The organism is Sphingomonas psychrolutea (genome assembly GCF_014636175.1).
GTDB classification, from domain to species: domain Bacteria; phylum Pseudomonadota; class Alphaproteobacteria; order Sphingomonadales; family Sphingomonadaceae; genus Sphingomonas; species Sphingomonas psychrolutea.
On the sequence record NZ_BMDW01000010.1, the window covers coordinates 1 to 55,840 of the forward strand.

Genomic DNA, 55,840 nt, shown 5'->3' on the forward strand with positions numbered 1-55,840 from the left:
ACGCGGCGAAAACCGAAATCCCCATAGGTCAGCACGCGTGGCCCGCGGCTTCCTGCTTTGGAGGATATCGTACGCCTGCCGGCATCCGATATCCTTCACAGAACCGGACCTACGCTACCTTCGTGATCGCGCGGGTGAGGAATTCGATCTCGCCAAGCGCGCTGGCGTCGCTGCTCCCGAGCAGGAGATAGCCCAAAGAATACTCATAGTATACGCTGACAATATCGTCGCCGAAATGTAATTCTCCCTCCACGAAATCCTCGCCCTCTTCATAGAGAGGGAGGTCGAGCGCGGACGGTTTGGCGTGCGCAATAATCGACGTGATCTCATCCAATGCTTGCCTGAACGGGATGCTATGGTCGCCAGCAGGCCCAAGCCAGTAGACCAACTCCTTACCGAACTGGGGATTAGGCTTGACCAGCGGAGCGGAGTGAACCTTTAGCACCCCGTCCTTATGCCGAATGCATAGCCGGAGGACAATGTCCGCTGACCACCCACGTTCGGTCCTTCGCACTGTCCTACATCGCGCCAGCCTGTCATGCTCGCGGTCCGCTCTTTCAAACCGTCGAACTCATCCTGCCGCGGGAGCCAAGAAAACCCGCGTGATGGTGCGACTCTGTGTGACTTTAGCCACAAAAACAGGCATCTCCAACAGGCTAGAGCCCGGTCTTGCGGCACCGGTCCGAGCAATAAACGACCTTCTCCCAATCGCGCGCCCATTTCTTGCGCCACGTGAAGGGGCGCTCGCAGACCGGGCAGGTCTTGGTCGGGAGGTTCGCCTTGGCGATGCCTTGGGGCATGGGATTACCTTCTAACAATGCGCTTCCCCGGCGAAGGCCGGGGCCCAGTCGCGGAGGTTTATCGGGTTAGGCCTGCGCTCTCCAAATAGCCGCTCGCAACTGGGCCCCGGCCTTGGGGAAGCGTGAATGGGGGGAAGCTTAACCAGCGTCCAGAAACGTCCGCACGTCGGCGAGCTCGACCGACTTGTCCAAAAACGTGCCGCCAATCCCGCGCGCCAGCAGGAAGGGCAGCGTCCCCGCATCCATCTTCTTGTCATGCAACATGTGGCCGACCAGCGTCTCGCCGTCCGCATCGATCCCCGCCGCCGCCACGCCATCGGGCAAGCCAACCGCCCGCAAATGCGCCGCCACCCGCTCGGCATCTGCCGCTGGCGCAAGGCCGTGCGCGGCGGAATAGCCGAACGCCAGTGCCATCCCCGCCGCAACCGCCTCGCCGTGGAGCAGCCGGTCAGAAAAGCCCGCCTCGGCCTCCAGCGCATGGCCGAAGGTATGGCCAAGATTGAGCAAAGCGCGCGCGCCGGTCGTCTCGCGTTCGTCCTCGGCGACGATGCGCGCCTTGGCGGCGACCGAATGCGCGATGGCATGTTCGCGCGCCGCCGGGTCACCCGCAATCAGCGCGGCGGCATTCGCCTCGCACCACGCGAAAAACACCGGATCGTCGATCAGGCCGTATTTGACGACCTCGGCATAACCCGCGCGGACTTGCCGCAGCGGCAGCGTGTCGAGCACTTGCGGGTCGATCAGCACCAAAGCGGGCTGGTGGAACGCGCCAATCAGGTTCTTGCCCGCCCGCGCGTTGATCGCGGTCTTGCCGCCGACCGACGAATCGACTTGCGCGAGCAGAGTCGTCGGGATTTGCACGAAGCCGCAGCCGCGCTTCAGGATGCTGCACGCAAAGCCGACCAGATCGCCGATCACCCCACCGCCGAGCGCAATGACATGATCGCCGCGCTCGACGCCGAGATCGAGTAGCCGGTCGGTCAGCGCCTCGAGCTGCGCCCAGCTCTTGGTCGATTCGCCCGGCGGCAGCACGATCGCTTCGCTCGCCACGCCGGCGGTGGTTAGCGCGGCTTGGAGGGTGGCGAGGTGCGGCAGGACATTCGCGTCGGTGACGATCGCCATCGTCCGCCCGCGCGACAGTGGCGCAAGCCAGTCAGCGGCGCGCGCGAGGAGCCCCGCTTCGATCACCACATCGTAACTGCGCGCACCCAGCGAAACCGGAATTGTCGTCATAACTGGCCGAGGGCTTTCAGGATGGTGTTGACCGTCGCGTCGTGCGGCGCGCGTTGGCTGGAGACGCGTAACGGCGCCAGCGCGTAGAACGGGTTGCGCACGCGCGCCAGGTCCTCAAGCACGGCGAGCGGATCGCGCCCGCGCAGCAAGGGCCGCGTGTCGCGGCGTGAGACGCGGTCGGCGAGCACCGAGGGCTTGGCATCGAGCCACACGGCAAAACCGCGCGCGAGGATCGCCGCGCGCGTGTCGGGATCGATGAACGCGCCGCCGCCCGTGGCGATCACGCGTTTCTCGCCGTTCATCAGCCGCGCGATCACGCGGCGTTCGCCGTCGCGGAAATAGGGTTCGCCGAAGCGTTCAAAGATATCGGGGATCGACATGCCGGCCGCCGCCTCAATCTCGGTATCGGCATCGACAAAGGGCAGGCCAAGCCGCGTCGCAAGGCGGCGCCCAACGGTCGATTTGCCCGCGCCCATCAGGCCCACCAGCACAATCGGCTGGCCGTTCCACTTCGGCGTTTCGGGTTGAGGGGGGGCAGGGCTTTGCAACATCGTTGTCGGGGCTATACAGCGCAGGCGCGTCTCGGGCAAAAGGCCTGTGCGGGCGCCGCCCCGAATGTTTTGTAACAGGTCCCTCGCTTATGTCCCGATTGCTCGTGCTGGTTCTTGTCGTCGTGGTCGTGCTGGCGGGCGTGCTGTTCGGCCTGTCGGCGATCGCGCATGAAAAGCCGTTGAAGCATGTCGAAAAGGCCGTGCCGGTTGCGAATCTCCAGAAATAAGATCGTACTGGCCGCGCTGCCGCTGATCGCGGCGGCGAGCCTGGCGATTCCCGCGCTCGGGCAGGATAAGCCCGAATCGATCCTGCCGCCGGGCTTTGGCGAGCCGACGCCTGCGCCGACGCAGGCCGCGCGTCCGCGGCCGACGACGCCAGCGCCGGTGGCGCAGCCAACCGTGGCCGTGCCGCAAGCGCCTGCGCCTGTGCTACCCGGCGCGGTGGAGGCACCACTCGCTCCCCCCAGTTCGGGCGCGACCCCAACCGCCATGGCGACGCCACCCGCCCCAACCGACTTTGCGGCCTTCGTGCGCGCCGATATGCCCGATTATGCCAAGCGCTCGCTCGCCCGTGTTGGCGCGGCGGGGCCGGCCGAGGGCGCGATGGGCCCGCGCGCCTTCGGGCGTGCGGATGGCCGCTATCTCGAAACCTTGATGCGCCGCCTGAACGCACCGATCGCGTCGCGCTGGGTATCGATTGCGCTGCGGCGTGCGTTGCTCGCGCGGGTCGACACGCCGCGCGGGGTGAACGGCGCGGATTTCGCGGCGGAACGTTCGTGGCTGCTGACGCGGATGGGCGAATCGGTCGCGGCGCGGGCCATGGCGCAAGCCGTCGACAGTGAGAATTACACCCCCAAACTGTTCGAGGCGGCGATGCAGGCGGCGCTCGCAACCGGCGACCCGGCGGCGTTGTGCCCGATGGTCGATGCCGGCGCGACGCTGCGGCGCGAGCGCGGCTGGGTGCTGGCGCAGGCGATGTGCACCGGTCTGTCGGGGATGGGTGCGCGCGCGCAACCGATGATCGCCGCGGCGCGTCGCTCGGGTCTGGCTGGCGGGATCGACTTGTTGCTGGCGCAGAAGGTCGCGGGCGCCGGACAGAGCGGGCGTCAGGCCGTGACGATCGAGTGGGACGGCGTCGAACAGCTGACGGCGTGGCGCTATGGCCTTGCCACCGCGACGGGAGTCGAAATTCCCGCGACGGTGTTGGCGACGGGCTCCAGCGCGGTGCAAGGCTGGCGCGCGTTGTCGCCTGCGCTTGAACCGCATGTCCGGGCGGCGGTCGCCGAACTGGCGGCGGCACGCGGGATCTTGTCGGGCGCGGCGCTGGTCGATCTTTACAGCGCGATCGAGGGCGATGACGACCAGTCGCTGGCCGAGGTCGGTATCGCGCGCGATCTGCGCGCCGCCTATGAAGCGCCCGACGCCGCGGGGCGCGCCGACGCACTGAAGCGGCTGTGGGACGAACCGAAGACGTATGAAGCGCGCTACGCGCGATTGGTGCTGACGGCGGGGGCGGCGGCACGCATTACGACAACACTGAAGGAGCCCGATGTCGATCGCCTCGTGGCGTCGATGCTGAGCGTCGGGTTCGATCCGCGTGCACTTCGCTGGCGCGAGGCAGCGGCGCGCGGCAGCAATGCGTGGGCGATGTTGACGCTGGTCGATCCGGCAGCACCGGCGCTGAGCACCGCCGATATCGGTGCCTATGCCGGTGCAAACGATCCCGAAGCCCTGAAGCAACGCATGTTTTTTGCAGGTGCCGCCGGGACCGGCCGGATGAGCGCGAACGACATTGAGAGCGAAGCGCGATCGCTCGGCGTGCGCATCGCGGATGAGGATAGCTGGACCCGCGCGATCCAGCAGGCGTCGCGTGATCAGGAGCCGGGGACCGTCGTTTTGCTCGCCGCGATCGGGATGCAGACGCGGCTGTGGCACGGCGTCGCGCCCGAAACGGTCTATCACATCTGCAGCGCGCTGCAGGCGGTCGGCATGCCGGGCGAGGCGCGGATGGTCGCAGTCGAGGCGATCAGCCGGATGTCGCTCGGGCTTTGAGCGGCATGCTGCCAGCGAGCGAGGATCGCGCGCTGATCGACCGTTTCCTGGAGATGATGGCGGCGGAGGCGGGGGCGGCGAAGAACACGATCGCGGCGTATCGCAGCGATCTCGCGCTGGCGTCGGGCTTTCTGCATGGAAGGTTGAGCGTCGCGGCACCCGAAGACCTTGCGCGGCTGGGTGGCGAATGGCTGGCACTGTCGAAAGCGAGCGTCGCGCGTAAAGCGGCGGCGCTGCGCCGGTTTTTTGCGTTTCTGGCCGATGAAGGGCTGCGCACCGACGATCCCGGTGCGGCGCTGCCGCGGCCCGGGGCATCGCGTGGCTTGCCCAAGATTCTCGACATCGCCGATATCGACCGGCTGTTTGACGCCATTGCCGCGCGAATCGCCCGCGATCCGCCCGACCCGAATGATGTGCGGCTCTCCACGCTGGTCGAACTGCTCTACGGATCGGGGCTGCGCGCGACCGAATTGGTGTCGCTGCCACGCCGTGCCATCGCGCCCGACCGTCCGTATCTGATCCTGCGCGGCAAGGGCGGCACCGAGCGGCTGGTGCCGCTGTCCGACCGCGCGCGCGCCGCAGTCGCGCTGTGGCGGGCGCACGTCCCGCCGGAGAGCCCGTGGCTGTTCCCCTCGGGCAAGAGCCATCTCAGTCGTATCCGGCTTTATCAATTGCTGAAGGGGCTTGCCGCCGAGGCCGACATTCCGCCCGAACGCGTCAGCCCGCATGTCCTGCGGCATGCCTTTGCGACGCATTTGCTGGCGGGGGGTGCCGATTTGCGCGCGCTCCAGGCGATGCTCGGCCATGCCGACATCGCAACGACCGAAATCTACACGCATGTCGACGCGAGTCGGCTGGTCGAGCTGGTCAATGCTCGCCATCCACTCGCCGAAGCGACCGCGCGCGTTGACGCGCGCAAGCGCGGGGCCTAACCGCCCCGGCCTATGGCAAGCTTCCTCGACTTTGAAAAACCGATCGCCGAGCTGCAAGGCCGGATCGACGAACTGCGCGAAACCGCCGCCGAGGGGACGGTCGACATTGCGTCCGAGGTCGGGCGGTTGCAGGCGAAATCGGACAAATTACTGCGCGACACCTATTTGCGCCTGACGCCGTGGCAGAAAACGCAAGTCGCGCGCCACGGTGAGCGGCCGCATTTCAAGGATTATGTCGCCGGGCTGTTCGACGATTTCATGCTGCTGGCCGGCGACCGCGCGTTTGGCGACGATCAGGCGATCCTGGGCGGCTTTGCGACCTTTCGCGGGCGACGCATCCTCGTCATCGGGCATGAGAAAGGCGACGACACCGCAAGCCGCCTGCGCCACAATTTCGGCATGGGAAAGCCCGAGGGATATCGCAAGGCGATCCGTTTGATGCGGCTTGCCGACCGTTTCGGTCTGCCGGTGGTAACGCTGGTCGATACGTCGGGTGCGTTTCCGGGGGTTCAGGCCGAAGAGCGTGGCCAGGCCGAGGCGATTGCGCGCTCGACCGAGCAATGCCTGTCGCTCGGCGTGCCGATGGTCGCAGCAATCGTGGGAGAGGGCGGTTCGGGCGGTGCGATCGCGCTTGCGGCGGCCAATACCGTGCTGATGTTCGAACATGCCATCTATTCGGTGATCTCGCCCGAGGCTGGGGCGTCGATTCTGTGGCGCACGTCTGACAAAGCAGCAGAGATGGCCGAGGCGATGAAGGTGACGGCGCAGGATCTGAAGGGCCTCGGCATCATCGATACGATCGTGCCCGAACCGCTGGGCGGTGCGCAGCGTGACCCGGCGGCGGCGATTGCGACGCTGGGCGACGCGATTGCGGCGGCGCTGGCGAAATTCGACGGCCAGGATCCGGCGCAACTGCGGCGCGGGCGGCGCGAAAAGTTCCTGGCGATGGGGCGCCTTTAAGCGCGGCGGCGAGCGTTACGACAAAAAAGGGCGGCGAACCGAAAGGTTCGCCGCCCGATCTTTAGAGGGGTATCGTAAGAAGCTTACGTAGCCTTCATGTTCGACGAAACGTTGGTGAACGTGGTCTTCAGCTGGTTGCCCAGGCCCTGCATCGCTGCAATGGCGGCAACTGCGATCAGCGCTGCGATCAGGCCGTATTCGATGGCGGTCGCGCCCTTGGAATTCTTAATGAAATTGCGGATGGTCTTCATGTCCGGTCTCCAGTGGTGGTTGCTTCAGTACCCGGTCGGACCGGAGGACCGGACCAACATTCGCTGGTGTAGGAGAGCAGGGTTGAGAAAAGTTTAAACAGCTCGGAACTTTTTTTAGGGGTGGATTTTCACACGCTCGCGCGCGCAGCTTCCATCTTGTTGTTGACGTTGCCCCACATGCCGGTGGTGGTATTGGCGACTTCGATGAAGGCGACCACCATCGTGATGACGATGAGCGCCGCGATCAGGCCATATTCGATCGCGGTCCCACCCCGTTTGTTACCCAGCAGTCGTTTCAGTGTCCCAACGATCATGCGGGTTCCGCCCGTGAATAATCCAAGGCCGCTACATCTAAAGGAGGAGCGTTAACGAATGGCTAAAGCCGTCACCCAAGCCAGCCTGTTCGTCGTCGCCGTGGCCCTGATCGATCAGGCGGGGCGGGTGCTGGTGCAGCAACGCCCCGCAGGCAAGCAGATGGCAGGTTTGTGGGAATTTCCCGGCGGCAAGGTCGAGGCGGGCGAGACGCCCGAGGCTGCGCTGGTGCGGGAGATCGCCGAAGAACTGGGCATTACCGTCGCGGAAGGCGCGCTGCGTCCGCTGACTTTTGCCAGCGAACCGCTCGCCGACCGGCATTTGCTGTTGCTGCTGTACCGATGCCGTGACTGGACGGGCGAACCCCAGGCACTGGATGCGGCGGCGCTGGCGTGGCACGCGCCCTCCGCCTTGCACCGCCTGGCGATGCCGCCGGCCGATAAGCCCTTCATCGCCATATTGGAACGCGCGTTAACCGGAGCCTGACGGCTTTATGGTCAAATCCAGCAAAATTGGAGGCCCGACCGGGAATCGAACCCGGGTGCGAGGATTTGCAGTCCTCTACGTCACCACTCCGCCATCGGGCCTCAATGCTTTGCGAGGCGCGGCAGATGCAAGGGACGGCCCCCACTGTCAACCACCACCTGTAAAAATGCGGCGATCGCTCGCTTGGCGAACCCGCTGCAGCGCGATAGAAGCGATCTTCGTCAATCGGTGTATTGCATACCTAAAACAGTTGTGCGAAACCGGGTGTCCGATAAAGGTGGCACAATGAAACTGAATATGCGCGATTCGGAGTCTGTGGCGATGCGCCACGCGATGGTGGCAAGCCAATTGCGCACCAATGCGGTGAGCGACGTTCGCGTTGTGGCCGCGATGGACACCGTTGCACGCGAGGCGTTTCTGCCGGCCGAACTGGCGTCGGTCGCGTATCGCGACACCGCGGTTCCGCTCGGACATGGTCGCGCGCAGAACGTGCCGATCGCGACCGGGCGTTTGCTGACTCAGGCGGAACTCCGCGCCAGCGACCGCGTGCTGCTGATTGGCGCGGCGGGGGGCTATACCGCCGCAGTGCTCGCTGCGTTGGTTGCCGAGGTCGTCGCGGTCGAGAGTGATCCTACGTTGGCCGGCTTTGCGCGCGCAGCGCTGGCGGATGTCGCTGCGGTTACGGTGATCGAAGGCCCGCTTGAGGCAGGTCATGCCCCCGGCGCGCCATATGACGTGATTGTCGTCGATGGTGCGGTCGAAGAAATTCCGGCGGGATTGATCGAACAGGTCGCGGTCGGTGGACGCGTCGTTGCGGGGATTCTGGATCGTGGCGTGACTCGGCTGAGCGCGGGGCGACGCACCGCAGGCGGCTTTGGTCTGCTGGATTTTGCCGACATTGACTGCGTGACGCTGCCCGGCTTCGCGCGGCCGCGCACCTTTACCTTCTAACGCGAAAAAAGAGCTGCGAGCGATGCGATCTCTTCCATTCCTGACCGGTACAGCGCTGCTAGCGCTGGGCGTGGCCCCTGCTCTGGCGTCGGCGGACACGCTGCGTGAGGCGCTGCTCGAAGCGTATAAGACCAACCCGACGCTTGCCGCACAGCGGGCCAATGTCCGCGCGATCGACGAGAATGTACCGATCGCGCGCGCCAGCGCCTTTCCTGGCGTACAATTGCAAAGCAGTTACACCGAGGCGGTCGTGCTGCCGGTGACCTCTTTCACCGCGCCCGCGCGCACGTCGCAGACGCAAGCCAACCTTACCTATTCGCTATATGCCGGTGGCGCAGTGAAGAACGGGATCGCCGCGGCCGATATCCGCGTGCAGGGCGGCCAGGCCACACTGCGCGGGACCGAGGCCGATCTGTTTTCGGCGGTCGTCGGGGCGTATATGGACGTGATCCGCGATGAAGCGATCGTTGCGCTCAATCGGCAGAATGTGAAGGTCCTCGAAGTCAATTTGCGGGCATCGCAGGATCGCTTCCAGGTTGGCGATTTGACGCGGACCGATGTCGCACAGTCCGATGCAAGATCGGCGATCGCGCGCGGCCAGTTGCAGACCGCCGAAGCGCGCCTCATCAGCAGCCGGGAGAGTTTCATTCGGTTGGTCGGTTCCGCGCCCGCGACGCTCGACACCCCGCCGCCTTTGCCCAATTTGCCGTCGGACCCGGAAGCTGCCGTGGACATCGCGTTGTCGGATAATCCAAATTTATTGGCCGCGCAGAAGAATGGCGACGCGAGCGCGTACGACGTCAAGGTTGCCCATGCGAGCCGTCTGCCCAAGGTCGATGCCTTTGCCGGCGGCAGCTATACCAATTATTTCGGGTCGCTTGGCAATTTCAGCCCAAACGTCGCCGCCACGCAATATGATCGCTCGGCCCAACTCGGTCTGCGTTTCACCTTGCCGCTGTACCAGGGCGGTGCGCCGTCGGCGCGGATTCGCCAAGCGCAGGAGCGTCGCGCGCAGGCGCTTGAGCAAGTCACCGAGGCTGAACGTGCCGTCGTCGCGCAGGCACGATCGGCTCATGCCGTGTGGCAATCATCGCTGCAGGTGATCGCGTCGAGCGAAATTGCGGTCAACGCGAACAAACTGTCGCTGGAAGGCGTGCGCGCCGAAAACAGCGTCGGGAACCGCACCATCCTCGACATTCTGAATGCCGAGCAGGAATTGCTCAATTCGCAGGTAACCTTGGTGACCGCGCGTCGTGACGCCTATGTTGCCGGCTTTGCGCTGCTCGCCGCAATGGGCAAGGCCGAGGCCCGCGACCTTGGGCTTGAGGGCGGTCCGCTGTACGATCCGAGCGTGAATGCGAAGCGCGTGCGCAACAATATTTGGGACTTCGCGTCCGATCCCGATCCGATTATCACCGGCACGCGGACCAATGCGACGCAGGCGCAAGGGTCGCAAGTCACGCGTCCGCTCGATCCGATTCTGAATGGAGGCGTTGACAGGAGCGCGCCGATTACCGCAGGTGAGGCGACAAAGAACCGCTGATCGGCGGTGACGGACTTTGACGAGGGTGTGGTCGATGGGGGATTTGAGCGCCGAGCCGTCGATGGAGGACATCCTTTCGTCGATCAAACGGATCATCGCCGAGGAGAATGACGCGGCACCCGGTCGCGCCAAGCGCCCGGCGCGGACACTGCCCGCGCGCTCCGACCCGGCGCCGTTCGGTCATGACGAGATCCTCGAACTGAGCGAACCTGCGCCCGAGCCCGAGCCGGATCATCCTGTTCCGGCGCAGGCAGAGGCTTCGATTGCCGTAGCTCCACCCCCTATTGCCGGGCCTGCCGATTCGATCCTGTCGGAGCGGACGGCCGTCGCGACGCGCGGCCCGCTCGACGCTTTGTCGCGCATGATCGTGAAGCCCGAGGTCGCGGGTTCGGATACGCTAGAGGGGATGGTACGCGAGATGCTCCGCCCGATGTTGCGTGACTGGCTCGATGCCAATTTGCCGCCGATGGTCGAGACGATGGTCGCGCGCGAAATCGAACGCATCACCAACAAGTAAGCGTGGTTGCGGGAAGGGCGGGGTTCTGCTGTAACTCGGCGGCATGAACAGACTTCTTGCCGCGACCGCTTTGACGGCCGCCCCCTTCGCTTTTGGCATCGCAGCCCCCGCGGTCGCTCGCCAACTCACCATCGACGATGTCTCCACGCTGTCGCGCGTCTCGTCTCCCGCGGTATCGCCCGACGGGCATTGGCTGGTGTGGCAGCAGCGTGAGGCCGATCTGACGATTGATGGCGGGCGATTCGATGTGTGGCGGCTTGATCTCACCAAGACGGGTGCCGCGCCCGAGAAGCTCGCCGCCGAGGCCGAGGTGAATGAGACCGCGCCGCAATTCTCCAACGACGGCAAGACGGTCTATTTCCAGTCCGACAAAGGCGGCGACGATGCGGTGTGGTCGGTCGGCATCGCTGGCGGCGCGGCGACGCGGCTGACGCAGTTCAAGGGCGGGATGGGCGGCTTCAAGGTTTCGCCGAGCGGGGACAAACTCCTCGTCTGGGCCGACCGCTTGCCGGGCGCGCCGAGCCTGGAGCCGGCGATGGTCAAAAAGGACGCGAACGCCGGCAATGCTCGCGTTTACGACCAGATGTTCGTGCGGCATTGGGCGAGCTGGTCGGACGGGACGCGCTCGCAATTGTTCGTGCTGCCGCTGACCGCGAGCAGTGCGACCGGCAACGGCGTGGCGATCGAGGGGAAACTGGTCGGCGACGCGCCGTCCAAGCCGTTCGGCGGGGCTGAGGAAGTGTCGTGGAGCGCGGATGGCAAGACCGTTTTCTTCGCGCTGCGCGAGGCGGGGCGGATCGAGCCACTGTCGACCAACCTCGACATTTTCTCTGTCCCCGCCGATGGCTCTGCCGCGCCGACCAATCTGACCGATGCGAATGACGGGATGGACAACCTGCCCACCGCATCGCCCGATGGCAAATCGCTCGCCTGGTTCGCGATGAAGCGGCCGGGCTATGAAGCCGACCGGCAAGTGCTGATGCTGCGCGATCTGGCGAGCGGCAAGGTTACGGCGCTGACCGAAAGCTGGGATCGCTCGGTCGGGTCGATCGCCTGGGCACCCGATTCAAGGACGATCTTCGTCACGGCCGAGGACACGCAGGAAACGCCGATCTGGTCGGTGTCGCCCGCGAGCGGCAAGGTCACGCGGTTGACCGCCGAGGGCAATGTCTCCGCCGTCGTGCCGACCGCCAAGGGGGTGGTGTTCGCGATGAATTCGCTCACCGCGCCGGACGATTTCTATGTGCTGACGGGCAAGAAGACGGCGCGTCTGACGTCGGTCAATGCGGCGAAGCTAGCGGGCGTCGAGATGCCGACCGTTACGCGTTTCAACTTCACCGGCGCGAACAACGATACCGTCTGGGGCTATGCAGTGAAGCCTGCGGGTAGCACCGGAAAGGTGCCGATCGCCTTCATGGTGCATGGCGGGCCGCAAGGGTCGAGCAACAACAGCTGGTCATATCGCTGGAACCCGGCGGTGTTTGCGGGGGCAGGGTACGGGCTGGTCGCGGTCGATTTCCACGGGTCGACCGGTTACGGCCAGAAGTTCAGCGACGATATTCGGGGCAATTGGGGCGGCTGGCCGCTCGAGGATCTGCAAAAGGGCCTCGACGCGGCGACGACCAAGTTCGACTGGCTCGACAAGGACAATGCCTGCGCGCTCGGCGCGTCCTATGGCGGCTACATGATGAACTGGATCGAGGGGCGTTGGCCCGATCGCTTCAAATGCATCGTCCAGCATGACGGCGTGTTCGACGCCCGCGCGATGGCGTATGAGACCGAAGAATTGTGGTTCGACGAGTGGGAACATGGCGGCAAGGCCTATTTCGAGGACCCCGCCGCGTTCGAGAAATGGAACCCCGTCAACTACGTCACCGCGTGGAAGACGCCGCAGCTCGTCCTCACCAGCGAGGGCGATTACCGCATTCCCTATACGCAGGGGATCGCCGCGTTCACCGCGCTGCAACGTCGCGACATTCCGTCGCGGCTGGTGGTGTTTCCGGGCGGCAGCCATTGGGTGACCAAGCCCAAGGAAAGCCGCCAATGGTATGGCGAAGTGCTGGGCTGGATGGGGAAATATACCGGGGCCAAATAACAATCCGTCACCCCGGCCTTGTGCCGGGGTCCACCAGGCGGCTGGCTATACCGGTGGATGCTCTGGCGCATTGTTTGCTGCACGGTGGACCCCGGAACAAGTCCGAGGTGACGAATGCGGATGTCATGGCTAAAGCCTCCGCATTATGACCGAACTCGCCAAAACCTTCGACCCCGCCGAAATCGAACAGCGCTGGTACGCGCATTGGGAAACGGAAGGGCTGTTCCACCCCGACCGCCCCGGTGCCGAGCCGTGGACGATCGTCAACCCGCCGCCCAACGTGACGGGCTCGCTGCACATCGGGCACGCGCTCGACAATACTTTGCAGGACATCCTGACGCGCCACGCGCGGTTGCAGGGCAAGGATGCGTTGTGGGTGGTGGGCACCGATCACGCCGGGATCGCCACGCAAATGGTGGTCGAGCGGCAGCTGAACGAGCGGCAGGACAAGCGCACGAACTATACGCGCGAGCAGTTCGTCGAAAAAGTGTGGGCGTGGAAGGAAGAGAGCGGCGGCGAGATTACGCAGCAGCTCCGCCGCCTTGGCTGTTCGATGGATTGGGCGAACGAGCGCTTCACGATGGACGAGGGCTTTTCAAAGGCCGTGCTCAAGGTGTTCGTCGACCTGCACAAGGAAGGGCTGATCTACCGCGACAAAAGGCTGGTCAATTGGGATCCCGGCCTCGGCACCGCGATCAGCGACCTCGAGGTTGAAACGCGCGAGATCAAGGGCAGCTTCTGGCGGCTGCGCTATCCGCTCGCCGACGGATCGGGCTTCATCGAAGTCGCGACGACGCGGCCCGAGACGATGCTCGCCGACATGGCGGTGGCGGTGAATGCGGCGGATGAACGCTACACGCATCTCGTCGGCAAGCAGGTGCGGCTGCCGATTACCGGGCGGCTGATTCCGATCATCACCGACGACCATGCCGATCCCGAGCTGGGTTCGGGCGCGGTGAAGATCACGCCGGGGCATGATTTCAACGATTTCGAAGTCGGCAAGCGGGCCGGGATCGCGGCGGGCGCGATGCTCAATATGCTCGATGCCAAGGCGCAGGTGGTGCAGGTTGCGGACGAGCTGATCCCCGACGTGTTCCTTGGCCTCACCACGGCCGAGGCGCGCAAGGCTGTGGTCGCGCAGTTGAAGGCCGAGGGCTTCCTGATCCCGCACATCGACAAGGACGGCGAGGAGCACGACGCCGAGCCGCGCACGATTCAGACGCCGTACGGCGACCGCTCGGGCGTGGTGATCGAGCCGTGGCTGACCGATCAATGGTATGTCGATGCGGCAACGCTCGCGAAACCGGCGATCGAGGCGGTGCGCTCGGGCGCGATCGAGATCGTGCCCAAGACGTGGGAAAAGACGTATTTCAACTGGATGGAGAATATCCAGCCGTGGTGCGTCTCGCGGCAGCTTTGGTGGGGGCATCGGATACCGGCTTGGTTTGCCGAGGACGGGTCGATCCATGTTGCGCTGACCGAGGCCGATGCCCAGGCGCAGGCCGGTAAGGGCGTAGCGCTGAGGCAGGATAACGACGTGCTCGACACATGGTTCTCCTCCGCGCTGTGGCCGTTCGCGACGATGGGGTGGCCGGATTCTTCTTACCCCTCCCCTTCAGGGGAGGGGCAAGGGGTGGGGCCTCTCCGTCTCACCGAGCCTGCGCTCGCGGGACGGCCCCACCCCAACCCCTCCCCTGAAGGGGAGGGGCTCAATACGCTCCACGGCCGCTATCCCAATGACGTGCTCATCTCGGGCTTCGACATTCTGTTCTTCTGGGATGCCCGCATGATGATGCAGGGCCTTCATTTCATGAAGGATGTGCCCTTCAAGAAACTCTACCTGCACGGCCTCGTCCGTGCGGCGGACGGGCAGAAGATGTCCAAGTCGAAGGGCAATGTCGTCAATCCGCTCGGGTTGATCGACAAATACGGCGCCGACGCGTTGCGCTTCTTCATGGCGGCGATGGAAAGCCAGGGCCGCGACATCAAGATGGATGAGAAGCGCGTCGAGGGCTATCGCAACTTCGCGACCAAGTTGTGGAATGCGTGCCGTTTCGCGCAATCGAACGGGATCGGCGCGAGCAGTTCGGCGATTGCGCCGGACGCGACGCTCGCGGTCAACAAATGGATCATCGCCGAGACGATCGGGTGTGTTCAGGCGGTCGACCTCGCGCTCGCCGATCTGCGCTTCGATGGCGCGGCGAATGCGGTGTATCAGTTCGTGTGGAGCCGGTTTTGCGACTGGTATCTCGAGCTGATCAAGCCGGTGTTCGACGGCGACGAAAAGGGCAGCATCGATCCCGAGAGCAAGCTGGTCGCCGGTTGGGTGATCGACCAGATCCTCGTGCTGCTTCACCCGTTCATGCCGTTCATCACCGAAGAATTGTGGCACGCGATGGGCGCTCGCGAGAACGATCTGATCGTCGCGCAGTGGCCGATGGCTGACGCGCAATCGATTGATCCCGCAGCGAGCAAGGAAATCGACTGGCTGATCCGGCTGGTGAGCGAGGTGCGTGCCGCGCGCAACGAGCTCGGTATCGCGCCGGGTGTGCGGATGGCGGTGCATGTACTCGACGCATCGTCCGAGACCACCGCGAGGATCGAACGGCAGACCGCTGCAATCGCGCGGCTGGCGCGGATCGATGTTGCGACCGGAGCGGCACCGAGCGGCGGGGCGTTGCAGGTCGTGGTCGATGCGACGACCTTCGTTCTTCCGCTCGAAGGGGTCATCGACATCGCCGCCGAACGCGCGCGCCTGATCAAGGGCATCGAGGCGGCGGCGAAGGAACGCGATGCGCTCGCCGGGCGGCTCGGTAACCCGAGCTTTGTCGAGCGCGCCAAACCCGAAGCGGTCGAGAAAGCGCGTGCCGATCATGCCGACAAGGCCGCCGAGGCCGAGCGGCTGAGCGCGGCGCTGGCGCGGTTGGGGTGACGAATACGTAAGGGCGGGATAAGAGCAACGATGGCAACGTCTCCAACGCGCACTGGCGCACCCACTCGTCCCGGCCAGCGCGACCTCACCACCGGCCCGATCGCCGCGACGCTGCTCGCCTTCGCACTCCCCACGCTCGGTTCGAACATTCTGCAATCGCTAAACGGGTCGATCAACACGATTTGGGTCGGGCGGTTTCTGGGCGAGAGCGCGGTGTCGGCGACGGCGAACGCCAACACGATCATGTTCCTGATGTTCGCCGCGGTGTTCGGCTTCGGCATGGCCTCGACCATTCTGATCGGCCAATCGATGGGACGACGCGATGTCGAGGCGGCGCGGCGCGCGTTCGGCGCATCGATCGGCATCGTGATGAGCGGCGCGGTGGTGATCGCGACGCTCGGATGGATCTTCGCGCCCGCTATCCTGCACGCGCTGGCAACGCCGCCGAGCGTGATGCCGCTGGCGCTCGCCTATCTCCGCGTCATTTTCCTCGCCCTGCCGGCATCGATGTTGCTGGTGCTGCTCAGCATGGCGCTGCGCGGCATTGGCGATTCGGTCACGCCCTTATGGTTCACCGTGCTGAGCGTCGCGCTCGACAGCGGGCTCAACCCGATCTTTATCCGCGGCTGGTTCGGCATGCCGGCATTGGGGATTGCCGGGTCGGCGACTGCCACGCTGATTGCTTCGTATGTCGCCGCGTTCGGGCTGCTCGCTTATGTCTATGTGCGCGATTTGCCGATCCGGTTGCGCGGGCATGAAATCACGTGGCTGATCCCCAGTGCGGCGCTGGCGCGAACGATCCTGGCCAAGGGTTTGCCGATGGGCGCGCAGATGCTCGTCGTCTCGCTGGCGGCGCTGGCGATGACCGGCCTCGTCAACCGCTACGGCGTCGATACCAGCGCGGCGTACGGCGTTTCGATGCAATTATGGGGTTATGTCCAGATGCCCGCGCTCGCCGTCGGTGCGGCGGTGAGCAGCATGGCGGCGCAAAATATCGGCGCGGGGCTGTGGGACCGGGTCGATCGGATCACAGGCTCCGGCATCCTGTTCAGTGCGCTCATCACCACGACGATGGTGGTCGCGATCATCGCGTTCGATCGCCCGGTGATGGCGGTGTTCCTCGGCAGTGACAGCCCGGCAATCCCGATCGCGCGCCATATTCAGGTGCTGGCGAGCTGGAACTTCATCGTGTTCGGCATGACGATGGTGCTGTTCTCGACCGTGCGCGCCAATGGCGCGGTGTGGGCGCCGCTGACGATGCTGATCGTGTCGCTGTTCCCGGTGCGTTTGGGTTTCGCGCTCGCGTTCGAACACAGCCTCGGCGCGGATTCGTTATGGTGGAGCTTCCCGCTCGGTTCGCTCGCCAATCTGGCGATGGCGGCGTGGTACTACCGCTACGGCGGATGGCGCGCGCAGCGGATGGTCGTGCCGCCCGAAGCCCCGCCCGAACAGGGCGGGGACGGCGAACCGGTCGGGCGGCTGCACCCGGCGAGTTAGGCGGCCGCTTCGGGGGCAGGCACCATCACCTCGATGACCCCCGCCGCAATGCGCGCGGTGACGGGGGTGGTGGCGAGCACTTCGCCATCGATCGAAATCGGCAGCGGCGGCTCGGTACGGATGCGCAAGCTGGTGCCGATGAACTCCTCGGTCGTCTCATGCCGCGCGTCGAGCCGCAGCAGCGACGCCGCCCAATTCTTGACGAGGCGGCGCTTCACATGGCCCGTCACCGCCTGGACGACGATGACGCCGTTATCGACCGCGGCTTTGTCGTTGACTTCGGTGCCGCCGTGATAGGGTCCGTTCGAAATGCGCACCTCGACTGCAGCGATCCGGCGCTCGCTGGGACCTTCACCGATGATCAACGTGAACGGCTTGAAGTGCAAAAACTCCCACGCTGCCCAGCCGAGATAGCCCACGCGACCGAGATATTTCTTAAGATTATGCGGAATGCTCTGCGCGATTTGCGGCGCGATACCGATCGCGGCACCATTGGCGAAATAATCGTCGTCGATCATGCCGAGATCGATTCGCTTGAAATGCCCGCCGGCGATGACACCGATTGCGCCATCGATGTCGAGCGGTATCCCGAGTGTGCGGGCAAAGCTGTTCGCGGTGCCGAGCGGAAGAACTGCGAGCGCAATGTCGGTCGAGACGAGCTTGTCGACCAGCCCGCTGACCGTCCCGTCGCCACCGCCGAGGATCATCAGATCGGGCTTTCTGGCAAGCGCCGCATCCATCGTCGCTTCGAGATCCTTGGGGTCATGGACGGCATGCGCATCGACCGGAAAGGGCAGGCCTTTCATTGCAGCGCAGGCGTGTTCGAACAGATCCTGCCCTTTGCGGGACTTGGCGTTGACAATCATCGCGGCGGATTTGATCACGCGCATCGGCAATAGGCTTTCGTCGGGGGAGGGGGCGGCTCAAGGATTTCGGCTGCGTAACGCTTGCGTCCCCCATGCCGATCCATCACAAGTCGCGACCATGACCGCACACTATCCCGCCCTCCGCCTTCGCCGTACTCGCGCCTCCGCCTGGAGCCGCCGTCTCCATGCCGAAACGGTGCTGACTCCCGCCGATCTGATCTGGCCGTTGTTCATCGCCGACGGCACGGGGGTGGAGGAGCCGATCGCTAGCCTGCCCGGCGTATCGCGCTGGTCGGTCGACGGGATTGTCGCGCGGGGCAAGGAAGCGCGTGATCTCGGGATTCCGTGCATCGCCTTATTCCCCAACACGCCGGGGCATCTGCGCAGCGCGGGCGGCGAGGAAGCGCTCAACCCCGACAATCTGATGTGCCGCGCCGTGCGCGCGTTGAAAGACGCGGTGCCCGAGATCGGCGTGCTGACCGACGTCGCGCTCGATCCGTACACTGCGCATGGGCATGACGGGCTGATCGACGACGCCGGTTATGTGATGAACGATGCGACGTCCGAAGTGCTCGTCGCACAGGCGCTCAATCAGGCGGCGGCGGGGGCGGATATCATCGCGCCGTCGGACATGATGGACGGTCGCATCGGCGCGATCCGCGATGCGCTGGAGGGGGCAGGGCATCACAATGTCCAGATCATGTCCTATGCCGCGAAGTACGCCAGCGCCTTCTACGGCCCGTTCCGCGATGCGGTCGGCTCGCGCGGGCTGCTGAAGGGCGACAAGAAGACCTATCAGATGGATTCGGCCAATGCCGAGGAGGCTTTGCGCGAAGTCGCGCTCGATCTCGCCGAGGGTGCGGACAGCGTGATGGTCAAGCCGGGCTTGCCGTATCTCGACATCGTCGCACGCGTGAAGTCGGCGTTCGAAGTGCCGGTGTTCGCCTATCAGGTCAGCGGCGAGTACGCGATGATCGAGGCGGCGGTTGCGGCGGGTGCGGCCGAGCGCGATCCGATGGTGCTGGAGACGCTGATGGCGTTCAAGCGCGCGGGCTGTTCGGGGGTGCTGACCTATCACGCGGCGCATGCTGCGCGGCTGCTGGGAAAATGATCGACGCGGTTGTGGAGACGGCGCGGCTGCGGCTGCGTGTGCCCGACCCATCTGACCGGCCCGCGTTGCATGCGATGTGGGCGGACCCGCAGGTGATGGCCGATCTCGCGCCGGTGAAGGATGCGGCGGCCAGCGACGAGACGCTCGCCCGGCACGACAGTTTTCGTCACGAACGGATCGGCTTCTGGACAGTCGAGCGGCGCGCAGATGGCGCGGTGATCGGCTTTTGCGGCCTGAAGCGCGGTAATCCGGGGTCGCCGATCGAAGGCGTGCTCGAGATTGGCTGGATGCTGGCCGTACCGTATTGGGGGCAAGGCTTTGCCAAGGAGGCGGCCGCTGCCAGCATCGACTGGGCCTGGGCGAACCTGGCCGAAGACCGCATTGTTGCGATAACCGCGGCGCGCAACGCGAAGAGCCGGATGCTGATGGAGCGGCTCGGCATGGACCGTGTCACCGGCGGCGATTTCGACCATCCGAATTTTGCCGAAGGCGATCCGCTGCGCCGCACCGTTCTGTACGAAATTTTGCGACCGGCATGATCGAGACCGAACGCCTGATCCTCCGCGGGTGGCGTGAGGCCGATATCGTGCCGTTTCATGCGATGGGGCAGGATGCGGACGTGATGCGCTATCTCGGGCCGCCGGCGACGATGGCGGATGCACGCGCCGGCTATGATCGGATGGTCGCGCGACAAAGCGAGCACGGCTATTGCTTCTGGGCGGCCGAGCGTAAGGCCGATGGCGCCTTCCTCGGCTTTTGCGGATTGCAGCCCGGCTACGCTTTCCTCGATGGCGAAATTGAGATCGGCTGGCGGTTGCGCCACGACGCGTGGGGGCAGGGCTATGCGCGTGAAGCCGCAGCGGCGAGCCTCGCCTGGGGTTGGGCGAATCTGGACGCGCCGCGCATCACCGCGATCACTGTCCTTGCCAATACGCGGAGCTGGAGGCTGATGGAGCGGCTCGGCATGACGCGCTATCCGGACGAGGATTTCGATCACCCGGGCGTGGCCGATGACAGCCCGCTCAAGCGCCACATCCTCTATCGCATCACCCGTCCTTCACCATACAGGCCTGCCTGATGTCCGCACGCTTCGCGCGCCCGTTGTTCATGCTGACGATTCTCGCCGGTTCGTTCCTGCTGTTCCTCGTCCAGCCGATGGTTGCGCGGATGGCTTTGCCGCGGCTGGGGGGTGCCTCGGCGGTGTGGAATTCGGCGATGCTGGTCTATCAGGCGTTGCTGCTGGGCGGTTATGCTTATGCGCACTGGCTCGGGCGGCTGAGCCCGCGCACGCAGGGCATGATGCATCTCGGCGTGTTGCTCGTCGCGGCGCTGTGGCTGCCGATCGGGCTGAAAGCGATGGACCTGTCGCCGACCGCGCAGCCCGCAATCTGGGTACCGTATCTGCTCGGCATTTCGATCGGGCCGCTGTTTTTCGCAATCTCGGCGCAGGCGCCGCTGCTGCAACGCTGGTTCAGCTTGTCGCGCGCCGATGCGAATCCGTATGCGCTGTACGCAGCCTCGAACTTCGGCAGTTTCGCCGGGCTGATCGCTTACCCACTGTTCGTCGAACCCGGGATGGCGCTGTACGGCCAGCGTATCCTGTGGAGCAGCGGCTATATCCTTGTCGCGCTTCTCGTGGCGTTGTGCGCTGCGACGCTGCCGCGTGGTGGCGTGGTTGCCGCCGAACCCGTGGCTGTTTCACCACCGCCGACGCGCGGGCGGATTGCGCATTGGGTGCTACTTGCCTTCGTGCCCTCGGGGCTGATGCTGGCGACCTCGACGCTGATCACCACCGACATCGTCGCGATGCCGCTGCTGTGGGTGCTGCCGCTCGGCCTGTATCTGCTCAGCTTCACGATCGCTTTCGCGACCGAGCGCATGACCGCCGACATCCAGACGCGGATCGCACCGATCGGTCTCTTGCTGTTCGGCGGATTGCTGGTCGGCGGATTGTCGGCGATCCCGCTGCTCGGCGCGATCATGGCGCTGGCGCTGTTGTTTCTGCTGTCGGTCGCGTTGCATACCGGGCTTTATCGTATCCGGCCCGAGCCTGACCGGCTGACCGGTTTTTATCTGGCGATGTCGGTCGGCGGCGCGCTCGGCGGCGTGTTTGCCGCGCTGATCGCCCCGCTGGTGTTCGACTGGACCTACGAATATCCCATCTTGCTGCTGCTGGCGGGCATTTTGATGCCGCAGAAATATCTGATCGGCCCGGTGCGGCGGCTGTGGGAAGGCAATACGCAGCGTGGGCGAATTTCACTCTATTGCGTGGCAATCGCGGTGTCCGGCCTGGTCGCGACGGTGATCACTCTTTCCGGCCCGACCGACAGCGTCGGCTCGATACAGCAAGTTGCCTTGATTGTGATGCTCTGCATCGGGCTGGTCGCGATCGGGTCGCGCCGCGCGTTCGGGATCGTGATGCTCGGGTCGCTGATTGCGTTCGGCGGCTATCATGCCGTGCGGATCTCGCTCGAACCCGGCGCGCGCACGCGCAGCTATTTCGGCATCTATACCGTGCGTGGCAACGCGACGCAGCGGAAATTGGCGCACGGCACGACGGTGCACGGCACGCAGCTGCGCGGTTCGTCCGACAAGGAGCGGACCCCGACCGCCTATTACGTGCCGGGATCTGGGGTCGGTCAGGCGATGCTGGCGCTCCCAACGCTGTACGGTGCGCGTGCGCGCGTCGGAGTGGTCGGGCTGGGGGCCGGCACGCTCGCTTGCTATGCACGGCCGGGGCAGGATTGGCGCTTCTACGAGATAGACCCGACCGTGGTGCGGATTGCACGCGATACCGGGCAGTTCAGCTTCCTGTCGCGCTGTCTGCCAAACCCGCGGATCGTGCTCGGTGATGCGCGGCTGAACCTTGTGCGCGAGCACGACGCCTCGCTCGATCTGCTCGCGCTCGATGCATTTTCATCCGATTCGGTGCCGATGCATTTGATGACGCGCGAAGCGTTCGCGCTGTACGGCCGTGTCCTGGCTCCGCGCGGTCTGCTGCTGGTCCACATCTCGAACCGCTTCCTCGATCTCGAGCCGGTCGTCGCGGCGGCGGCGAGGGATGGCGGGTGGCATGCGGCCAAGCTGGCCTACACGCCTGGCCCCAGCGATACCGCAGCCGCGACCCAGTCGTTGTGGATCGCCCTTTCGCGTGATCGGCAAGCGCTTCGGGTCCTGAAGACCTATGACGCCTCGTGGCTACCGGTGAAAACGCGCCCTGACTTTACGCCGTGGACCGACGATTATTCGACGATCCTGCCGCTGCTCAAGGTCGGTCGCTAAGCGGCGGGCAGACGATCGGAAATCGCGGTAATCCGCGCCGCCTGTTCGTCAAATGCGGCCTGGGCGGTCGCGTGCAGGGCAGTGAGCGCGGGATAGTCGGGCTTGCCCTCCGCCGCGCGGTTGAGCGCGAGCGTGTCGAGATCGGTCACCGCCGACGACAGCGTCGCGCGGTAGCCGTCCAGTTCGGCGATTGCGGTTTGTGCCGCGATCCAGCGATCGCCGCCGACCGAATCGCCCTGCGCCGTGCTGGCGAGCCGGTCGGCGGTCTGTGCGGCCTTCGCAAAATCGGCGATGGCGGCCGCGATCGTTGCGCGAAGCTCGGGCAGGGCGGCATCGACGGTCGAATCGGACTCGGCCAAGCCGACGAGGACGTCCGGCTCGGCATCGCTGCGCGACTCGATCGCGCGCGGCAGTAGCGAGGGATAGCGACTGGAAGTCTGCGCGACGCATCCGCCCAGCGCGAATGACACGAGCAGGCAGGCGGCGCGAGCAAGGGGGAGGGGGCTGTTCATCGCCTTATGCTCTATGCCGACGAAAACCTTCGCGCAACGCACTTGCGCGACCGCAAAGATGCCTCTAACAGCGCCTCTCCACGCACCCATAGCTCAGCTGGATAGAGCATCAGACTACGAATCTGAGGGTCGGGCGTTCGAATCGCTCTGGGTGCACCATTTCCCTACATTCCAAATTGCGGCGCATGCGGATTGCGTGCTCATTCGTATGCGCTTGGATCGACACGCCGGATGCTATCCGGCTAAGCGTGATCAAAGGCCCCGACGGATCGAGGCCGGGTGAGGGGATTATGATATGGCGCTGACTTCGGGCACTGTTGCCCAGCCGAGCGACGCGGCCGCAGGGGATACCGGGGTGAATGCCCCGGATCTGCAAGTTTTCGTCTTTGCGCTGTTTTTCATCTTCGGCGGCATCACCAGCCTGAACGATGTGATTATCCCCAAGTTGAAAGACTTGTTCACGCTCAATTATTTTCAGGCGCTGCTGGTGCAGTCGGCGTTTTTCGCGGCCTATTTCATTTTTTCGATTCCTGCCGCCGCGATCGTGCGCAAGGCGGGCTATCTGCGGTCCGCCTCGATCGGGCTGGCGATCATGACGGCGGGCTGTCTGTTGTTCATTCCGGCGTCGCAATCGGGCACGTTCGGCGTGTTCCTGTTCGCGCTGTTCGTACTCGCGGCGGGCATCACCATGGTGCAGGTGGTTGCCAATCCGCTCATTTCGTTGCTCGGCAAACCCGCAACCGCGCATAGCCGCCTGACCTTTGCCCAGGCCTTTAACTCGCTTGGCACCACAATCTTCCCGATTGTCGGCGGATATCTGATCCTTGGCAGCCTTGCGCGGGTCGACCCGGCGACGCTGTCCGGCGCGGCGCTCGACGCCTATCGCACGGCGGAAACACAGGTCGTCGTTAATACCTATCTGGCGCTCGCACTCGCGCTTGTCATCGTGGCGGGCGTCGTATGGACGCGGCGCAACCGCTTGCCCAATGTCGTCGAAGATAGCGGCAGCGTCCTGCGCGCGTTCAATCTGTTCGCGCGACCGCGCTTCGGTTTCGGTGCTGCGTGTATTTTCCTCTATGTCGGGGCCGAGGTCGCGATCGGTTCGCTGATCGTCAGCTATCTTGTCCAGGCGAACGTTTTCGCCATCGGTGCCGGCGCGGCATCGGCCTATGTCGGCTTTTACTGGGGCGGTGCGATGATTGGCCGCTTCATCGGAACGGTCGTGCTGCGACTGGTTTCGCCGGGCAAGGTGCTGGCTGTCGTGGCGGCGGGATCGATTACGCTGATCCTGATTACGGCCAACACCACGGGGCAAATTGCGGGCTGGTCCCTGCTGGCGATCGGATTGATGAATTCGATCATGTTCCCGACGATCTTCTCGCTCGCCAGCGAAGGATTGGGCAAGCGCGCAGCCGAAGGATCGGGGATCATCGCAATGGCGATTGTCGGTGGGGCCGTCATCCCGCCGCTGACTGGCCTAATCGCGGATGCAAGTAGCCTCCGGTTCGCGCTGCTGCTCCCCGCACTGTGTTATGGCCTGATCGCGGCCTATGGGTGGTTCGCGCGCAGGCCGGTCGCCGTATAACCGGTCAGGCGGTCGGCGGGGCCGCGGGCAGGACGACCGTGACGCGCAGGCCGCCGAGCGGCGAATTGCCCGCCTCGATCCGCCCGTGATGCGCCTCGACGATCGCTTGCGCGGTGGCGAGGCCCAATCCCGATGTGGTGACCGATTCGCCCGGTGCCTTGGTCGTGCGGTAAAACGGCTCGAACAGTTGCTGGGCGAGCGCCACGTCAACGCCCGGTGCGCTGTCATCAATGATCAGCCGCCAGGCGTCTCGCCGCCCCTCCAGCCCTAGTGAAATGCGGCCGCCGGCCGGCGTGTAGCGCAGGCTGCTTTCGATCAGCGCAGTGAACAATTGCTCGATCCGCGCGCCGTCCCATTTGACCAGGACGGTCGTGGCCGGCAACGCGCCGGTTTCGAGCGACACCTGCTGCAGTTTCGCACGGCGGCCATTGCTCCACACCGCATTGTGGATCAGCGCGACCGGATCGACCGTGCTGTAGGTAACGGGCAAGCGCCCGAGATCGGCGAGCGCGACGGCGTGGAGATCCTCAGCCATTTCCGCCAGGCGGCGGACGCGCTCGGTCACTTCGGCAAAGGCTTCGGGGTCGCTTGGCGCGGCCTGGTCGGCAAGGCTCGCCAATTTGGTGCCGAGCGCGCGAACCGGGACACGCAACTCTTCGGACACGGCCACCAGCCACGTTCTGCGGGCGGATTCGAGCCGATTGAACTGGCGTGCCACGCGCCCCAGATTCCGCATCGTTGCGCGCGTTTCGGCCGGGCCGGTCTCGGTTAACTCGGTGTCGAAATCACCTTGCGCGATCGCGCGGCTGGCGCGGAACAACGCCATTTGCGGGCGCGACCAGTGGACCGCAATCCAATAGCCCGCCAGCAGCAGCAACAGAAATATCGCTGTCATCGCGATCATGATCCCGATCAGCTGATCGCGCACGAACGCGAAGCTTGCCGTTGTGGAGGCACGCGGCCCGACGATCTTGGCGATCGCGACGGAACGCCCGTCGATCATGACCGGGCGCTCAAGCCTTACGCCTTCGCGATCCGGCTGCGCACCCGCCAGGAATTTTCCATCGGGCGCATAGAGCGCGATGCGGCCGCGCAGCGGTGGCGGCGGGTCGCCCGGCCGGCTGTTATCGTCTAACACATTTTGTGTGAATTGGAGCGCGGCCCGCGCTGGAGTCCCGCCCTGCATCCCGGTCGCGATCAGGGATGCGAAGGCAGCGAGCGATTGCCGGTCCTGCGAATCCAGATAGGCTTCGTGGCCGCGCTGAAGGCTGACGACGAGCAGGCTTCCGGGGAACGCCGCAGCCAGCAACGCCTCCCCGGCAAGCAATAGGAACAGGCCCGAAAATAGTCGCACCGCGATGTTCTCCCCCGAGACGCGCGACCCAACGCTGGGCTGCGCTTACCGTGGATCACCCGCCGGAACAATCATCCCTATTGCGGATCGCTATCCCACCACGGGAATTGTCTCGGCCACCGCCGCCAGCACTTGCGCGGCATATTCCGGGCGGCAGATCAGCACATCGGGCAGCAACGGATCGCGGCAATTGTAGACGAGCGTAGCGCCGTCGATGCGCGAGGCATGCAGCCCTGCCGCCAGTGCGACCGCGACCGGCGCGCAATTGTCCCACTCATATTGGCCGCCGGCATGGAGGTAGATTTCGGCATTGCCGCGCACCACGGCCATCGCCTTGGCACCCGCCGACCCCATCGGCACGAGCTCGGCCCCGATCGCCTCGGCGACCCGAAGCACGATCGGATGCGCGCGCGAACGGCTGACGACCATGCGCGGGCGCAGCGGCGCGGGGGGCAGGACATCGGGCCGATCGTTGCTTGCGAAAACGAGATTCTGGGCCGGGAGGGCGACCGCGCCGGTCACCGGGACCCCATCGATCGCCAAGCCGATATGCACCGCCCAGTCATCGCGGCGTTCGCGAAATTCGCGCGTCCCGTCGAGCGGATCGACCACCCAGACGCGGCTGGCGGCGCAGCGCGCACCATCGTCGGCGGCTTCCTCCGACAGGATGAAATCCTCCGGCCGGGCGGCGCGGAGCAAGCGCTGGATCAGCGTATTGGCATCCTTGTCGCCGCGGTCGCCGAGTTCGGCATCGGGACAGGCCCCAGCCACGCACAAGCCGCGCAGCACCGCGCCCGCCGCGAGCGCAACCGAACGCGCGAGCTCGGCGTCGTTTTGGTCAGAGGTCTGGGTCATAAATTGGGACTCCATACGCCCATGATATGCTCGACGATCCGCTCCGCCGCCGCTTCCGGGGTTTCGCGGGTGGTGTCGATGCGGATGTCGGGTTGTTCGGGCGCTTCATACGGGCTCGAAATGCCGGTGAAATTGGCAATCTCGCCGCGCCGCGCTTTGGCATACAGGCCCTTCACGTCGCGCGCTTCGGCCTCGGCCAGCGGGGTGTCGACGAAGATCTCGACGAAATCCCCCGGTAGCATCGCGCGCACCATGTCGCGCTCGGCGCGGAACGGCGAAATGAAGGCGCTGAGCACGATCAGCCCGGCATCGGTCATCAGCTTGGCCAGTTCGCCGATGCGGCGAATATTCTCGACCCGGTCGGCATCGGTGAAGCCGAGATCCTTGTTGAGGCCGTGCCGCACATTGTCGCCATCGAGCAGAAAGGTGTGGCGGCCAAGCGCAAAGAGCTTCTTTTCGACCAGATTCGCGATCGTCGATTTGCCCGACCCGGAAAGGCCGGTGAACCACAACAAGCGCGGCGTCTGGCCCTTTTGTGCGGCGTGCGCTTCGCGGGTGACGTCGATCGCTTGCCAATGGACGTTCTGCGCGCGGCGCAGCGCGAAGTTGAGCATGCCCGCCGCAACCGTCGCGTTGGTGCCGCGGTCGATCAGGATGAAGCCGCCGAGATCGGCGCCGTCCGCAAACGGCTCGAATACCAGAGCGCGGTCGGTATAGATTTCCGCGACGCCGATATCGTTGAGGCCAAGCGTCTTGACCGAAAGTTCGGCCAGCGTGTTGACGTCGATCGCGTGGCGCGGCTCCTGCACCGTCGCCGAAACGGTCTGGGCGCCGAGCTTGAGCCAGTAGGAGCGTCCGGGCAGCAGCGGCGTCTCGGCCATCCACACGAGCGTCGCCTGAAATTGCTCGGCGACGTGCGGCGGATCGTCGGCGGTGGCGATCACGTCGCCGCGCGAGCAATCGACTTCGTCGGTCAGCGTGAGCGTGACCGACTGGCCGGCCACGGCTTCGTCAAGGTCGCCGTCCATCGTGACGATCCGCGCTACGGTGGTGGTGCGGCCCGAGGGCAGGATGCGGACCGGGTCGCCGGGCTTGACGCTGCCGCTGGCGATGAGGCCAGAAAATCCCCGGAAATCGAGATCGGGCCGGTTGACCCATTGCACCGGCAGTCGGAACGGGCGGGCCTGCGCTGCGTCGGCCTCGACATCGACGGTTTCGAGATGCTCGATCAGCGTCGGGCCAGCATACCACGGCATCGCGGCAGACGCGGTCGCGACATTGTCGCCGGCAAAGCCCGAGATCGGGATGGCGGTGAAGTGCTCGATCCCGATCGCACTGGCAAAGGCGCGATAATCGGCGACGATCGTGTCGAACACGCTCTGATCATACCCGACCAGATCCATCTTGTTCACTGCCAGCACGACATGCCGCAGCCGCAGCAGCTTCACGAGGAAGCTGTGCCGCCGCGTCTGCGTCAGCACGCCCTTGCGCGCATCGATCAGGATGACGGCGGCGTCGGCGGTCGAGGCACCCGTCACCATGTTGCGGGTGTATTGCTCGTGCCCTGGCGTGTCGGCGACGATGAACTTGCGTTTTTCGGTCGCGAAGAAGCGATAGGCCACGTCGATCGTGATGCCCTGCTCGCGCTCGGCGGCGAGGCCATCGACCAGCAGCGCGAAATCGATATTCTGCCCCTGCGTGCCGACACGCTTGCTGTCGTCCTCGAGTGCGGCGAGCTGATCGGCGAAGATTGCGCGGCTGTCGTAGAGCAAGCGGCCGATCAGCGTTGATTTGCCGTCATCGACCGATCCGCAGGTGATGAAGCGCAGCAGCGACTTGCGCTGATGCTGGGCGAGATAGGCGGTGATGTCGGTGGCGATGAGCGAGTCCGGGGTGTAAGTCGTCATTGCCCAACTCCGTCATCCCAGCGAAGGCTGGGATCTCGTGGTATCGCGCGCCGGTCGATGCGGCGCGATACCCCAGCCTTCGCTGGGGTGACATGAAGTGTGCCCTTCATGTCAGAAATACCCCTCCGCTTTTTTCTTCTCCATGCTGGCGGACTGATCGTGATCGATCGCGCGACCTTGCCGTTCGGAGGTGGTGGTCAGCAGCATTTCCTGGATCACCGCGGATAATGTTCTTGCTTCGCTCTCCACCGCACCACTCAGCGGATAGCAGCCGAGCGTGCGGAAGCGGATCGAGCGTTCGACCGGCACTTCGCCTGAAGCAAGCGGGAAGCGATCGTCATCGACCATCAACAACATCCCGTCGCGCTCGACGGTCGGACGCGGGGCGGCGAGGTAGAGCGGCACGATTTCGATGTTCTCCGCCAGAATATATTGCCAGATATCGAGCTCGGTCCAGTTCGACAGCGGGAACACCCGGATGCTCTCACCGCGCTCCTTTTTAGCGTTGTAGAGGTGCCACAGCTCGGGCCGTTGCGCTTTCGGATCCCAGCGGTGGTTGGCCGAGCGGAAGCTGAAGATGCGCTCCTTGGCGCGCGATTTCTCCTCGTCGCGCCGCGCGCCGCCAAAGGCAACGTCGAATCCGCCGGCGGTGAGTGCTTGCTTGAGCCCTTCGGTCTTCCACAGGTCGGTATGGCGGCTGCCATGGTCGAACGGGTTGATCCCCAGCCGCTTGGCCTCGGGGTTTTGGTGGACGATCAGCTCCATCCCCGCATCGGCGGCGGCGCGCGCGCGCATTTCGTACATCGCGCGGAATTTCCACGTCGTGTCGACATGCAGCAGCGGGAAGGGGGGCGTGCCGGGGAAGAACGCTTTCTTGGCCAAATGCAGCATCACTGCCGAATCCTTGCCGACCGAATAGAGCATCACCGGGCGCTCGGCCTCGGCAACGACTTCGCGCAGGATGTGGATGCTTTCGGCCTCAAGGCGCTGAAGATGGGTGAGGGCAACGGTCATGGTCCGCTGCAGATAGTGCAGAAACGCCGTCGTGCGATCAACTAATCCTGTTGGCGCCTAAAGTTCGCGTCAAAGCGCGGCGTTGCGCTCGACCGAATCGAGGATCCGCGCGCCCGCCATGAACACCGCGATCGGGCAGACGGCGAACAACAGCCAGCCGCCGAAGCCGGGATATTGGTCGAGGTAATGCACCCCGCGCTCGACCGCGCCGAGCGCGAGCGCGTAAATCACCGCGAACGCTTCGAACTTGTTCTTGATGACGAACAGGCGGGAGAATTTGATCCACATGCCAGAATCTTAAGCAAGCAGCGGGCCAATCGCGGTTCCGTGCGGTTGCGCGTTAAGAAACGTGGTTACGTGTCAATTAACCCGACACTTACGCGCGCGCGACATGGCTGATCATATCGTCTTCGCCGACACCGAGTGCGGCCGCAGCCTCGCGCCCCAGCACCACGCCATCGGCGCTTGCCCGGATCGTCGCGTAGGCGCAGCGGAAATCGGCGAGCAGGCCACGCGCCACCAACGCTGCATCGCCGCCATCGTCGTCGATCGCGACGATGCGTGCCGGTTGCGCATCGCGGATCGTGCGGACTTGATCGGTCTTGGCGATCATCGTCGGACCACCGTCGAAGATGTCGACATAGTTTTCATACGCGAATCCTTCGTTCTCAAGCATCCGCATCGCCGCCCGGCCCGAAGGGTGCGGCAGGCCGATCACCGCGCGCGCGCTTTCGGGCAGCATCGCGATGTAGATCGGGTGCTTGGGGAATAAATCGGCGATGAACTGGTGCCCGCGCACCGCGTTGAATTGGTCGGCGTCCTGAAAATTCATCCCGAAGAAGCGCCCGGCGAGGCCGTCCCAGAAGGGCGAGCCGCCCGCCTCGTCGATGATCCCGCGTAGCTCGGCGAGGATCCGGTCGGCAAAGCGCGCACGGTGCTGCGCGATGAACAGATAGCGCGCGCGGGCGAGCAGCATCCCGAGGCCCCCGGCGCGTTCGCCCGGATGCAGGAACAGCCCGCCGACTTCGCTGCACCCCTCCAGATCGGTGGTCAGCCCGAGCATGTCGGCGCGGAAGGTGCGGCCGAGCTCCTTGCTATGCTGCGTCAGCGTCCCGAGCCGGTAGCTGTAAAAGGGATAGCTTTGCCCGACATGGGTGAAAATCTGGCACGTGCCGCGCACCTCGCCGGTCGCGGTGTTTTCGAGCACGAGCACGAACAGGTCGTCGGCCTTGGCGTCGTCGCTGCGCGCGAAGGCGGCGGCGCTGCGCACCAGCTTGATCTTGAGCGCGGCGCGATCGGGCGGCAAATTGGTAAAACCGCCGCCAGTCAGCTTTGCCATTTCGTAAAGCGGTTGCAGGTCGCTGTCGCGCGCGGCGCGGATCACGAAGGTCACAGGGCACCCTTTTCGGCTATGCGCAGGATCGTCAGCGCAGACAGAGCGGCGCGCTCGGCGAGCGACGCGACGATCAGAAATTCTTGCGGAGAATGGATCGCCCCGCCGCGCGCGCCCATCGTATCGACAACTGGTATGCCGCACGCGGCGATCGTATTGCCGTCGCACACGCCGCCGGTCGCGCGCCAGGCGATGTCGAGCCCGAGAGCGGCCCCGCACTCCTTGACCAAAGTGAACAGCTTGGCCGCACCGGGGTCGATCGGTTTGGGCGGGCGGTTGAAACTACCGTGGACGGCGATGTGGACGTCATGGAGCGTCGCGACCTCGGCGGTGATCCGGTCGAGGGCGGCTTGCGCGCGGTGGATTTCGGCGTGGTCCTGCGGGCGGAAATTGATTCGCAGTACCGCGTGATCAGGCACGACATTATTCGGCCCACCGCCCTCGATTCGAGCCGGATTCACCGCCAGCGTCGGCGATCGGAGCGCGAACAGTCGTACCGCCAGGTCCGACGCGGCAACGATCGCGTTGCGGCCTTCGTCGGGGTTGCGCCCGGCATGCGCGCTCTTGCCCGTCACGACGATCGAGAAATTCCCGGTCCCGCCGCGCGCGCCCGCGAGCGTGCCATCGGGCAGCGCGGGTTCGTAGGTCAGCGCCGCAATCTTCCCGCGTGCGGCGTCGGCGATCAGGCGCGTGGAGGAGAAGGAGCCGGTTTCCTCGTCGGAATTGATTACGACTTCATAGCCGATCCGGTCGGCGAGCGGGCTCGCTTCGACCGCGCTTAGCGCGGCAAGCATCACCGCGAGGCCGCTCTTCATGTCCGCGACGCCGGGGCCGCCCAGAGTGCCCTCATCCAGCCACGTCAGCATCTGGAAGGCGTGATCGATCGGGTAGACCGTGTCCATATGCCCGGTCAGCAGCAACTGGATCGGTGCCTCCGGGCGGACCACCAGATGCAGATGCTTGCCGTGATCGAGCACCGCCACCGCGCCATCCGCGCCGACACTCTCGGCAGTGTCGCCGGCCACCAGCGCGATTTCACCCGGCAAGACGCCGAACGCTTCGACGAGCATGGCCGCCACTTGTGCGAGGCCAGTGAGATTGCGCGTGCCGCTGTTCACCGCGGCCCAGCGCTCGACTTGCGCGAGCATCGATTGCGCCCCCACGTGGGTAACCGCCGCGCGCTCGATCTGGCTCAGTCCGGTCATCGCGCCAAATGTGGGGCGAACGCCGCCAACACCTCGCGGTAAAGCTGCTGCTTGAACGGCACGATGACGTCGGGAAGCGTTTCGGGTGCGATCCAGTCCCACGCCTTGAACTCGGGGTGGGCGGTGGCGATGTTCACGTCGGCATCATCGCCCAGGAAGCGGAACAGGAACCAGCGCTGCCGCTGGCCGCGCCACTTGCCCTTCCACACCTTGCCGACCAGATCCTCGGGCAGATCGTAATAGAGTTCCTCGGCCGCGACCGCGATCAGTTCGACGTGCGCGGGCGCGATCCCAGTCTCCTCGCCGAGCTCACGCAGGGCGGCGATTTCGGCATCTTCGCCATCATCGATCCCGCCCTGCGGCATTTGCCACGCCTCGACCATCGCATCGATCCGCTGTCCGACGAAGACCTTGCCGTCGCGATTGAGCAGCATGATCCCGGCGCAGGGGCGATAGGGGAGGCTCGTCGGGTCGCTCACGCTGCCGCGCCGTCCGCCGCTTGGGCCATGACTCGTGCGCCTTCTGCTTCGGCGATGACGAGCTTCGCTGCCGTCAGTGCCGCCGCAACATCGCCGACCGACGAAGGGATTGCCTTGCGCAGCGTGATGAAGCCGTGGATGTTGCCGACGGCCTCGCGATACACGGTCGCGACGCCGGCTTGGGCGAGCGCGGCGGCATAAGCGCGGCCCTGGTCACGGATCGGGTCGAGGCTGGCGGTCACCACCACGGCTGGCGGCATGCCGGTGAGATCACCCTTCAGCGGCGAGGTGCGGATATGCGACGCCTCCGCCTGATAGGCGGCATTGAACCATTCCATGCTGTCGCGGGTCAGCAGGAAGCCGTCGGCGAACTGGCTGTAGGACGGGTATTCCTGCGTCGTGTCGGTCGCGGGATAGAAGGGCAGCTGCGCGATCACCGGCACGGCGGCGGGCGCATCGCGGAGTGCCATCGCCACCACGATCGCGAGGTTGCCGCCTGCGCTGTCGCCGCATGTCACCAGGCTGGTGACCTTGCGCCCGAGTGCCGCCGGGCTGCCCGCCGCCCAGCGCGCCGCCGTTTCGCAATCGTCGGGAGCCGCGGGCCAGACCGCTTCGGGCGCGAGTCGGTAATCGACCGCCAGCACCGGAAGATCGAGCGTGCGCGACACTTCAGCACAGAAGCTGGCATGCGTGTCGAGATCGCCGATCACGAAGCCGCCGCCGTGGAAGAACAGCACGATCGGCCCCGGCAGGCGGCTTTTGGCCACGTCGAACAGCCGCGCCGGAATGGCGCCCGCGGGTCCGGGGATCGTCAGATCGGTGATCGTGCCGAGATCGCCCACCGGCGGATCAGCGATGTCCTTCATCGCGGCATAGGTTGCACGCGCCGCCGGGGCTTCGAGCTGGTGCATCTTCGGGCCGGGCAGGGCGTTGAGAAAGGCGAGAAAGCCCGCGACATCGGGGCGCACATAAGGATCGGTCAAGCATCTCTCCATTGGTCTGAGCCAGCGTCGCGCCTACCTAAGCGTGATGATCACGGTCGTCCATCACCCAGCCTATGTCGCCGCCGGGCAAAGCGCCAATCCGAGCCAACTCAGCAAGAACGCCGCGATCCGCGATCTGTTGCGCGCTGAGGGGGCAGCGATCCACTGGCACGAGCCCGAGGCGATGCCGCCGCGCTGGATCGAGGCAGTGCACGATCCGGACTATGTCGCCGAAGTGATCGCCGCGCGCGTGCCGCGTGAAAAGGAGCGGCGGATCGGTTTCGCCGTGACCGCCGCGGTCGCGGCGCGCGCGCAAATGGTGCCGGGCGGGACGTGGCTTGCCGGGAAACTGGCGCTGGAGCGCGGATTCGCAGCGAACAGCGCGGGTGGCAGTCACCATGCACTTGCCGCCACGGGGGCCGGCTATTGCGTGCTCAACGACCTCGCGATCGCGGCGGTGCGCCTGCTCGAGGAAGGCGACGTTGCGCGCATCCTGATCGTCGATTGCGACGTGCATCAGGGCGATGGCACTGCCGCGCTCACCGCCGGACGCCCCGGCATCGCGACCTATTCGATCCATGCCGAGAAGAACTTTCCGGCGCGCAAGGCGCGATCGACGCTCGACGTGGCGTTGCCGGACGGGACGGGCGACGCAGCGTATCTGGACATGCTGGCCGCGACGTTGCTGCCGATGCTCGACGCGTATCGCCCCGATCTGATCCTGTATCAGGCGGGGATTGATCCGTTGGCCGATGACCGGCTCGGGCGTCTTGCGCTGACGAATGCGGGGCTGGTGGCGCGCGAAACGCTGGTCGCTCGCGCCGCCCGCGACCGCGGCATCGCGCTCGCGAGTACCGTGGGGGGTGGATACGGTGCGGACATCGCTACGCTTGCCGCCGCGCACGTCCGCGCGATTTTGACGTTGGGGGCGGTGCTGGTGCCGAGGAACGCCGCATTTGAGACGGTGCCATCGGTCGAGTAAGGCTTTCTCGCACGAAGACACAAAGACACAAATGAAGGGAAGGCAGTGAGCGAAGCTCTTGAAAAGTTGGCTAGCACTGCCGTCGATTGTGGGTTCCAATTGCATCAAGCGCTTGGGCCGGGCCTTCTCGAATCGGTCTATGAGGCTTGCTTGACCAAAAGCCTGTGCGATCGCGGACTCTTCGTCGAGCGCCAAAAGCCGGTGCCGATCCGATTTAACGGAATCGTGCTTGAAGAGGGGGTTCGCGCGGATTTGCTTGTTGAAGGGCAGCTGTTGATCGAGCTGAAATCGACCGAACATTATGCGCCGGTTCATTCCAAACAGGTCATCACCTATTTACGTTTGATGGATCTCCCGCTCGGTCTATTAATGAATTTTGGTGCAGCGACTTTCAAGGACGGGATCAGGCGTCTGATCAATAATTACGCAAGCCCTTTCCAGTGAGAGTCCTCTTTGTGCCTTTGTGTCTTTGTGCGAGCCATTTTTCTTGACTAACCCCATTCTCCTCTGGCTGCGCCGCGATTTGCGGCTGGCTGATCAGCCAGCCTTGCTCGCCGCGATCGCGGAGGGGCCGGTCATCCCGGTCTATATCCTCGATGATGCGACCCCGAAACACTATGCGATGGGCGGCGCGTCGCGCTGGTGGTTGCAGCACAGCCTTGCCAGCCTCGATGCGGCGCTGCGCGCGAAGGGCTCGCGGTTGATCCTGCGGCGGGGCGAGAGCGATGTGGTGCTGGCCGCGATCGCCGAGGAAACCGGGGCGACGCGCGTCCACTGTATCCGTCACCACGAACCGTGGTGGCGCAATGCCGAGCGCGCGGTGGCGAAGCGGCTCGATCTCGTCTGCCACGACGGCAATTACCTGTCCTCGCCCGGATCGATCACCACCGGCAGCGGCGGGCAGTATAAGATCTTTACGCCGTTCTGGCGGGCGCTGAAGACCACGATGCCGCCACCCCACCCGACCCACGCCCCGACCGATCTTCCTGCGCCAGCGCCCTGGCCGAAAAGCGATACCCTCGCCGATTGGAATTTGCTGCCGACCAAGCCCGACTGGTCGGCCGGGTTCGGTGAGGAATGGACCCCGGGCGAGGACGGCGCGCGTGCCCGGTTGACCGCCTTCAAACGCCATGCTGCCCAATATGGCGAAACCCGAAACTTACCGTCGATCGAGGGCAGTTCGCGCCTGTCGCCGCATCTCCACTTCGGTGAGGTTTCGGCCGCGCAAGTGTGGCACGCGGTCGCCGATGCGGGCGGATCGGTCGATACCTTCCTCGGCGAAATCGGCTGGCGCGATTATGCGCAGAACATCATCCGCGAATTTCCTGATTACGGCTCGAAAAATGCCCGCGACACGCTCAATGCGCTGCCGTGGCGGACGGGCGCGACCGCCGACGCCGACCTGCAAGCGTGGCAGCAAGGCCGCACCGGCTATCCGATCGTCGACGCCGGGATGCGCCAGCTCTGGGCGACCGGCTGGATGCACAACCGTGTCCGGATGATCACCGCGAGCTTCCTGATCAAGCATTTGTTGATCGACTGGCGTGTAGGCGAACGCTGGTTCTGGGATTGTCTGGTCGATGCCGATTACGGGTCGAACGCGGTCAATTGGCAATGGACCGCGGGCACGGGAGTCGATTCGAACATGTTCGTGCGAATCATGGCGCCGCTGGTGCAATCGCCCAAATTCGATGCAGGCGCCTATATTCGGCGCTGGGTGCCGGAATTGTCGGGCGTGCGCGGTGAGGCGATCCATGATCCCGACGAGGCGGGGTTTCGCCCGCGCGCCTACCCCGCCAAGATCATCGGCCACCGCGAAGGCCGCGAGCGCGCATTGGCAGCGGTGAAGCAACAACGCTGAAACCCCGTTGCGGCGCGCAGCCGTCGGTGCGAGGGGGTGCGCGATGTTAGGGGCCTTCGCGACACTGTTTCACCGCTTGCTCGACCGGATCGATGCGGGGCTGGCCCACGGGTCACTCACCGTAACGACGCCGGATGGGCGCGTGCGGCTGCTGGGCGGGCGTGCGCCGGGGCCGGAAGCTGTCGTCGATCTGCGTAGCTGGCGGGCGTTGCTGCGCCTTGCCACGGGCGGATCGGCCGGCTGGTATGTCGCCTGGTCGAAAGGCGAATGGGCCAGCCCCGATCCCACCGCGCTGTTCGAGCTGTTCATGCGCAATAGCCGGACGCTCGGGAAGACTGCGCGCTCGGGCGGGGCGATCCGTATTTTGCGTCGATTACGGAACAGCTTACGGCGTAATTCTCGCACCGGTTCGCGGCGCAATATTGAATTCCACTACGATCTGGGGAACGATTTTTACGCGCTTTGGCTCGATCCCGGCCTGACCTATTCGAGCGCGCTGTTCGACGAACCGATTTCGCCGGCGCAAAGCCTCGAATCGGCGCAGGCGACCAAGATCGATGCGATGCTCGACCGGCTCGCGGTCGAACCGGGCGACACGATCCTGGAAATTGGCTGCGGGTGGGGCAGCTTTGCCGAGGCGGCGGCGCGGCGCGGCCTGGCGGTCCATGCGATTACGCTATCGGCCGAGCAGGAGCGGGCGGTGGCTGACCGCAGCGCGGCGGCGGGGTTATCGGGTGTGACGGTGTCGCGCACCGATTACCGCGATGTCGTCGGTCAATACGACGCGGTGGCCAGCATCGAGATGGTCGAGGCGGTCGGCCAGGACTATTGGCCCGCCTATCTCGCCGCGGTCGCGCGCGCGTTGAAACCGGGTGGCCGTGCGGCGATCCAGTACATCGCGATCGATGACGCGATCTTCGAGGCGTACGCCGCCAATGTCGATTTCATCCAGCGCTTTATTTTCCCCGGCGGAATGCTGTTGTCGGAAAGCCGCTTTCGCGCGCTGGCCGAGGCAGAGGGCCTCGAATGGACCGACCACCGCACCTGTGGCCTGCATTATGCCGAAACGCTCAGGCGGTGGCGGATCGCGTTCGATGCGGCCGTCGCTGCGGGACGATTGCCCACGCAATTCGACCGGCATTTCATCGACTTGTGGCGCTATTATCTGATGTACTGCGAAGGGGGGTTTCGGGGGCAGGGGATCGATGCCGCGCAGGTAACGCTGGTGAAACGCGCTTAGCCGACCCGTTCGAAATGCCCGGTCGTGAAATCCTCGACCAGCAACGCCACGATCCGATCGGCGACGACTGACGGTTCCTTGACCGATTTCGGGTCTTCGCCGGGATAGGCCTTATGCCGCATTGCCGTACGCGTCGCGCCCGGGTCGATGATCGCGGTGCGGACCTTGCTGATCTGCTCCATTTCGTCGCCATAGGCGGCAAGCAGGGTCTCGAACGCCGCCTTGGAGGCACCGTACATGCCCCAATAGGCACGCGGATTGCGGGCGACGCTGGAGGTCAGCCCGATCACCCGACCGTGCGCCGATTTGCGCAGCATCGGATCGAACGCGGCGATCATGGCGGCTTGTGCACTGACGTTGAGCGTCAGGATTTGCGCCATTTCCTTGGGATCGATCGCCGGAACCGCGCCGAGCTGCCCCAGCATGGCGGCGTTGAGCACGAGAATGTCGAGTGCGGGCCAGCGCTCGCCGATCGCGCTGCCCAGCCGCGCGATGCTGTCGGTCTCGGTCAGATTGAGCGGCGCGATCGTCGCCGAACCACCGGCGTCGAAGATTGCGTTCTCGACATCCTCCAGCCCCTTGGCGGTGCACGCGGTCAGCACAACATGCGCGCCTGCCGCACCCAAAGCGAGCGCCGTTGCCGCACCGATTCCCCGGCTGGCACCCGTGACGAGCGCGATTTGGTTGGCGAGAGGTTTGTCGGTCATTCCGCTAGGCTCCATCTTGAAGCCCCTCGCCTTCAGGGGAGGGGTTGGGGGTGGGGCCGTGCCTCAAACGCAGCCTTGGACTCGCGGAGAGGCCCCACCCCAGCCCCTCCCCTGAAGGGGAGGGGTAATGTCTGTCAAATCACCCGTTCAGCCAGCAACGCGAATTGATCGACCGACGATACGTCGTCCTGGTCGGTCAGCGTCGTCGGGTAATCACCGGTGAAGCAGGCGTCGCAATGGCTTGGACGGATGGCGTTGCGCTGCGGGTCGCCGAGCGCCTTGTAGAGGCCATCGATCGACACGAAAGCGAGGCTGTCGGCCTTGATATAGGCGGCCATTTCTTCAAGATTCTTGGTCGCGGCGAGCAGTTTGGCGCGCTCGGGCGTATCGACGCCATAGAAGCACGAATGCGCCGTCGGCGGGCTGGCGATGCGCATGTGTACCTCGGCCGCGCCCGCTTCGCGCATCATTTCGACGATCTTGAGGCTGGTGGTGCCGCGCACGATCGAATCGTCGATCAGCACGACGCGCTTGCCCGCGATCAGCGCACGATTGGCGTTGTGCTTCAGCTTGACGCCAAGGTGACGGACCTTGTCGCTCGGCTGAATAAAGGTGCGTCCGACGTAATGCGAGCGGATGATGCCGAGCTCGAACGGGATGCCCGATTGCTGGGCATAACCGAGCGCGGCCGGCGTGCCCGAATCGGGAACGGGGATGACCAGATCGGCCTCGACCGGGCTCTCGATCGCGAGCTGCGCGCCGATCGCTTTGCGCACGGTATAGACGCTGCGGTCCTCGGAGATCGAATCGGGCCGCGAGAAATAGACATATTCGAAGATGCACGGGCGCGGCGCTTGTGGCGCGAACGGGCGGTGCGAGGTGATCTCGGTGCCCTTGACCATCACCAGCTCACCCGGGTCGATCGAACGGACGAAGGTCGCGCCAACGACATCGAGCGCCACGGTTTCGGAGGCGAAGATGACAGCGCCCTCGCTGCCCGGCGTATCGAGCCGGCCCATTACGAGCGGACGGATGCCGAGCGGATCGCGGCACGCGATCATGCCCTCCGGCGTCATCACGATCAGCGAATAGGCACCTTCGACGCGTTTCAACGCATCGATGAACTTGTCGACGACGGTGCGGTAATTGGAGGTGGCGACAAGGTGGATGATCGTTTCGGTATCGCTGGTCGACTGAAAGATCGACCCGCGCCGCACCAGATCGCGCCGCAGCCGCATCGCGTTCGACAGATTGCCGTTATGCGCGATCGCAAAACCGCCCGAGGCGAGATCGGCATAAAGCGGCTGGACGTTGCGGAGTGCGGTCTCCCCGGCCGTCGAATAGCGCACATGCCCGCACGCCACCGTGCCGCGCAGCGGGACCATCACCTCTTCGCGGTCGAAGTTGCCGGCGACGTGGCCCATCGCGCGGTGGGTGTGGAATTCGGCACCGTCGAAACTGGTGATGCCAGCCGCCTCCTGCCCGCGATGCTGCAACGCGTGCAGCCCGAGGGCAACCAGTCGTGCGGCATCGGTCGCACCGGAAATTCCGAAAATACCGCACTCTTCGTGCAGCGTGTCGTCTTCGTGGGGGTTCGTGGTCAGCATGACGCCCTTCAGGGGGGGGAGTAGAGCTTCGAGGAGGCATATAGGGGCGCAGGCCGGGTTTGTCGCGCTTTTGTCACACGCGCGAGAGCGATTGGTCGCATTGGTAATTTCGCGTTTGATTGCAGCGGTTTGCAGAGTGCGATGATCGGTATTGGCAAGGCTCGCCACCCGCAATGGTGGTTAAGGCGCGGTGATCGTGGGGACGCAGGCGCTGCGGTGAGACGATTCGCAACCGCCAGCCGGGGTGACGCGCGCCTGCGAAGGGCGCTATGCCCATCCCATGCCTGACTCCCGTGAAACCACGCTCGACCTTGATCCGAAGTACGATGCCGCGGGGCTGATCACAGCCGTTGCGACCGATCGCAACACCGGCGAGCTCCTGATGCTCGCGCATATGAATGCCGAGGCGCTCAAGCTAACGGTGGAGACGGGCGCGGCGCATTTCTGGTCGCGCAGTCGCGCGGCGTTGTGGAAAAAAGGGGAGACGTCGGGCAACATCCTGCACGTGACCGAAATCCGCATCGATTGCGATCAGGATGCGGTGTGGCTGATCGTCGATCCGGTCGGCCCCGCCTGCCACACCGGCGCGCGCAGTTGCTTCTATCGCCGGATCGAGGGCGATCGGTTGGCGCTGGTCGAGTGAAGCGCACCGCACTTCTGGCCGTGCTGATGCTGGCGGCCTGCCATCGTAGCGATCCCAAGCCTCCGGCCGCCACCGCGACGCCGCAAGGGTTGGAGGCGGCCGCGATCCAGGCGGGCGTCATGCCCGATCCCGCCAATACCGACATCACCGGACTCTACGCCCGCGAGAGCGATCGGATTTGCATCGTGCCGACCGCGACGGCGTACCGCATCGGCGTTTTCGTCGATTATGACGAACAGCAACATTGTGGCGGCGCAGGCATCGTCACGCGAGTCGGTGAAACGCTGCATGTCACGCTTGGCCGGGGCAGCGAGGCCAGCGCGTGCAGTTTCGACGCGCGCTTCGAGGGCGACCGGATCGTCTTTCCGGCTCGATTACCGGACGCGTGCCAGAAGGTCTGCGTCGGACGGGCCTCGGTCGCGGCATTGGATGTTGTTCGGCTCAGCGAGTCGGTTTCGGAGGCGTCGACGCTGCGCGATGGCAAGGGTCGGCTGCTGTGCGCAGGCGGCTGATGCGCTTGACGTTGACGTAAAGGGCACTTAGATAAAGTGCCATGTCTAGCAGCGCCGCTTACGCCGTCATTGATCTGCACCCGGACCGCGATCACTTCTCGATTTCGGACCTGTCCGCCGAATTCGGCGTCACCGCGCGCGCCTTGCGTTTCTATGAAGACGAGGGCCTGATCGCACCCGAGCGCCGGGGCACGGCGCGCATTTATTCGCAACGCGATCGTGCACGGCTGGCGTGGATTTTGCGCGGCAAGCGCGTCGGCTTCAGCCTTGGCGAAATTCGTGAAATGATCGATTTGTACGACATTGGCGACGGCCGCCAGGTACAGAAAGCGACCACGATCGCGCGTTGCCGCGACCGGATGACGCTGCTCCAGTCACAAAAATACGATATCGATGCGGCGATCGAAGAGCTCACCGATTTTGTCACCCTGCTTGAAACCAACGGCGCGCAAGGCCGCCTGAAGGACTGAATTCCCCCTTCCAAGGACTAATCATGCCAAAATATACCCCTCCCGTCCGCGACACGCGCTTCATTCTCGATCACGTCATCGGCCTGCAAAGCCATGCCAATCTTCCCGGTTTCGCCAATGCGACGCCCGACGTGGTCGATGCCGTGCTCGACGAAGGCGGCAAATTCGTCGCCGAAGTGCTGTTCCCGCTCAACTATTCGGGCGATCAGGAAGGCTGCACGCGGCATGCCGACGGATCGGTCACCACGCCGGCCGGTTTCAAGAAAGCCTATCAAGCCTATGTCGAATCGGGCTGGGGTACGCTGTCCGCACCCGAGGAATTTGGCGGGCAGGCGATGCCGCACGTCGTTTCGACCGCGTTTCTCGAATATATGAGCTCGGGCAACATGGCGTTTGCGATGTATCCGGGCCTGACGCACGGCGCGACCGCCGCGTTGCTGGCCAAGGGATCGGACGACCAGAAGGCGAAGTACGTCCCCAACATGGTCAGCGGCAAATGGGGCGGCACGATGAACTTGACCGAGCCGCAATGCGGCACCGATCTCGGGCTGATCCGGACCCGCGCCGAGCCGCAGGCGGATGGTTCGTGGGCAATCACCGGCACCAAGATTTTCATTTCCTCGGGCGAGCATGACTTGACCGAGAACATCATCCACCTCGTGCTGGCAAAGACGCCGGGTGCGCCGGAAAGCTCGAAGGGCATTTCGCTGTTCGTCGTGCCCAAGGTGCTGGTGAATGACGATGGGTCGCTGGGCGCGCGCAACGCCGTCTCGTGCGGATCAATCGAACACAAGATGGGCATCCACGCCAATTCGACGTGCGTGATGAACTACGATGGCGCGACCGGCTGGCTCGTCGGCGATGAGATGAAGGGCCTCGCCGCGATGTTCATCATGATGAACGCGGCGCGTCTCGGTGTCGGATTGCAAGGGCTGGGCGTTGCCGAAGTCGCGTATCAGAACGCAGTGCACTATGCCGGCGACCGTCGCCAGGGTCGCGCGCTGACCGGCGTGAAGGAGCCGAACGAGAAGGCCGACACGCTGTTCGTCCATCCCGATGTGCGCCGGATGCTGATGGAAGCCAAAGCGCTGACCGAGGGCCTCCGCGCACTCTGCCTGTGGGGTGCGCTCCAGGCCGATCTCGAACACGCCGCGCCAAGCGACGAGGAGCGCCAGCTTGCGGGCGACTTGCTTGGCCTGCTGACCCCGGTGATCAAGGGCTATGGCACCGACAAGGGCTATGACATCGCGACCAATGCGCAGCAGGTCTATGGCGGGCACGGCTACATCGCCGAATGGGGCATGGAGCAATATGTCCGCGATGCGCGGATCGCGATGATCTATGAAGGCACGAACGGCGTGCAGGCGATGGATCTGGTCGGGCGCAAGCTCGCACAGAATGGCGGTCGCGCGGTGCAGGCGCTGTTCAAGGTTGTCGCCGACGATGTCGCGGCCGCCAAGGGCGATCCCGCCACTGCCGATTTCGCGGCTGCGCTCGAAAAGGCCAATGGCGAATTGCAGCAGGCGACGGTCTGGTTCCTGCAAAATGGCATGAAGAACCCCGACAATGTCGGCGCGGGCGCGCATAGCTACATGCATCTGATGGGGATCGTTGCGCTTGGCCTGATGTGGCTGCGGATGGCTTCCGCCGCAGCCCGGCTGAAGGCGGCGGGCGAGGAGGATCCAGCGTTCCTCGATGCCAAGCTGGTAACCGCGCGCTACTTTGCCGAGCGCGTCATGCCCGAGGCGGGCGCGCTGCGCCGCAAGATCGAAGCAGGTGCCGAGGCGATGATGGCGCTGCCACCGGAGATGTTCGAAGCGGCGTGAGGCTGTAATCCTCCCCCGGGAACCGGGGGAGGGCGTTGGAGCTTTGGCCAGCCCCCGGCTGGACAAGATCGTGTCCGGGGGACACGATCTCGCTCCAACGCCTGAGCCTTCAGCGAAGGGTGGAGGGGGTCTATCCGCGAGCGCCGCGCTCGCGGATAGACCCCCTTCGTCTCGCTACGCTCGCCACCTTCCCCGGTTCCGGGGGAGGATCATGCTATTTCCCCTCGGATACCGGCGTTGCCTTCGCCGTCGGCCCTTCAATCTTACGCCGCACACCTGCGAGTTCCGGGACCGTTGCCACCGCCGGCGAAGCGCGAGTCGCGCCGGGCAGCGCTTCCAGTCTGAAGCTCTCGGCGCTGCGCCCCGTCGGCACATAGATCTGCTGCTTCATGCATTGCGACGAATCCGCGCGGCGGAACTCGGTGCAATTCCACAGCGCTTTTTCAAAACCGCTCGCGCGGTCGCGCAAATAACTGAACGCCATCGCTTGAATTTGCGCGGGCTGGAGCGGCAGCGCGGCGGGCGTTTTGGCTTTGTCGGCCCATGCCATCACCTTGCAATAGGGCCGGTCGCCACAGGTTCGCGCCGCAAGTTGCGCAAAGCCGTCGGGCGAAATCCGCTTGGTGTCGAGCGTCAGCAGGAAGCTGTTCTCTTCGCTCGCCAGCGCGGTCGGCAGCGGTGTCGCGGCGGCGACGGGATCGACGTACAAATCCTCGCTCGTCGCCAGCGTGATCGCCCCCTTATGCGCATCCGAATAAGCGGCGAGCGCGGCGATTACGGGTTCGTCCGCCGAGACATGGCGGTTGAACGCGGGCGGCGTGCCCCACCAGCCGGTCCAGCGAAAGAACAAATGCGTGTTGACCGCGGCGATCTTGTCGAGGCTCGACTGCCAATAGGGCACGACCCAGTCGGTATGGTAATGCGTCGCATAGCCGACGGGTTTGTACACCGCCCCGGTGAGCGAAGCAGTTGCGACCTGGCGTGCGCGGACCCATTGCGCGTCGACCCAGCGATGCCGCACCAGCGCATCGTCGCAGGTGAAGGTGAATTGGCACCCGGTCGATCGCTCAGCCCCCTGGAAAACGACTCCGCAAATCGTCTTGGGGAAAGCAGGGTGGCGCACGCGATTGATGACGACTTGCGCGACCGCGCGTTGCCCGGCGGGGTCGTCGCCCGCTTCGTACAGCACCGCCGCGGCCATGCAGTCGATCGCGCGTGCGCGCTGGATGTCGTCGCCGGGGAATTTAAAGGGGCGGGCGGCGGGGTTGGGGCCGTCGACGAACGGCACGGCGGCGTTGAAGGCGCGGGCGTCGGCGGGCTCAAGATCCTGAAAGGCAACCGGCTCGACCGGCGGAAGTTCGGCCTTTGACACGATCCGTTGCGGTACTGCGCGGGGCGCGCGGTGGCGCGCGACCGGTGGCGCGGTCAGGACGATCAGCGTCGGCGCGCCGATCGCCAGCGCGGCAATCGCCACAATGACGCCGCGCACGGCGCGACCGGGAGGCGCCTGCGGCGTGCGTTCCGGCAAAGCGCGAGCGCGGGGGGGCGGGGACAAAAACGGCTCCTGACCGGGGTGGCGAGCGCGTTTAGCGCAGTCGTCCCCAAAAGCGAAACGCGATCAGAATTGTTCCGGCAGAGCCACCGCTTATTGCGGCCACATACCCGTCGCTTCGCACAGGTCCCATTGGTCGGCGGTCTTGATATGGCACACCCGGTCGCCCGCCGCACATTGTCCAAACTTGGCGCGGTACTGCTGATAGCACGTCTTCGGAGTCGGTGCCGATGCCACTGCCGGCATCATTTTTGGTGCCGTCGAGGCCTTTGCAACCGCCATCGTCACGCGCGGTGCGACGGCCAGTGGGGGTGCCGCCGTGGGAGCAATGCCCCCACGATGGCCGAAAATGACTGGCCACGCCTGTAACAATGCCAGCATGACGCTGACACAAATCATCGCATTTCGCATAACCCCGTCCCCCAACGGTCCCCCGACCGTTGCGGTGCAAGATAGCGTCAAAATGGACTTAGCGCGACCTTAACTTTCGGGAAGGAAGTCGGGTACGGACAGATACCGTTCCCCGGTATCGTAATTGAAGCCGAGGACGCGCACTCCCTCGGGCAGATCGGGCAATTTTTGCAGAATCGCGGCGAGCGTCGCGCCCGAGCTGATCCCGACGAGCATGCCTTCCTCAGCCGCGGCACGGCGGGCCATATCCTTGGCGATGGCGGCATCGACCTTGATCGCGCCATCGATCGCCTGGGTATGCAGGTTCGCCGGGACGAACCCCGCGCCGATGCCCTGGATCGGATGCGGGCCTGGCGCGCCACCTGAAATGACCGGCGAGGCTGCGGGTTCGACCGCATAGACCTTCAGGTTCGGCCATTCCTTCTTCAACGCCTCGGCAACGCCAGTAATATGGCCGCCGGTTCCGACGCCGGTGATGATCACATCGATCGGCGAATCGCGGAAATCGTTGAGGATCTCGATCGCGGTGGTGCGGACATGCACGTCGATGTTGGCCGGGTTCTCGAACTGCTGCGGCATCCACGCACCGGGCGTCTGCTCGACGAGTTCGAGCGCGCGCTCGATCGCGCCCTTCATGCCCTTTTCGCGCGGCGTCAGATCGAAGGTCGCGCCGTACGCCAGCATCAAGCGGCGGCGCTCGAGGCTCATGCTCTCGGGCATGACGAGCACGAGCTTATAGCCCTTCACCGCCGCGACCATCGCGAGGCCGACGCCGGTATTGCCGCTGGTCGGCTCGATGATCGTGCCGCCGGGTTGCAGATGCCCGTCGCGCTCGGCCGCCTCGATCATCGCTAGCGCGATGCGGTCCTTGATCGATCCACCCGGGTTGGAGCGTTCCGATTTAATCCACACTTCGGCACCTGGAAACAGTTTCTGGATGCGGATGTGCGGGGTGTTGCCGATCGTATCGAGGATCGTGTTGGCTTTCATGGCGTGGCCTCCAGGTCGAGTGTTTGGGCGTCCCGCCGGCTGACGGGGGGATCGAACGTCTTGGCATTCTTCAGGCTGGGAAAGAGATAGGTCCATAGGAGCGTCACGACAATCGCCCCGCCGCCACCGACCAGCACCGCGCCGACCGGACCAAGGGCCGCCGCAAGGAAGCCCGATTCGGCCTCGCCCAGCTCGTTTGAGGCGGAGATCGTCAGTTGCGACACCGCACCGACGCGCCCGCGCATCGCATCGGGCGTGTGGAGCTGGATCAACGAGGAACGAATATAGACCGAGAACATGTCGGCCGCCCCCGCTACGGCGAGCGCGGCCACGCCGATCTGAAAGGCATAAGCGGGCACGATGAGATGCGCGACGCCGAACACGATCGTCGCGCTGCCATAGACCAGCACCGCAATAAGCATGCGCGGCCCGACATTGGTCTTGAGCGGGCGGATCGAAAACAGAATCGCGACGATCGATGCCCCGACGGCGGGCGCGGCGGCAAGCATGCTCAACCCCTGCGGACCGACCTTGAAAATGTCATGCGCGTAGATTGGCAATAACGCGGTGGTGCCCGCGAGAAACACCGCGAACAGATCGAGTGTGATCGCACCGAGCACCAGCTTGTTTTGGCCGACATACGACAGGCCATCGGCAATCTGGCGCAAGGGGTGCGCGGTCGAGCGCGGCGGCTGCGGTACGGGTGGGATCGTCATCAGGCACGCAAACGCGGTGGTAAACAGCCCGACGGCCAACCAATAAGCGCCCGATTGCGCCTGTGCATAGGCAAAGCCGCCGATCGCCGGACCGATGATCGTGCCGACTTGCCACGAGATCGAGCTGAGCGCGATCGCCGTCGGCAGCACTTCGCGCGGGACGAGGTTGGGCGCGAGCGCGCCGAATGCCGGTCCGGCAAAGGCGCGCGCAATGCCGAGCAGCACCGCGACGGTGAAGAGCACCGGCAACGAAATCCAGCCTTGATGCGTCGCGAGCGCCAAAAGAAGCGCGCAGAGCACCTGTAAGGATACCGTTACGCGCGTAATCCATCGGCGGTCGAAGCGGTCGGCTACAAGCCCGGTGATCGGGGTCGTCACGAACAAGGGCAAGAATTGCAGCAGCCCAATCAACCCGAGCTGGGCTGCGGCCCCGGCCGGAGACATGGTGGTGCGCGCGATCGTATAGGTCTGCCACCCGATGACGATGATCATCGCATTCTGCGCGATCGTCATCGTGAAGCGCGCTGCCCAGTACGAGCGGAAGCGCGCGATGCGTAAGGGGTGGGTAGAGTCAGCCATCTGCCAGTGCCTTACGGCCATCGCCGCGCGCGGGGCAATCATCGAAGTGCTTGGGTGGCGGAAACTTCTGCGATGCAACTTCTCGGCCCGGCGATGATTGATAAGCGGGACGCTTCGCGCCTATAGGCGGGGCTTCCTCCCCCGGATATGAGGTTCTCCCGACGTGGCAAAAGCCCCAGCCGTTAAACCCGAAGCCGCTCGAAAGTCGCAGCCGCCAGCGCCGAATCGCGAGCGTCCCGACGAGCCGCAATCCTATGCCGCGTCGAAGGACGAGCTGCTCGCATTCTACAAGCAGATGCTGCTGATCCGGCGCTTCGAGGAAAAGGCGGGGCAGTTGTACGGCCTCGGCCTGATCGGCGGGTTCTGCCATTTGTACATCGGGCAGGAAGCCGTCGCGGTCGGGCTGCAATCGGCGCTGACCGAAAAAGACAGCGTCATCACCGGCTACCGCGACCACGGCCATATGCTGCTGTGCGGGATTCCGCCGCAGGACGTGATGGCCGAGTTGACGGGCCGCGCCGCCGGGATTTCGAAGGGCAAGGGCGGCTCGATGCACATGTTCAGCGTCGAGCATAAATTCTACGGCGGGCACGGCATCGTCGGCGCGCAGGTGTCGCTCGGCACGGGGCTCGCGTTCAGCCACAAATATTCCGAGGATGGCGGCGTCTGCCTAGCTTATTTCGGCGACGGCGCTTCGAACCAGGGCCAGGTGTATGAGAGCTTCAACATGGCGGAGCTATGGAAGCTGCCGATCATCTATGTGATCGAAAACAACCAATATGCGATGGGTACCAGCGTCAATCGCTCCTCCGCCGAGGACCAGTTGTTCCGGCGCGGCGAAAGCTTCCGCATCCCCGGCATCCAAGTCGATGGGATGGACGTGCTGGCATGTCGCGGTGCGGCCGAGGAAGCGCTCGCGTGGGTGCGTGCGGGCAAGGGGCCGATCATCCTCGAGATGAAGACCTATCGCTATCGCGGCCATTCAATGTCCGACCCGGCGAAATACCGGTCGCGCGACGAAGTGCAGGCGGTGCGCGACAAGTCCGACCCGATCGATCACGTCAAGAAACTGCTTGATGCCGAGGGCGTCAACGAGGACGAGCTGAAGAAGATCGAGCAGGAAATCCGCAAGATCGTCAACGAAGCCGCCGACTTTGCCGAACAAACGCCCGAGCCCGATCCGGCGGAGCTTTATACCGACGTGCTGGTGGAAACCTACTGATGCCAATTGAAATCAAGATGCCCGCGCTTTCCCCGACGATGGAGGAAGGCACGCTCGCCAAATGGCTGGTCAAGGAAGGCGATGTCGTCAAATCCGGCGACATCATGGCCGAGATCGAAACCGACAAGGCGACGATGGAATTCGAAGCGGTCGATGAAGGCACGATCGGCAAGATTTTGGTTGCTGAGGGCACCGACAATGTGAAGGTCGGGACGGTCATCGCGACGTTGGATGTGGAGGGTGAGGAATCTTCTCCCCCTCTCCCATCGGGAGAGGGGCAAGCGCCGCAAGGCGCGCGGGGTGAGGGTGATGAACCGCAACCCAAGTCACCCTCACCCCCCGCCGCTAAAGCGGCTCCCCCCTCTCCTGCAGGGAGCGGGGAAGAAATTCCCCCCGGCACCGAAATGGTCAAGATGACGCTCCGCGAGGCTTTGCGCGACGGCATGGCCGAGGAAATGCGGCGCGATCCGCGCGTGTTCGTGATGGGCGAGGAAGTCGCGCAATATCAGGGCGCGTATAAGGTGACGCAGGGGTTGCTCGACGAGTTTGGCGACAAGCGCGTGATCGATACGCCGATCACCGAATATGGCTTTGCCGGGGTCGGCACGGGCGCGGCAATGGGGGGCTTGCGCCCGATCGTCGAGTTCATGACCTTCAACTTCGCGATGCAGGCGATCGACCATATCGTCAATTCTGCGGCGAAGACCAATTACATGTCAGGCGGCCAGATGCGCTGCCCGATCGTGTTCCGCGGCCCCAACGCCGCCGCCAGCCGCGTCGGTGCGCAGCATTCGCAGAATTATGCGCCGTGGTACGCCAGCGTCCCCGGCCTGATCGTCATTGCGCCGTATGACGCCGCCGATGCCAAGGGCTTGCTCAAGGCCGCGATCCGTACCGAAGATCCGGTCGTCTTCCTCGAAAACGAATTGCTGTACGGGCGCACCTTCGAGGTGCCGGTCGGCGATCATGTCCTGCCGATCGGCAAGGCACGGATCATGCGCGAGGGCAGCGACGTGACGATCGTCAGCTATTCGATTGGCGTCGGGCTCGCACTCGAGGCAGCGGAAAAGCTGGCGGGCGAGGGGGTCGATGTCGAAGTGCTCGACCTGCGTACGCTGCGCCCGCTCGATACCGCAGCGGTGCTGGCGAGCCTCAAGAAGACCAATCGCCTGGTCGTCGCCGAGGAAGGCTGGCCGATGTGCTCGATCGCGTCGGAAATTCAGGCGATTTGCATGGAGCAAGGGTTCGACGATCTCGACGCGCCGGTGCTGCGCGTGACCAATGAGGACGTGCCGATGCCCTATGCGGCCAACCTTGAGAAACTGATGCTCGTCACCGCCGACAAGATCGTGGCGGCAGTGAAGCAGGTCGTGCACCGGGGCTGAGGGGATTCGACACCGCGGGGGGTCCGCGGTGTCGTGATCTCAGTTGGTGATATGCGCGTTCGATACCGCCGCGAGGAACAAGCGGTTGAGCGCGGACGATATGTCGTCGTCGGTCGTTACCTTGTACATCAGCCCCGGCGTCGCGCAGGCGGTCAGCGCCGGTTCGACTTGATAGAGATACGGGACGACGTTGGACTGCGACCAGCTGTCGCCGTCCATCGAGCTTTGCAGATATTCGGTATAGAGAATGGCGATCCGGATGCCGCGGGTCTTGACCGTCGTGCACCATGTCGGGTCGAACGCGACTTCAGGGCGCCCGCTCGAGCGCCCCTCATCGCGCATGCCGTCGGTGACGATGAACAGAATTTCCTGCGGCTTATCGCCAAGGACATTCGTGCCGTTGCCGGGGGTCGGCATCAAGAGGTTGACGCGATTGAACGCGTCGCTCGACGCCGTATCGGCATCCGAGTTACAAAAACTCGAAGTCGGGCAATTGTTTTTATAGTATAATGACGTCGAGGCATTGCTGGCCGCCGTGCCGACGCTGGCCAGATCGGTCGTCAGCGACTTCAACGTCTTGAAGCTGTTATTGGCCCGCGAATCGGCAGCGGCGAAGGATACCAGGGCGGCGCGATAATCGGCATTGTTGTTATTGCCGGTGCTCGTCGCGAGCGTCATCATGCCCGAGACGGCGGTCTTGGCTTCGTCCACCCGCAACGGAATGTTGAAGGATTTCGCCACGCCGTAATAATCCGTCAGCTTGTTCGACGCGTCGCGCGCAGTGCTGTCGTTGGTAGAATGGCAGGCGAACGCACACCCGCCGGTCTTGCTGCGCAATTGGGTGATCCCCGCCGAGGTCGAGGGAAAGGACATCGATCCGGACGTGTCGAGCATGACGTAGAAATCGATGTTCGGCGCGACTTTCGCATTGGTTGTCGTGGTGCCGCCGATCGGAATATCGACCATGTTGAGCAAATTGGCAAAGACGTTTTTCGATGTCGCGGCATAGCTCATGGTGATCGAGCGGCTCAGGCCGACCGTATTGGTATCGGTGACCGTGATGCAGAGTGTGCCATCATAGCCTTTCCAGACCGTGCCATTGTCCGATGTACCGACACTGCTCTGAGGGCAGGCAGCGTTGGTCCCGGTGCACGTGCTAAACATCACTCGTTGTACGGTCGTGCCCGAACATTTCGTCAACCCGAGTTGCGAATACCACATGTTGATCGCTGCCGCCGCGGATTCGGCGCGGGTTTTTGAAAGCATCCCCGGCACGACCCCGGACAATGCGGCGGCATCGGTAATGGTATTGAGGCGCGTCTGCGCCCGCGCGGCGGTCGCATAGTCGACGGTCATGCCCGTTGCGAACGCGATCGGCACCAAGGCGAAGCCGAAGATCATCAAAACGTTACCACGGCGGTCCGCGGTCAACCGTCGCAACATCGCCAGCAATCGATTTTGAACAGAAATCATGGTAGATTATCCCGGAGAATACTGATCAATTGTAAGCAACGAATTCAGAATTGCGCGGCGACATATAGATCGTCTGTGTCAGTGGGATCGTACCGATCAACGTCGATGCGAGGCGGGGCGTGTACGTGTAGTTGATTTCACTGAAAATATAGTAAGTGCTCGCCGTTGCCAGGCCCGTTGGCATCGTGACAACGGTACCGTTGGCATAGGCGGTTCCGTTCAGCGCTCTACTCCAGCTGATGGTCGCCCGGCCGGCCGCATCAACCTGTATCTGGCTGATCCGCAATGACGCACTTGACGGTGAATACGGCGCCATCACTTGCTGTGATGCGTTCAAGATTTCGTCGGCCTGCGTCGCGGTCATTGTCGTGTTTTGGGTCGTCAAATCGGCCAGCGTCCGTACGGTGTTCCCCACTTTGCGATAGGCAGAAATAGCGTCCATCAACTGAAACCCGCCGAGGAACAGCAGGACCAGAAACGGGAGCACGAAGGCAAACTCCAGGAGTGCGACGCCGCGCTCCTCGCGGGCGAAGCGGCCAAGCCAGCGCGGTTTCGTGGCGAAGACGATCATGATGTATAGGGCTCCGTCTTGAAAACCGATGTCGCAATGAGCAGCCGCTTGCCGCTCGACATCGTCGACAGATCGAACCCGAGCGGTCCTTTGCTGACGTCCCAGATGTACATGATGCGGGCGACCGTAATCTGGCCCGGGACGCCGGGGCTATACCCCCAAGTATTGTTGATATTGCCATTGCTGTCATAGGTCAGGGTCGGCACGCCGATGTTTGCCGACGAGAAGTTCGATGCGACCTGCACATCGACGATGAGGTTCGAACATTTCATGAAAGCGGGCAGTTTGGTGCAGACCAGCGCCTTGAACTGGGCTTGCGTCATATTGCTGTTTTGCGCGGCACCGGTGAGCAATTGGCGGACCGATTTCTCAGCGGTTGTTTCAAGATTTTGTTGCGCGAAATAGGTGAGACTGGTTTGCAGCACCGCGATCAGCAGCGCCATGAACGGGCCGACGACAAACGCGAACTCGATCAGCGCCGCGCCGCGTTGATCGCTGCGCAGCCGTTTGAACGAATTGGCGAGGCGAAACCTCGCACGGAGAGATGGTATCGACATGCCGTTGCCTCAAACGCTGGCGGTATTTCGCATGAACTGCGTTAAGAATTTGGAAATGTCCGGACCGGATTTTGAGGATAATGCAGGCAATGCGTGACGATGATCCTGAGCGCGCGCTGGCGCTATCCTACGCGCCGTCGTCCTCCCGTGCGGGGCTTTCTGCGCTGTTCGCGCTCGACGCTACGCTCGCGCAGATCCTGCGGACGACGCGCGAGCCGTTGGTCGGCCAAATGCGGCTGACCTGGTGGCACGACGCGCTCTGCGCGCTCGACACTGCGCCGCCGCCGGCGCAACCGGTGTTGCAAGCGCTGGCTGCCGAGGTGCTACCGCATGGGGTGACGGGGACAAGACTGGCGGACATGATCGACGGGTGGGAGGCGTTGCTCGAATCGGACCCGCTGTCCAAGGCGGTGCTGATGGCGCATGCGCAGAAGCGCGGAATCATATTGTTTGAGGCAGCTGGCGCCATTCTTGGTTGCCCGATCGAAGACCGAATTGCTGACGCGGGTGCGGGGTGGGCGCTGGTCGACCTGGCGGCGCATCTGAGCGATCCGGAGATCGCGGCGAGCGCCGGTTCCCTCGCCGCGGCACCGCTCAGTGCGGCGACGGCACAGCGCTGGAGCCGCGCCGGGCGGCCGCTCGGCGCGCTGGCGCATATCGCCCGGATGGATCTGGCGTCCCCGGCGTGTTCAAGCGTCCCGCGTGGCGCACCGAAGCGAGTCGCTCGGCTTGCCTGGCATCGGCTGACCGGCCGATAGGCTTTCGCCGACGCGCCGAGTGCGATAGCGTCGCGCCTTCGATCAGCGTGAGGGCGCGCGATGTGGCGGTATCTGGTGGGCGGTCTGGCGACATTGGCGCTGGTCGCGGCGGGGGTGGTGCTGTTCAATCGCAGTGGCCGATCGGTCGCGGCGCTCCCGTCCGCCCCGCTTGCCTTTGCGCAGAACGCAGCAGACGGCGCGCTGCCCGACAGCGTGCCGCAAGCGAGCGACCGCACCCGCGAGCAAAAGCGCTTCGATCGGTATGACAAGGACCGCAACGGTGCGGTGACGCGTGAGGAATATCTCGCCAACCGGCGGAAAGCTTATGCCAAGCTTGATACCAATCATGACGGCACGCTGTCGTTCGACGAATGGGCGATCAAGGCCGAGACCAAATTCGCGGTCGCCGATGCAGACAAATCGGGCGCGATGAACGCGACCGAATTCGCCACCACCGCGGTGAAGCGCAAGCCGCCAAGGGTGCGGCGCGATTGTCCGCCGGTGGGCGCAGCGAAGGCGGAAGCGTCCGAGGGCGACGATAGTTAGCGATCTCCCCTCCGTTCCCGAGAGGGGAGTGATCACGCCGCCAGCCAAACCCCCAGCGCGGTCCGCGCGCGCTCGGTATACATCTTCTTGCGGTCGGCCTTTTTGGTGCGGCCGGTAATCGGCGGGAACAGGCCGAAATTGACGTTCATCGGCTGATAGGTCTCGGCCACCGCCGCGCCGGTGATGTGGTGGAGCAACGCGCCGAGCGCGGTTTCGACCGGGGGCGGGGTCATCGCAGCACCGCCAAGCTCGGCGGCGGCGAAGCGCCCGGCGAGCAAGCCGATCGCGGCGCTTTCGACATAGCCTTCGCAGCCGGTGATCTGCCCGGCGAAGCGGATGTTGGGGCGCGCCTTCAGCCGCAAGGTCGCATCCAGCAATTCGGGCGAGCGGATGAAGGTGTTGCGGTGCAGCCCGCCGAGCCTTGCGAACTCGGCATTCTGCAGGCCGGGAATGGTACGGAACAGGCGGACTTGCTCGGCATGTTTCAGCTTGGTCTGGAAGCCGACGATGTTCCACAGCGTGCCGCTCGCATTGTCCTGCCGCAATTGCACCACGGCATAGGGCCAGCGCCCGGTGCGCGGATCATCCAGCCCAACGGGCTTCATCGGGCCATAGCGCAGCGTATCGACCCCGCGCGCGGCGGCGACTTCGATCGGCATACAGCCCTCGAAATAAGGGACGTCCTCCCACTCCTTAAACTCGGTCTTTTCGCCCTCCATCAAACCGGTGTGGAAGGCGAGATATTCGTCCCGTGTCATCGGGCAGTTAATGTAATCCTTGGTATCGCCCTTGTCCCAGCGCGACGCCATCCAGGCCACATCCATGTCGATGCTGTCATGGTGGACGATCGGCGCGATCGCGTCGAAGAAGGCGAGCGCGTCCTTGCCGGTTGCGCCGCCGATCTGATCGGCGAGGGCGGGGGCGGTGAGCGGGCCGGTCGCCACGATCACCGGGCCGCTGTCGGGCAGGGTGTCGACGCGTTCGCGGACGATCTCGATGTTCGGATGCGCGGTCAGCGCGGCGGTGACGCCCGCTGAAAAGCCATCGCGGTCCACCGCCAGCGCCGAGCCGGCCGGGACCTTGTGGATATCCGCCTCGCGCAGGATCAGCGAGCCCAATGTGCGCATTTCCTGATGGATCAGCCCGACGGCATTGCTGTCTGCATCGTCCGAGCGGAAGCTGTTCGAGCAAACGAGTTCGGCGAGGCCGTCGGTCTGGTGCGCCGGGGTCATCTCGCCCCCCTTATCGACAGGGGCGCCGCGCATTTCGGAGAGCTTTACGCGGAACCCCGCCTCGGCGAGTTGCCAGGCGGCTTCCGACCCGGCGAGGCCGCCGCCGATGATGTGGATTTGGTGTGTCATGCCCAGGGCTGTAGCGGGGGTGGGTCGGGGTGGCAAAGGTCGATCGGGCCCCGAGGTCGGCGTAAAGTCGCGAAGGTCGCACCATCCGCGCCGTTTCCGGGCCGGCAGTGACCGCCGGTCCCGCTCCAAGCCGCCCTTTAGGCTGACGACGCCAGCCGAAGCGGCCCCGCCCCGCCCGCCGCGGGATCCGAATAGGAAGCCTTGCCATCTTCG

At 64.6% G+C, this 55,840-nt stretch carries 56 protein-coding genes and 2 tRNA genes (1 of these 58 cut by a window edge); 29 read left to right on the forward strand and 29 right to left on the reverse strand.

Annotation, left to right across the window (positions count from 1 at the left end; genetic code table 11):
• Positions 1–109 precede the first annotated feature (109 nt).
• The 4 genes from IEV62_RS09385 to IEV62_RS09400 form a co-directional block, all read right to left on the reverse strand.
• Positions 110–445: a hypothetical protein gene (locus tag IEV62_RS09385; protein ID WP_188446804.1), complete on the reverse strand. Its 336-nt coding sequence runs from the start codon at positions 443–445 to the stop codon at positions 110–112.
• 211 nt (positions 446–656) lie between these two features.
• Positions 657–800, reverse strand: a complete 144-nt coding sequence (locus IEV62_RS09390) for a DUF2256 domain-containing protein (RefSeq protein ID WP_188446806.1) — start codon at positions 798–800, stop codon at positions 657–659.
• Positions 801–938: 138 nt separating this feature from the next.
• Positions 939–2,033 carry a 3-dehydroquinate synthase gene (gene aroB, locus IEV62_RS09395; RefSeq protein ID WP_188446808.1) on the reverse strand — a complete coding sequence of 365 codons (1,095 nt, stop codon included), beginning with the start codon at positions 2,031–2,033 and terminating at the stop codon, positions 939–941.
• Positions 2,030–2,584: a shikimate kinase gene (locus tag IEV62_RS09400; protein WP_188446810.1), complete on the reverse strand. Its 555-nt coding sequence runs from the start codon at positions 2,582–2,584 to the stop codon at positions 2,030–2,032. The genes aroB and IEV62_RS09400 overlap by 4 nt, the downstream gene beginning before the upstream one ends.
• Positions 2,585–2,673: 89 nt before the next feature.
• On the opposite strand from IEV62_RS09400, the gene IEV62_RS09405 reads away from it, so the two are divergent.
• The 4 genes from IEV62_RS09405 to IEV62_RS09420 are packed head-to-tail and all read left to right on the forward strand — an operon-like array spanning position 2,674 to position 6,528.
• On the forward strand, positions 2,674–2,811 hold the full coding sequence (locus tag IEV62_RS09405) for a hypothetical protein (protein ID WP_188446812.1): 138 nt from the start codon (positions 2,674–2,676) through the stop codon (positions 2,809–2,811).
• Positions 2,792–4,636: a hypothetical protein gene (locus IEV62_RS09410; RefSeq protein WP_188446814.1), complete on the forward strand. Its 1,845-nt coding sequence runs from the start codon at positions 2,792–2,794 to the stop codon at positions 4,634–4,636. Before IEV62_RS09405 ends, IEV62_RS09410 begins: the two co-directional genes overlap by 20 nt.
• Before the next feature lie 5 nt (positions 4,637–4,641).
• Positions 4,642–5,568 carry a tyrosine-type recombinase/integrase gene (locus IEV62_RS09415; RefSeq protein WP_188446816.1) on the forward strand — a complete coding sequence of 309 codons (927 nt, stop codon included), beginning with the start codon at positions 4,642–4,644 and terminating at the stop codon, positions 5,566–5,568.
• A gap of 12 nt (positions 5,569–5,580) precedes the next feature.
• Positions 5,581–6,528 carry an acetyl-CoA carboxylase carboxyltransferase subunit alpha gene (locus tag IEV62_RS09420; RefSeq protein ID WP_188446818.1) on the forward strand — a complete coding sequence of 316 codons (948 nt, stop codon included), beginning with the start codon at positions 5,581–5,583 and terminating at the stop codon, positions 6,526–6,528.
• 83 nt (positions 6,529–6,611) lie between these two features.
• On the opposite strand, the gene IEV62_RS09425 is transcribed toward IEV62_RS09420, so the two are convergent.
• Both IEV62_RS09425 and IEV62_RS09430 read right to left on the reverse strand, forming a co-directional pair.
• Positions 6,612–6,779, reverse strand: coding sequence for a Flp family type IVb pilin (locus IEV62_RS09425; protein ID WP_188446820.1), 168 nt, complete (start codon positions 6,777–6,779; stop codon positions 6,612–6,614).
• Between the two features lie 128 nt (positions 6,780–6,907).
• A complete protein-coding gene (locus IEV62_RS09430) occupies positions 6,908–7,093 on the reverse strand; it encodes a Flp family type IVb pilin (RefSeq protein ID WP_188446822.1) in 186 nt (61 codons plus the stop codon).
• 58 nt (positions 7,094–7,151) lie between these two features.
• Between IEV62_RS09430 and IEV62_RS09435 the strand changes: the two genes are divergently transcribed.
• Positions 7,152–7,577, forward strand: a complete 426-nt coding sequence (locus tag IEV62_RS09435) for a (deoxy)nucleoside triphosphate pyrophosphohydrolase (RefSeq protein WP_188446824.1) — start codon at positions 7,152–7,154, stop codon at positions 7,575–7,577.
• Positions 7,578–7,604: 27 nt separating this feature from the next.
• Here the strand turns inward: IEV62_RS09435 and IEV62_RS09440 are convergent.
• Positions 7,605–7,678: transfer RNA gene (locus IEV62_RS09440), tRNA-Cys, on the reverse strand.
• Between the two features lie 184 nt (positions 7,679–7,862).
• Between IEV62_RS09440 and IEV62_RS09445 the strand changes: the two genes are divergently transcribed.
• The 6 genes from IEV62_RS09445 to IEV62_RS09470 all read left to right on the forward strand — a co-directional run bounded on the left by IEV62_RS09445 (position 7,863) and on the right by IEV62_RS09470 (position 17,112).
• Positions 7,863–8,528: a protein-L-isoaspartate O-methyltransferase family protein gene (locus tag IEV62_RS09445; protein WP_188446826.1), complete on the forward strand. Its 666-nt coding sequence runs from the start codon at positions 7,863–7,865 to the stop codon at positions 8,526–8,528.
• A gap of 22 nt (positions 8,529–8,550) precedes the next feature.
• Complete coding sequence (locus IEV62_RS09450; RefSeq protein ID WP_188446828.1) at positions 8,551–10,071, forward strand: TolC family outer membrane protein; 1,521 nt, start codon at positions 8,551–8,553, stop codon at positions 10,069–10,071.
• Between the two features lie 34 nt (positions 10,072–10,105).
• Positions 10,106–10,588 carry a DUF2497 domain-containing protein gene (locus IEV62_RS09455; protein ID WP_188446830.1) on the forward strand — a complete coding sequence of 161 codons (483 nt, stop codon included), beginning with the start codon at positions 10,106–10,108 and terminating at the stop codon, positions 10,586–10,588.
• Between the two features lie 43 nt (positions 10,589–10,631).
• Entirely contained in the window at positions 10,632–12,683 is a 2,052-nt protein-coding gene (locus IEV62_RS09460; RefSeq protein ID WP_188446832.1) for a S9 family peptidase, read from the forward strand.
• A 145-nt stretch (positions 12,684–12,828) separates the two neighbouring features.
• Positions 12,829–15,615 carry a valine--tRNA ligase gene (locus IEV62_RS09465; RefSeq protein ID WP_188446834.1) on the forward strand — a complete coding sequence of 929 codons (2,787 nt, stop codon included), beginning with the start codon at positions 12,829–12,831 and terminating at the stop codon, positions 15,613–15,615.
• A gap of 30 nt (positions 15,616–15,645) precedes the next feature.
• Positions 15,646–17,112, forward strand: coding sequence for an MATE family efflux transporter (locus IEV62_RS09470; protein WP_188446836.1), 1,467 nt, complete (start codon positions 15,646–15,648; stop codon positions 17,110–17,112).
• Here IEV62_RS09470 and IEV62_RS09475 read toward each other — a convergent pair.
• On the reverse strand, positions 17,109–18,002 hold the full coding sequence (locus IEV62_RS09475) for a diacylglycerol/lipid kinase family protein (protein WP_188446838.1): 894 nt from the start codon (positions 18,000–18,002) through the stop codon (positions 17,109–17,111). The genes IEV62_RS09470 and IEV62_RS09475 overlap by 4 nt on opposite strands.
• A gap of 94 nt (positions 18,003–18,096) precedes the next feature.
• Between IEV62_RS09475 and hemB the strand changes: the two genes are divergently transcribed.
• From hemB to IEV62_RS09495, 4 genes are read left to right on the forward strand one after another with little or no spacing between them, the layout of a single operon-like run.
• Positions 18,097–19,089, forward strand: coding sequence for a porphobilinogen synthase (gene hemB / locus IEV62_RS09480; RefSeq protein ID WP_188446840.1), 993 nt, complete (start codon positions 18,097–18,099; stop codon positions 19,087–19,089).
• Positions 19,086–19,628: a GNAT family N-acetyltransferase gene (locus tag IEV62_RS09485; RefSeq protein ID WP_188446842.1), complete on the forward strand. Its 543-nt coding sequence runs from the start codon at positions 19,086–19,088 to the stop codon at positions 19,626–19,628. The genes hemB and IEV62_RS09485 overlap by 4 nt, the downstream gene beginning before the upstream one ends.
• The gene (locus tag IEV62_RS09490) at positions 19,625–20,167 is read left to right on the forward strand and encodes a GNAT family N-acetyltransferase (RefSeq protein ID WP_188446844.1); all 543 of its coding nucleotides are present in this window, start codon (positions 19,625–19,627) and stop codon (positions 20,165–20,167) included. Before IEV62_RS09485 ends, IEV62_RS09490 begins: the two co-directional genes overlap by 4 nt.
• Positions 20,167–22,371: a fused MFS/spermidine synthase gene (locus IEV62_RS09495; protein ID WP_188446846.1), complete on the forward strand. Its 2,205-nt coding sequence runs from the start codon at positions 20,167–20,169 to the stop codon at positions 22,369–22,371. The genes IEV62_RS09490 and IEV62_RS09495 overlap by 1 nt, the downstream gene beginning before the upstream one ends.
• On the opposite strand, the gene IEV62_RS09500 is transcribed toward IEV62_RS09495, so the two are convergent.
• Positions 22,368–22,883 (reverse strand): hypothetical protein, encoded by a 516-nt coding sequence (locus IEV62_RS09500; RefSeq protein ID WP_188446848.1) that lies wholly within the window; start codon positions 22,881–22,883, stop codon positions 22,368–22,370. The two genes, IEV62_RS09495 and IEV62_RS09500, sit on opposite strands and share 4 nt — an antisense overlap.
• Positions 22,884–22,965: 82 nt before the next feature.
• Between IEV62_RS09500 and IEV62_RS09505 the strand changes: the two genes are divergently transcribed.
• Together IEV62_RS09505 and IEV62_RS09510 are read left to right on the forward strand one after the other, a co-directional pair.
• A tRNA-Arg gene (locus IEV62_RS09505) sits at positions 22,966–23,042 on the forward strand.
• A gap of 136 nt (positions 23,043–23,178) precedes the next feature.
• Positions 23,179–24,468: a sugar MFS transporter gene (locus IEV62_RS09510; RefSeq protein WP_188446850.1), complete on the forward strand. Its 1,290-nt coding sequence runs from the start codon at positions 23,179–23,181 to the stop codon at positions 24,466–24,468.
• A gap of 4 nt (positions 24,469–24,472) precedes the next feature.
• Here the strand turns inward: IEV62_RS09510 and IEV62_RS09515 are convergent, their stop codons facing one another.
• The 9 genes from IEV62_RS09515 to IEV62_RS09555 form a co-directional block, all read right to left on the reverse strand.
• A complete protein-coding gene (locus tag IEV62_RS09515; RefSeq protein ID WP_188446852.1) occupies positions 24,473–25,822 on the reverse strand; it encodes an ATP-binding protein in 1,350 nt (449 codons plus the stop codon).
• 90 nt (positions 25,823–25,912) lie between these two features.
• Positions 25,913–26,677: a 3'(2'),5'-bisphosphate nucleotidase CysQ gene (locus IEV62_RS09520; RefSeq protein WP_188446853.1), complete on the reverse strand. Its 765-nt coding sequence runs from the start codon at positions 26,675–26,677 to the stop codon at positions 25,913–25,915.
• Complete coding sequence (gene cysN / locus IEV62_RS09525; protein WP_188446855.1) at positions 26,674–28,584, reverse strand: sulfate adenylyltransferase subunit CysN; 1,911 nt, start codon at positions 28,582–28,584, stop codon at positions 26,674–26,676. Before cysN ends, IEV62_RS09520 begins: the two co-directional genes overlap by 4 nt.
• Positions 28,585–28,695: 111 nt before the next feature.
• Entirely contained in the window at positions 28,696–29,598 is a 903-nt protein-coding gene (cysD, locus tag IEV62_RS09530; RefSeq protein ID WP_188446857.1) for a sulfate adenylyltransferase subunit CysD, read from the reverse strand.
• A 69-nt stretch (positions 29,599–29,667) separates the two neighbouring features.
• Positions 29,668–29,886 (reverse strand): hypothetical protein, encoded by a 219-nt coding sequence (locus IEV62_RS09535; protein ID WP_188446859.1) that lies wholly within the window; start codon positions 29,884–29,886, stop codon positions 29,668–29,670.
• A gap of 88 nt (positions 29,887–29,974) precedes the next feature.
• The gene (astA, locus tag IEV62_RS09540; RefSeq protein WP_188446861.1) at positions 29,975–30,991 is read right to left on the reverse strand and encodes an arginine N-succinyltransferase; all 1,017 of its coding nucleotides are present in this window, start codon (positions 30,989–30,991) and stop codon (positions 29,975–29,977) included.
• Positions 30,988–32,196 (reverse strand): hydrolase, encoded by a 1,209-nt coding sequence (locus IEV62_RS09545; RefSeq protein ID WP_188446863.1) that lies wholly within the window; start codon positions 32,194–32,196, stop codon positions 30,988–30,990. Before IEV62_RS09545 ends, astA begins: the two co-directional genes overlap by 4 nt.
• Entirely contained in the window at positions 32,193–32,675 is a 483-nt protein-coding gene (locus IEV62_RS09550) for an RNA pyrophosphohydrolase (protein ID WP_188446865.1), read from the reverse strand. The genes IEV62_RS09545 and IEV62_RS09550 overlap by 4 nt, the downstream gene beginning before the upstream one ends.
• The gene (locus IEV62_RS09555) at positions 32,672–33,670 is read right to left on the reverse strand and encodes an alpha/beta hydrolase (RefSeq protein ID WP_188446867.1); all 999 of its coding nucleotides are present in this window, start codon (positions 33,668–33,670) and stop codon (positions 32,672–32,674) included. The genes IEV62_RS09550 and IEV62_RS09555 overlap by 4 nt, the downstream gene beginning before the upstream one ends.
• Before the next feature lie 34 nt (positions 33,671–33,704).
• On the opposite strand from IEV62_RS09555, the gene IEV62_RS09560 reads away from it, so the two are divergent.
• The 4 genes from IEV62_RS09560 to IEV62_RS09575 are packed head-to-tail and all read left to right on the forward strand — an operon-like array spanning position 33,705 to position 37,741.
• The gene (locus IEV62_RS09560) at positions 33,705–34,640 is read left to right on the forward strand and encodes a histone deacetylase family protein (protein WP_188446869.1); all 936 of its coding nucleotides are present in this window, start codon (positions 33,705–33,707) and stop codon (positions 34,638–34,640) included.
• A gap of 45 nt (positions 34,641–34,685) precedes the next feature.
• Positions 34,686–35,084, forward strand: coding sequence for a GxxExxY protein (locus IEV62_RS09565; protein ID WP_188446871.1), 399 nt, complete (start codon positions 34,686–34,688; stop codon positions 35,082–35,084).
• Between the two features lie 43 nt (positions 35,085–35,127).
• A complete protein-coding gene (locus tag IEV62_RS09570; RefSeq protein WP_188446873.1) occupies positions 35,128–36,501 on the forward strand; it encodes a cryptochrome/photolyase family protein in 1,374 nt (457 codons plus the stop codon).
• A 43-nt stretch (positions 36,502–36,544) separates the two neighbouring features.
• Positions 36,545–37,741 carry an SAM-dependent methyltransferase gene (locus IEV62_RS09575; protein WP_188446875.1) on the forward strand — a complete coding sequence of 399 codons (1,197 nt, stop codon included), beginning with the start codon at positions 36,545–36,547 and terminating at the stop codon, positions 37,739–37,741.
• On the opposite strand, the gene IEV62_RS09580 is transcribed toward IEV62_RS09575, so the two are convergent.
• Positions 37,738–38,448, reverse strand: coding sequence for an SDR family NAD(P)-dependent oxidoreductase (locus tag IEV62_RS09580; RefSeq protein ID WP_188446877.1), 711 nt, complete (start codon positions 38,446–38,448; stop codon positions 37,738–37,740). The two genes, IEV62_RS09575 and IEV62_RS09580, sit on opposite strands and share 4 nt — an antisense overlap.
• A 134-nt stretch (positions 38,449–38,582) precedes the next feature.
• The gene (gene purF / locus IEV62_RS09585) at positions 38,583–40,055 is read right to left on the reverse strand and encodes an amidophosphoribosyltransferase (protein WP_188446879.1); all 1,473 of its coding nucleotides are present in this window, start codon (positions 40,053–40,055) and stop codon (positions 38,583–38,585) included.
• Positions 40,056–40,335: 280 nt separating this feature from the next.
• Here purF and hisI point away from each other — a divergent pair, with 280 nt between their 5' ends.
• From hisI to IEV62_RS09605, 4 genes are read left to right on the forward strand one after another with little or no spacing between them, the layout of a single operon-like run.
• Positions 40,336–40,698 (forward strand): phosphoribosyl-AMP cyclohydrolase, encoded by a 363-nt coding sequence (gene hisI / locus IEV62_RS09590; protein ID WP_188446880.1) that lies wholly within the window; start codon positions 40,336–40,338, stop codon positions 40,696–40,698.
• Positions 40,695–41,210, forward strand: coding sequence for a hypothetical protein (locus IEV62_RS09595; RefSeq protein WP_188446882.1), 516 nt, complete (start codon positions 40,695–40,697; stop codon positions 41,208–41,210). Before hisI ends, IEV62_RS09595 begins: the two co-directional genes overlap by 4 nt.
• A gap of 41 nt (positions 41,211–41,251) precedes the next feature.
• A complete protein-coding gene (locus tag IEV62_RS09600; RefSeq protein ID WP_188446884.1) occupies positions 41,252–41,680 on the forward strand; it encodes a MerR family transcriptional regulator in 429 nt (142 codons plus the stop codon).
• A gap of 23 nt (positions 41,681–41,703) precedes the next feature.
• Entirely contained in the window at positions 41,704–43,506 is a 1,803-nt protein-coding gene (locus tag IEV62_RS09605; protein WP_188446886.1) for an acyl-CoA dehydrogenase C-terminal domain-containing protein, read from the forward strand.
• A gap of 214 nt (positions 43,507–43,720) precedes the next feature.
• Here the strand turns inward: IEV62_RS09605 and IEV62_RS09610 are convergent, their stop codons facing one another.
• The 4 genes from IEV62_RS09610 to IEV62_RS09625 all read right to left on the reverse strand — a co-directional run bounded on the left by IEV62_RS09610 (position 43,721) and on the right by IEV62_RS09625 (position 47,754).
• On the reverse strand, positions 43,721–44,995 hold the full coding sequence (locus IEV62_RS09610; protein ID WP_188447023.1) for a cell wall hydrolase: 1,275 nt from the start codon (positions 44,993–44,995) through the stop codon (positions 43,721–43,723).
• Positions 44,996–45,151: 156 nt separating this feature from the next.
• The gene (locus tag IEV62_RS09615) at positions 45,152–45,457 is read right to left on the reverse strand and encodes a hypothetical protein (protein ID WP_188446888.1); all 306 of its coding nucleotides are present in this window, start codon (positions 45,455–45,457) and stop codon (positions 45,152–45,154) included.
• A gap of 81 nt (positions 45,458–45,538) precedes the next feature.
• Positions 45,539–46,459, reverse strand: coding sequence for a cysteine synthase A (cysK, locus tag IEV62_RS09620; RefSeq protein ID WP_188446890.1), 921 nt, complete (start codon positions 46,457–46,459; stop codon positions 45,539–45,541).
• Positions 46,456–47,754: an MFS transporter gene (locus IEV62_RS09625; RefSeq protein WP_188446891.1), complete on the reverse strand. Its 1,299-nt coding sequence runs from the start codon at positions 47,752–47,754 to the stop codon at positions 46,456–46,458. The genes cysK and IEV62_RS09625 overlap by 4 nt, the downstream gene beginning before the upstream one ends.
• A 163-nt stretch (positions 47,755–47,917) precedes the next feature.
• On the opposite strand from IEV62_RS09625, the gene pdhA reads away from it, so the two are divergent.
• The gene (gene pdhA / locus IEV62_RS09630; RefSeq protein ID WP_188446893.1) at positions 47,918–48,976 is read left to right on the forward strand and encodes a pyruvate dehydrogenase (acetyl-transferring) E1 component subunit alpha; all 1,059 of its coding nucleotides are present in this window, start codon (positions 47,918–47,920) and stop codon (positions 48,974–48,976) included.
• Positions 48,976–50,361: a pyruvate dehydrogenase complex E1 component subunit beta gene (locus tag IEV62_RS09635; RefSeq protein WP_188446895.1), complete on the forward strand. Its 1,386-nt coding sequence runs from the start codon at positions 48,976–48,978 to the stop codon at positions 50,359–50,361. Before pdhA ends, IEV62_RS09635 begins: the two co-directional genes overlap by 1 nt.
• A gap of 39 nt (positions 50,362–50,400) precedes the next feature.
• Here IEV62_RS09635 and IEV62_RS09640 read toward each other — a convergent pair whose 3' ends face one another.
• Genes IEV62_RS09640 through IEV62_RS09650 form a run of 3 tightly spaced genes read right to left on the reverse strand, consistent with a single transcriptional unit; the run spans position 50,401 to position 52,962 of the window.
• A complete protein-coding gene (locus tag IEV62_RS09640) occupies positions 50,401–51,834 on the reverse strand; it encodes a TadE/TadG family type IV pilus assembly protein (RefSeq protein WP_188446897.1) in 1,434 nt (477 codons plus the stop codon).
• Between the two features lie 25 nt (positions 51,835–51,859).
• Entirely contained in the window at positions 51,860–52,405 is a 546-nt protein-coding gene (locus tag IEV62_RS09645; RefSeq protein ID WP_188446899.1) for a TadE/TadG family type IV pilus assembly protein, read from the reverse strand.
• On the reverse strand, positions 52,402–52,962 hold the full coding sequence (locus IEV62_RS09650; RefSeq protein WP_188446900.1) for a TadE/TadG family type IV pilus assembly protein: 561 nt from the start codon (positions 52,960–52,962) through the stop codon (positions 52,402–52,404). Before IEV62_RS09650 ends, IEV62_RS09645 begins: the two co-directional genes overlap by 4 nt.
• An 89-nt stretch (positions 52,963–53,051) precedes the next feature.
• On the opposite strand from IEV62_RS09650, the gene IEV62_RS09655 reads away from it, so the two are divergent.
• Positions 53,052–53,720 (forward strand): squalene/phytoene synthase family protein, encoded by a 669-nt coding sequence (locus tag IEV62_RS09655; protein ID WP_188446902.1) that lies wholly within the window; start codon positions 53,052–53,054, stop codon positions 53,718–53,720.
• A gap of 60 nt (positions 53,721–53,780) precedes the next feature.
• Entirely contained in the window at positions 53,781–54,266 is a 486-nt protein-coding gene (locus IEV62_RS09660) for an EF-hand domain-containing protein (protein WP_188446904.1), read from the forward strand.
• A 32-nt stretch (positions 54,267–54,298) separates the two neighbouring features.
• Here IEV62_RS09660 and trmFO read toward each other — a convergent pair whose 3' ends face one another.
• Together trmFO and IEV62_RS09670 are read right to left on the reverse strand one after the other, a co-directional pair.
• On the reverse strand, positions 54,299–55,627 hold the full coding sequence (trmFO, locus tag IEV62_RS09665; protein ID WP_188446906.1) for a methylenetetrahydrofolate--tRNA-(uracil(54)-C(5))-methyltransferase (FADH(2)-oxidizing) TrmFO: 1,329 nt from the start codon (positions 55,625–55,627) through the stop codon (positions 54,299–54,301).
• A gap of 137 nt (positions 55,628–55,764) precedes the next feature.
• Positions 55,765–55,840 carry the 3' end of a phosphocholine-specific phospholipase C gene (locus IEV62_RS09670; protein WP_229732993.1) on the reverse strand. 2,021 nt of this gene lie beyond the right edge of the window, so the window shows 76 of its 2,097 coding nt (coding positions 2,022–2,097); its start codon lies beyond the right edge, outside the window — the gene reads right to left on this strand; the stop codon is at positions 55,765–55,767.

Coding starts and splice junctions, on each gene's coding strand:
- IEV62_RS09390 (WP_188446806.1), bottom strand. CDS start 800: ATGCCCCAAGGCATCGCCAAGGCGAACCTCCCGACCAAGACCTGCCCG.
- aroB (WP_188446808.1), bottom strand. CDS start 2,033: ATGACGACAATTCCGGTTTCGCTGGGTGCGCGCAGTTACGATGTGGTG.
- IEV62_RS09400 (WP_188446810.1), bottom strand. CDS start 2,584: ATGTTGCAAAGCCCTGCCCCCCCTCAACCCGAAACGCCGAAGTGGAAC.
- IEV62_RS09405 (WP_188446812.1), top strand. CDS start 2,674: ATGTCCCGATTGCTCGTGCTGGTTCTTGTCGTCGTGGTCGTGCTGGCG.
- IEV62_RS09415 (WP_188446816.1), top strand. CDS start 4,642: ATGCTGCCAGCGAGCGAGGATCGCGCGCTGATCGACCGTTTCCTGGAG.
- IEV62_RS09420 (WP_188446818.1), top strand. CDS start 5,581: ATGGCAAGCTTCCTCGACTTTGAAAAACCGATCGCCGAGCTGCAAGGC.
- IEV62_RS09425 (WP_188446820.1), bottom strand. CDS start 6,779: ATGAAGACCATCCGCAATTTCATTAAGAATTCCAAGGGCGCGACCGCC.
- IEV62_RS09430 (WP_188446822.1), bottom strand. CDS start 7,093: ATGATCGTTGGGACACTGAAACGACTGCTGGGTAACAAACGGGGTGGG.
- IEV62_RS09435 (WP_188446824.1), top strand. CDS start 7,152: ATGGCTAAAGCCGTCACCCAAGCCAGCCTGTTCGTCGTCGCCGTGGCC.
- IEV62_RS09445 (WP_188446826.1), top strand. CDS start 7,863: ATGAAACTGAATATGCGCGATTCGGAGTCTGTGGCGATGCGCCACGCG.
- IEV62_RS09450 (WP_188446828.1), top strand. CDS start 8,551: ATGCGATCTCTTCCATTCCTGACCGGTACAGCGCTGCTAGCGCTGGGC.
- IEV62_RS09455 (WP_188446830.1), top strand. CDS start 10,106: ATGGGGGATTTGAGCGCCGAGCCGTCGATGGAGGACATCCTTTCGTCG.
- IEV62_RS09460 (WP_188446832.1), top strand. CDS start 10,632: ATGAACAGACTTCTTGCCGCGACCGCTTTGACGGCCGCCCCCTTCGCT.
- IEV62_RS09465 (WP_188446834.1), top strand. CDS start 12,829: ATGACCGAACTCGCCAAAACCTTCGACCCCGCCGAAATCGAACAGCGC.
- IEV62_RS09470 (WP_188446836.1), top strand. CDS start 15,646: ATGGCAACGTCTCCAACGCGCACTGGCGCACCCACTCGTCCCGGCCAG.
- IEV62_RS09475 (WP_188446838.1), bottom strand. CDS start 18,002: ATGCGCGTGATCAAATCCGCCGCGATGATTGTCAACGCCAAGTCCCGC.
- hemB (WP_188446840.1), top strand. CDS start 18,097: ATGACCGCACACTATCCCGCCCTCCGCCTTCGCCGTACTCGCGCCTCC.
- IEV62_RS09485 (WP_188446842.1), top strand. CDS start 19,086: ATGATCGACGCGGTTGTGGAGACGGCGCGGCTGCGGCTGCGTGTGCCC.
- IEV62_RS09490 (WP_188446844.1), top strand. CDS start 19,625: ATGATCGAGACCGAACGCCTGATCCTCCGCGGGTGGCGTGAGGCCGAT.
- IEV62_RS09495 (WP_188446846.1), top strand. CDS start 20,167: ATGTCCGCACGCTTCGCGCGCCCGTTGTTCATGCTGACGATTCTCGCC.
- IEV62_RS09500 (WP_188446848.1), bottom strand. CDS start 22,883: ATGAACAGCCCCCTCCCCCTTGCTCGCGCCGCCTGCCTGCTCGTGTCA.
- IEV62_RS09510 (WP_188446850.1), top strand. CDS start 23,179: ATGGCGCTGACTTCGGGCACTGTTGCCCAGCCGAGCGACGCGGCCGCA.
- IEV62_RS09520 (WP_188446853.1), bottom strand. CDS start 26,677: ATGACCCAGACCTCTGACCAAAACGACGCCGAGCTCGCGCGTTCGGTT.
- cysN (WP_188446855.1), bottom strand. CDS start 28,584: ATGACGACTTACACCCCGGACTCGCTCATCGCCACCGACATCACCGCC.
- cysD (WP_188446857.1), bottom strand. CDS start 29,598: ATGACCGTTGCCCTCACCCATCTTCAGCGCCTTGAGGCCGAAAGCATC.
- IEV62_RS09535 (WP_188446859.1), bottom strand. CDS start 29,886: ATGTGGATCAAATTCTCCCGCCTGTTCGTCATCAAGAACAAGTTCGAA.
- IEV62_RS09545 (WP_188446863.1), bottom strand. CDS start 32,196: ATGACCGGACTGAGCCAGATCGAGCGCGCGGCGGTTACCCACGTGGGG.
- IEV62_RS09555 (WP_188446867.1), bottom strand. CDS start 33,670: ATGGAGAGATGCTTGACCGATCCTTATGTGCGCCCCGATGTCGCGGGC.
- IEV62_RS09560 (WP_188446869.1), top strand. CDS start 33,705: ATGATCACGGTCGTCCATCACCCAGCCTATGTCGCCGCCGGGCAAAGC.
- IEV62_RS09575 (WP_188446875.1), top strand. CDS start 36,545: ATGTTAGGGGCCTTCGCGACACTGTTTCACCGCTTGCTCGACCGGATC.
- IEV62_RS09580 (WP_188446877.1), bottom strand. CDS start 38,448: ATGACCGACAAACCTCTCGCCAACCAAATCGCGCTCGTCACGGGTGCC.
- purF (WP_188446879.1), bottom strand. CDS start 40,055: ATGCTGACCACGAACCCCCACGAAGACGACACGCTGCACGAAGAGTGC.
- hisI (WP_188446880.1), top strand. CDS start 40,336: ATGCCTGACTCCCGTGAAACCACGCTCGACCTTGATCCGAAGTACGAT.
- IEV62_RS09600 (WP_188446884.1), top strand. CDS start 41,252: ATGTCTAGCAGCGCCGCTTACGCCGTCATTGATCTGCACCCGGACCGC.
- IEV62_RS09605 (WP_188446886.1), top strand. CDS start 41,704: ATGCCAAAATATACCCCTCCCGTCCGCGACACGCGCTTCATTCTCGAT.
- IEV62_RS09615 (WP_188446888.1), bottom strand. CDS start 45,457: ATGATTTGTGTCAGCGTCATGCTGGCATTGTTACAGGCGTGGCCAGTC.
- cysK (WP_188446890.1), bottom strand. CDS start 46,459: ATGAAAGCCAACACGATCCTCGATACGATCGGCAACACCCCGCACATC.
- IEV62_RS09625 (WP_188446891.1), bottom strand. CDS start 47,754: ATGGCTGACTCTACCCACCCCTTACGCATCGCGCGCTTCCGCTCGTAC.
- IEV62_RS09635 (WP_188446895.1), top strand. CDS start 48,976: ATGCCAATTGAAATCAAGATGCCCGCGCTTTCCCCGACGATGGAGGAA.
- IEV62_RS09640 (WP_188446897.1), bottom strand. CDS start 51,834: ATGATTTCTGTTCAAAATCGATTGCTGGCGATGTTGCGACGGTTGACC.
- IEV62_RS09645 (WP_188446899.1), bottom strand. CDS start 52,405: ATGATCGTCTTCGCCACGAAACCGCGCTGGCTTGGCCGCTTCGCCCGC.
- IEV62_RS09650 (WP_188446900.1), bottom strand. CDS start 52,962: ATGTCGATACCATCTCTCCGTGCGAGGTTTCGCCTCGCCAATTCGTTC.
- IEV62_RS09655 (WP_188446902.1), top strand. CDS start 53,052: ATGCGTGACGATGATCCTGAGCGCGCGCTGGCGCTATCCTACGCGCCG.
- IEV62_RS09660 (WP_188446904.1), top strand. CDS start 53,781: ATGTGGCGGTATCTGGTGGGCGGTCTGGCGACATTGGCGCTGGTCGCG.
- trmFO (WP_188446906.1), bottom strand. CDS start 55,627: ATGACACACCAAATCCACATCATCGGCGGCGGCCTCGCCGGGTCGGAA.